The sequence below is a fragment of the Sphaerisporangium sp. NPDC051017 genome (assembly GCF_040683095.1).
Lineage (GTDB): Bacteria > Actinomycetota > Actinomycetes > Streptosporangiales > Streptosporangiaceae > Sphaerisporangium.
The window spans coordinates 56,181-112,916 of sequence record NZ_JBFBCI010000001.1 but is presented as its reverse complement, the minus strand read 5'-3'; the positions used below and the strand labels follow the sequence as shown (position 1 = coordinate 112,916).

The window sequence follows — 56,736 nt, the reverse complement described above, 5'->3', positions numbered from 1 at the left end:
GCGGTGACCAGGTAGTACACGACCGGGCGGCACTCGCACGTCCAGCGCAGCACCCTGCGCCGGGCCTCGGTCCGGTAAGCGGACAGCCAGTCGATCGCCTCGCTGTCGGGTCCGGCATCGGCGACGTGCGGACCGTGCCCGGCGGTGCCGTCTGTCGCCTTCAGCGCCGTCACCGCCCACCGTCCTCTCTCCGCTGGCCGCCGCCCTCGCTTCGCCGGCCATCCTCTCTGCGGCTGTCGGCGACCACGGCGGCGCAGTCACGGCACATCAGTACGCCGGGCATCCAGATGACGCGTGATCCGGAAATGTCGACCACCCGCGCCCGGGTGTCACAGGCCGTGGAAGCCAGGGCACCAGGTACGGCGGACGACCATGGCACTGCGTGCTCTATCCAGGACATAAGGACCATCGCCACCGCGAACAACCGGCCGCCGTCAGCCGTACGACCCGCGCCCTCCGCTGGCGCCGGCACCGGGGGCACACTGCCGCTGGGAAAGTAGCCACCGACCGAGATACCCGCGGACGGCCCAAACCCGTACGGATCGCCCACCTCATGCTCGACGGGCTCGGGCAGTTCTCTCTCTGTGCCGGTCATGCGACCCACGCCCACGGGCCGCCGACCTTTACCATCGCGCCGAGTTCGGCCTCGCGCATCAACTCGCGCAACTCCTCCACGGACGTCGCCTCGACGCGCAGGGGTTCCGGGCTGCGCCAGGCCGCGATGGCGAGGAAACGTCGGCTGCCCACACCGTACGAGATGCACCACGCGGGCTCCATCTGGTCGAGCTGGTGGGCCGCCGCACGTTTCGCCAGGTCCCAGCGCCGTGAGTCCACCTGGACGGGCGGCGTGCCGACCCGATGCCGCCCGGGCTCCCGGCTCACGCCGCCACCCCACGGCCGTACCCATCCCGCCGGTACGCCTCCTGCTGGTTCGGCCCACGCGCGTACGGCTCCCGCTGCTGGTACGGCTCCCGCGCGTACGGTCGGGGCCGGTACGTCTGGGGGCGGTACGACTCACGCCGGACGGCCGGCGGCGGGTCCTGACCGTGGGAGGCGGCGACGGGGACGGGTCGTGCGTGCCTTCCGGAATACGGGTCGGCGGACGGAGGGACCATCCTCGGGCGTACGGGCGCCGCCGAGGGAAGCGAGTCGCACAGGCCGAGCCGACGCCGCGCGTCCAGCCGGGCACGCATCTGGGCCGCCGTCGGCTGCTCCCACTCGTGGTGACGCCGATGCGGCAGGCTCGCGGCGTCATGAGCGTACGGCGGATGCCCGCACCACCGGCACCCGAGTGGCATCGGCGGAGCATCGGCGGGGTGCCGCATATGTATCAAACGTGCAACTGGTCGACTACCGAGAGTCGCGGCATGGGGCATGGTCGCAGCTCCGATGTGATCAAGGGCCCGTCCGGCGGCATCCGGCGCGCGGGCCCGTCATTTCAGGGGGTGGATCTATCGAACGCTGCGTAACGTGGTTGCGACAGAGGATAACTTCGGATGGGTTGGGATATCCCCTGCATCCGTGTGAGGTGCGCGAACATGAACGAGCTCCCCACCTGGGCCGTCCGGCTCCGTGACCAGCGGCAATCGCGTGACTGGTCCCTCCTCGACATGGCCCGCGGATTGTCCGAGGCCGCCGACGCCCGTACCCGGACCCACCTGCCGACGCGCGAGTCTTTGGTGCGAATGATCCGTTCTTGGGAGGCCGGAAAACACCGCCCTAGCGAGCCTTATCCAAGATTGTTCGCCGAGATCTTCGCGATCCCCGAGGCGGCCCTCTTCGCGGATAACCCGGATAACCCGGATACGCCAGGGGAGGATACGTATCCGGGTTATCCCTCGCGCGAGACTCACCGGCTCCCCGAGGGCGTGCGTAGCCTGGACATAAGTCTCCCTACATGTGTGGACATGAGTGACATGCAACGTCGTGCAGCGATACAGCTTCTCGCCGCGATAAGCGCCGGGGGGATCATCCCCGTCGGGGTCATGGAAACGGTCCTGTCCGGGGTCGAAGACGCTCTCAGGGACCACGCGGATGTGGACACCTGGGAGTCCGTCGTCGACGAGTACAACCACTTGGCCGACAAACGGCCGGTCGGTTCACTGATTGCGGATCTGACGGCGGACGTGGTCGCTGTCGGGCGGTTGATGAACAGAGGAAATCCGCCGCTGGTGCAGGCGGGACTGCTGCGTGTCAGCGCTGGCCTGGGGTGGATTTTGGCCTCGCAATTGGAGGACATCGGTGAGCGGCGAGCGGCCCGTGTCACCTGGAGTACTACCCGCCGTGCAGCTGATGCCAGTGGCGATCGGGACCTGATGGTGTGGGTGCGGGCCAAGGAGGCCAGCATGGCCCGATGGAGTGGCCGGCCCGATTCCGTCACCCTTGCGCTGACCGACGAAGCGATCAGCCTCGCGAACGGCCACCCCTCCAGGGGACTCGCACGTGCTTGTGCGGTACGTGCGTCCCTCGCCGCGCGAAGGGGCGAAATGGGTGCCCAGGATGCATATGCCGCACTTAACGCTCTCTCGGACGCGACGAATCGCGCCGGGTCGGAAAGGAGCGTCTACTGGGCTCAGGCTTATGTGTACGTGTTGCTCGGCGACGGTCGTGCTACTTCAGCGATGGAAGCGGCATTCGACCCGGTCAGTCCAGAACACGTCTCCGAGTTGCACATGCTGCAAGCTCTGGACCTTGTGCGTCGGCGAGAAGTAGGGGAAGGTCTGCAGCAGGCCCTCGCAACCGTTCAGGCAAGACCGGCGAGCGTGGCACGACGTCATATGGCGGGCCAAATCCTCACCGCCTTGCCGGAGAAAGCCCGCAACCTGCCCGCCGCCCACGAACTGCGCGCGCTGACGGCGTGACATCGGACCTGCGAGGGCTTCCGCGATCCGCGTGAAGAGCGGTCACTCGCTAAGCCGGACAATATAGACATTCGCGAACCACGTCCCGACGAACGCCGCATGAAGGTGGCCGGAAACCGCCCGGTCACCTTCGACGGACGAGGGCTCGTGAAGCGTGAAGAGCTCACGCAGCACGAGGGCTTGGGTCGCACGAGAGAGTACGCGGCGTGGTGGCTCGTGCAGACTGGCGCCATGACCGTCATCGAGCAGATCGGCCAGGGCCGGAACGTCAGCCTTACCACGTTCCGCCGGGACGGGCGGAGCGTCGCGACCCCGGTGTGGTTCGTGGTGGACGGTGGGGAGCTGCTGGTCCTGACCAGGCCGGACAGCGGAAAGGTCAAGCGGATCCGCAACGGCGGCCGCGTACTGGTCGCCCCCTGCGACGGCCGGGGCCGCATCGCCGAGGGGGCGCCGACCGCCGAGGCCACCGCGCGGATCCTGGACGAGGCGGGCACGGCCCACGTGCACGACCTGATGGCCCGCAGGTACTTCCCGGTCCGCCTGGCGGACCTGCTCGACACGCTGCGCCGACGCCGCCGTCCCCTGATCGGCATAGCCGTGACAGTCTGACGTCAGGCAGGTCGCACGCGGGTCGGGCTTAGTTCTGGGCGCTGAGAGAGCTCTCGATGACTGTACGGAACGGTGTGGTCGGACGGCCCAGCAGCGCAGGGAGGGTCGGGTCGGTCGCGGCGAACTCTTTGTTGCGGCTCGCCGTGAAGAGACCCATAAGCATGTCGGCCGCTCCGGGCCAGCTGTGGGACGTCAGGCTCGCACGGTACTCGTCGTCGCTGATGGTGACCCGGCGGATGGGGCGTCCGAGGATCTGCGAGGTGATGGACACCATGTCGTCGAGGTCGAGGGCCTCGGAAGCGGTCAGCGCCGGCGTGGGGCCGTCGAAGCGCCCCTCATCGGTGAGGATGATCGCGGCCGCCTCGGCCAGGTCGGCGTGCGCGGTCCACGAGACCGGGCCGTCCTGAGGCGCGGCGACCTCACCCGTCGTGAGAGCCGCCCGCAGGTGCATGATCCCGGAGGACGCGTAAAAGCCGTTGCGCAAGGAGGTGTACGCCATACCAGACTCGCGCAGAATGGCCTCGGTGGCGGCGTGGTCGGGCATCGGTGGGAAGGGGGACGACGGGTTGGCCCCCATGTGGCTGGTGTAGAGCACGCGTCGCGCCCCGGCCTCGCGGGCGGCCTCGATGGCGTTGCGGTGACCGCGGACCTTTTCCTCCCCGATGGAATTGGCCGACACGATCAGCACCTGGGTCGCGCCCTCGAAGGAATGCACCAGGCTCGCGGGGTCGCTGTAGTCCGCCTGACGTACCCGGACTCCCCGTTTCCCGAGGTCATCCGCCTTGTTCGGGTCCCTGACGCTGACGCCGATGTGATCGGCGGGGTGGCGGGTGAGCAGTTCCTCGACGATCTCCCGGCCCAGCAGGCCCGTGGCTCCGGTAATGACGATCACGCAGTTTCTCCTTGTGAGTGGTGCAGGGGGAAATGACACGCGGACGTGCTCCCAGAACGGGCGGTGACCCCTGCGCTCCGCCCGGCCGAATGCGTTGGGTGGGCGGCCTGAACGCGCTGTGGGCACGTGCCAGGGCAGCGGACAACAGGCCTGGTATGCCGCGATCCCCATCTCCCGGGCCGTCGAGACGGGGCTTCACGAGACCCGGAAGTGGGGCACGGATTCATCCTGTGGCCCGTCCCGATGAAACGGAATGACCAGGTCAGTCGCAGTCGTTACCCTGAAGGTAATGGACGCCTCCGCTGTGGACTCTCGCCTCCTGCGCTACTTCGTCGCCGTGGCCGAGGAGCTCAACTTCACGCGCGCCGCCGAGCGGCTCCACATCGCCACGCCGCCCCTGTCCCGGGCGATTCGCAAGCTGGAGGCGGAGCTAGGCGTCTCCCTCTTCCACCGCACCACCCACGCGGTCGCGCTGACCCCGGCAGGCGAGGTGCTCCTCAAAGGGGCGAGGGTCGCTCTGGACGCGTTGGAGGCGGCCGTACGCCGAGCACAACGCACTGCCGACCCTCGGTTGGTGCTCACCGTCAAGACGGACAATGACGCCGGGCTGCTGGAAGCCATCCTGTCCAGGTACGCCTTGTACGCATCGAGCACGAAGGCGCCGCCCGTCCACGTCAGGCTCAGCGGCTGGCGCGAACAGGCGCGGCTCGTCCGCCGGGGCGAAGCCGATGCCGCCCTCCTCTACGAGCCGTTCGACACGACCGGCCTGGACCACGAAACGATCACTGTGGACCCCTGTGTGGTGGCTCTTCCCGCCGCGCATCCCTTGGCGCCCCAGCCGGCGGTAACGCTCGGGGAGCTGGACCTGCCGGGAGTCGAGGCCGGCCGTCCCGAGACGTTCTACAAGTACCTAGATACGATCGCCCACGAGCACCGCCTCCAGGACCTGACCCAGCTCCTCAAGCGCGTCGAACTCGGCGAGCTGATCACGCTGCTGCCCGCGTCCGTGGCGTCCCACTACCCTCGGCCGGGCATCGCCTACCGGCCGGTGCCCGGCGCGCCGTCGGCGCGCCTCGCCATCGCCTGGCCCAAGGAGTCCCGTTCCCCCGCCATCGCCGCCTTGGTGCGCGCGGCCACGACATCCGCACAAGCCGCGAACACCGCCGCGGAGCAGCCGCCGGCTTGAGGCGGTGGTGTACTGACCTGCCCATCGTCGAATACCGAAACAAGAACCCCGGAGCGGCAGGTTTCGTCCGGGGTTCCTTCAAGAGGACCTTTCTGGTCGGCTGCTGACTCGAGTGTGCGCCTTGCGCCGCCCGTTCTGATTTAGCGATTGGGGACAGTTCGAGCGATGACGCTAGATCGGTAAGGCGAACTGACGAGCCAGAGGATTTTCTCTCCTCAAAGGTGCATACAGGGTCGAAACGTAGTGGACGCCGAGGGCGAATGGACATAATCGAGCATCGCCCGACCCCATGTAGGCGTACCCTCTTTGAGGCCCTAAAGGACGCCCGGCGTGATTGCCTGTGGAGGAGTGCGTGGAGATCTGGGAGCGCGCGTCGATCAGGTGCATGCTCAATGCGAAGCTCGACGAGCTTCATGGGGAAGGTTTCGAGGAGTTCTTCCACAGGGTTATGTGTACTTTGGAACCAAGCTTCCTGAACGTGCGGACCGCCGGTCGTCGCGGAGATCAAGGAGCGGACGGTCTTCTACTGTCTGGTGGCAAGCTGTACGCCTGCTATGCGCCGCAGACAGTGACTCCCGCCAAGCTCGCTGGCAAGTTCGAAAGTGATCTTGCTAACGCGCTAAAGAAGCGCAGGGGCGAGTTCGGTACCTTTGTCTTCGTCCATAACGATCGTCGAGGGATCCATCCAGAGTTAGCTTCGTTGCTGGCCACCGCGCGCAACGACCATCCGCAGTTATCCTTCGAGAACTTCGGGCGGACTCACTTCTACACCCAGTTCTGCAGGATGGAGAGATGGCAGGTAGAGGACTTCCTGGGCCCTTTCCCCGCAGCCCCGGTTGCTGTCAGCGTCGTCTTGGACGATTTGGTGCCACTCTTGGATCACTTGGCCGAGTACCGTCGCCCGCTTGAAGACTTGCCTCCCATCCCCAGGCCACCCCTGACGAAGATGGACTACAACGGGTTCTCCTGGGACGTACGGCACCGCATGCGTCTTGCCCTGCCGTATGTCAACCATGTAGAGGAGTACTACCGTGGTCGGCTTGACCCGAATGAGCGTGACGAGGTGGCGGCGGGCTTCCGCGCTCACTACGAGTTGATAGCTCAGACGAGCGACGTGGCTGATGAAATTCTTTGGCATCTTGAGCGCCACATCCTCGGCAACGCTAAGCAAGTGTCACCTATGGAGCTCAATGCGCTGGTCGTCCTGATGTACTTTTTCGGAGAGTGTGAGATCTTCAAGGTGCCGCCGGATGGCTGGGTTCCTGCGACTGAGTTGGGGGTGGCCACGTGATCGTTCCTACCAAGGGCGTCGCGCCGCAGCGGGCACTTCTCGCTGTTGGTGCTCAGGTCGTGCTCGCTACCGAGCGTCAGCCTGTGACCATCAGCCAGGCATGGCGGCGCCTCCTGGCATGGCGCGAAAGTAACAATCATCACTCGCCGCTGACGTTCTCATGGTTCGCCCTGTCGTTGGATCTGCTGTACGCCATGGGCTTGGTTGAGCTAGAACAGGATGTACTGATCTTCCGGGCACGTGACGATGCTGCATAGCCTGACGTCCAACGATGAGATGTTCCAATCGGTACATTTTGGCCCAGGCCTCAATATATTGGTGGCGGAACGTACAGACATATCCACCGACACCGATAGTCGCAATGGCTCGGGCAAGTCAAGTGTAATCGAACTCATTCATTTTCTTTTCGGTGCCCAAGGGGGCAACAAGGCTCTCTGGGCGAACGAGAGTCTTGGTCGTCACGCATTCACGCTTGAGTTGGATTGGCCCGGGCTGCGAGAGGTGCTAACGGTCACGCGTGCCGCCGGTCGCCCAAATAGGATATCGATTTATCCGGATGTCACCAAAAGGGCGCCGCAAAGCCTCTTTGAGCAGACTGCCGAGATATCGCCGAAAGAGTGGCAGTGGCTGATCGAGCGTGATCTATATGGCTCGTCCGCCGAGAACGCCGAAACAAGCGGAAGAACGCTGATGTCGTTCACGGTTCGACGTGTTGGTTCCGGTGGGTTTCTAGAACCTACGAGAACTTTCGCGCAGCAGTCTCCCCATGACGCGATGGTCAATCTCTGTCATCTGTTCGGCCTTGATGTCGGCCTGGCTGCGAGGTATCGACTTCTCTCGAATCAGGAGTCGACCAGGAAGAAGCTCGTCGAAGCCGCCAAAGATCCGGTTTGGGGCAAGATTGTTGGTCGCTCCGCAGAGCTCCGTGGAGAGATCGGCGCTGTAGAGCAGCGTCTGACCGAGCTCGAGCGGCAGATCGCCGACTTTCAAGTGGTTCCCGAATACGAGAACATTCGCCGTGAAGCCGACCGTATCGATCAGCAGATCAGGGCCCTTAGAGCGTCGGAAGCCATCGAGCGTCGCAATCTCCAGGACCTGGAGCGCGCGATGGAGGACGTGGCTGAACCCGATGATCGCTACATGGAGGCGGCCTACAAGCAGTTGAATATGATTCTTGGCAGGGAAGTGCGGCGGCGATTTGACGAGGTACGCGCGTTTCACCAGACAGTTGTGCGGAATCGCGAGAAGCAACTCAGTGAAGAAGTCGCTCGCCTCCGAGAACTTCTCTCGGAGCGCGGCAGGAGGCGCCAGGAGTTGGGCGAAAGGCAAGCTGTGCTGCTGCGGACCCTGAATTCCGGTGGTGCGCTGGATGCACTTACCTCCCTTCAATATGCTCTAGCTCGTGAACAAGCACATCTGGAGTCACTCAGACATCGATTCCAGGCGGCGCAGGCATTAGAGGCGAGTCGGCGTGATATCGATGCGCAGCGGTTGGAACTGGAACAGGAGATGATAGTAGATCTCGAAGATCGGGATGCTGTCACCCGTGAGGCGAATGCGCTTTTCAATCGGTATGCTCGACGATTGTACGGGGATGGCAAGAACCCCTATCTTGCTTTCAGCCCGACCAAGCAGCGAATGCGGATCGAGCCGAAGATCGAAGACGATGGTAGCAGAGGGATCCATAACATGGTCATCTTCTGCTTCGATCTCACCGCTTCGGTAATCGCTCACAGATCTGGACGAGGTCCCGATTTCCTCATCCATGACAGCCATCTTTATGACGGTGTGGATGAGCGGCAGGTCGCCCGCGCCCTTCAACTCGCGGCTGAAGTCTCCGAGGCCGAGGGTATGCAGTACATCGTCACCATGAATTTCGACGACCTGCAGAAGGCGATTTCAGTCGGATTCGTCGCGGATCCTTACATCATTGAGCCACACCTGACCGACCAGCCGTACGGCGGGCTCTTCGGCTTTCGCTTCTAATGAGCGGCCTTAGTCGCTACTCGCGTGCCCTTCAGGGCTCTTACTAATGAGAAACTATGCTACTGGACAATTTCGAAGCCCTGACCTGCGGCGATGCCATTTCCGTGGTCCAGTAACCACGTTTCCCTTTAGTACAAGGCCTACTAATGGGAAACTATGTCACTGGACAATTTCGGCACCCTGACCTGCGGCGACGCCATTTCCGCGGTCCGGTAACCAACTTTCCCTTTAGTATGTGACAACCGCGAACAGGTGGGTAGCCGGCCTGTGTGCGCAGGGGCGCAATCACGCTCCCCGGAGTCGAAGCCGGTGGGCACCCTGCACATGGCGACCAGCGTGGAAAGTTAGCCGACCAAGCGGTTGGTTCTCATATCCGCTTTTCCGTGAACGTTCGGCGGGTGACCCGCTGTATGGCGGCGCCGGCTTCGCCGTACCGCTTCCCGCCGCGTCGGCGCCATTTGGGGAGAACCGTGGTGGACGGGAGGGGGTGGGACGGTGCTGGTGAGAAGGATCGTGGTGCTTGGGAGGGGTGTCGACTTAGGACAACGTGGTTGCACGGGAGGGCGGGGGCCGGCGAGAGATCGTGGTGGGGGGTGTTGGGTGAGGGCATCGTGGTGGGCGCTGCTGGGCGATCCCCGCGACGGCCGGCGCCAGGCCCACCACCTTCAGCAGCAGCACCTCGGAGTTGGGCCAGGGGGTGGGGGCTGCAGGGGTGATCTCCAAGGGTTGGCGGGGTGGGGTGTAAAGATTGCGTCAAAAGTTCGCACGTGGGCGTAGGGAGTGCGTCAAGGGGAGCAAAAACTCGTGAATCCGGCTATTTCCTGGCTTTGAGACTGTCCGAGGTGGACAGCCAAGTGCTTGTAAGTCCGGAAATCGAGGAGTGGGGATGGCCGACGTCATCTTCGTTGCCCTGACGATCGCGATCTTCGTGGTCCTCGGGCTCGTCGTCAAGGCGGTGGAGCGCCTGTGAGCGCTGTCAACGCCGCGGGGCTGGTGATCGCCGCCGGCCTCGTGATCTTCATGGTCGCTGCCCTGCTGTTCCCGGAGCGCTTCTGATGTCGTCGACCGGCGCGGGGATCCTGTTCATCGGGTCCCTGATCGTCGCTCTGGCCGTCACGCACCGGCCGCTGGGCGACTACATGTACCGCGTCTACACCGGGACGCGGCACCTGGCCGTGGAGCGTGTGCTCTACCGGCTGGTCGGTGTCCACCCGGAGGCCGAGCAGCGGTGGAGTGTGTACGCCCGCTCGGTGCTGGCGTTCTCGGCTGTGTCGATCCTGTTCCTGTACGCGTTCCAGCGGCTGCAGGACAAGCTGTTCCTGAGCCTCGGATTCCCAGGCGTGACCGGCCACGTGGCCTGGAACACGGCGGTCAGTTTCGTCACCAACACCAACTGGCAGTCGTACTCGGGTGAGTCCACCATGGGCCACCTGGTGCAGATGGCGGGCCTGGCGGTGCAGAACTTCGTGTCGGCGGCCGTCGGCATGTCGGTGGCGATGGCGCTGGTGCGCGGGTTCGCCCGCAGGAACACCGAGGAGCTGGGCAACTTCTGGGTGGACCTGATCCGTGGCACGGTCCGCGTCCTGCTGCCGATCGCGTTCATCGGCGCGGTCGTGCTGGTGGCCGGAGGCTTGATCCAGAACTTCGCCGAGCCGCACACGATCACCACGCTGACCGGGGCGAAGCAGGCCATCACGGGCGGCCCGGTGGCGAGCCAGGAGATCATCAAGGAGCTGGGTAACAACGGCGGTGGCTTCTACAACGCCAACTCCGCCCATCCGTTCGAGAACGCGGCGAGCTGGACGAACTGGATCGAGATCTTCGCGATCCTGGTGCTGCCGTTCGCGTTGCCGCGCACGTTCGGCCGGATGGTGGGCGACAAGCGGCAGGGCTACGCCATCGTGGCGATCATGGGCATTCTGGCGCTGGTCAGTGTCTCCGTGCTGACCGGGCTGGAGGTCGCCCACCATGGGACCGTCCCGCAGGCGGTGGGGGCGGCGATGGAGGGCAAGGAGGTCCGTTTCGGCGTGCCGAACTCCGGCACCTTCGCGGCGGCCACGACGCTGACCTCGACCGGGGCGGTGAACTCCTTCCACGACTCCTTCACCGCGCTGGGCGGCATGATCACCATGGCGAACATGATGCTGGGCGAGGTCGCGCCCGGCGGGGTGGGCGCGGGCCTGTACGGCATGCTGGTGCTGGCGGTGGTCACGGTGTTCGTCGCGGGCCTGATGGTCGGCCGCACGCCGGAGTATCTCGGCAAGAAGATCGGTTCGCGCGAGATCAAGCTGGCCTCGCTGTACTTCCTGACCACGCCGGTGCTGGTGCTGATCGGCACGGCCCTGGCGATGGGCTCGCCGGCCGAGCGCGCGAGCATGCTGAACAGCGGCCCGCACGGCCTGTCGGAGGTGCTGTACGCCTTCACCAGCGCCTCGAACAACAACGGCTCGGCGTTCGCGGGCCTGACCGTCAACACCCCCTGGTACGACACCGCGCTGGGCTTGTGCATGGCGTTCGGGCGGTTCCTGCCGATGGTGTTCGTGCTCGGGCTGGCGGGTTCGCTGGCCAGGCAGGCGCCGGTGCCGGCGTCGGCGGGCACGCTGCCCACGCATCGGCCGCAGTTCGTCGGGATGGTCGTCGGTGTGACGGTCATCCTGGTCGCGCTGACCTTCCTCCCCGCCCTGGCGCTCGGGCCGCTCGCAGAAGGAATCCGGTAATGGCCACCCCAATCGTCCACACGCCGGGCCGACCCTCCGTGCCGCACAGGAACGGCAAGGTCGGAGGTGGCCTGCTCGATCCCAAGCAGTTGGTCAGGTCCCTGCCGGACGCGCTGCGCAAGCTCAACCCCGCCACGCTGTGGCGTAACCCGGTCATGTTCATCGTCGAGATCGGCGCGGCGTTCACCACCGCGCTGGCGATCGTCGGCCCGTCGGTGTTCGCCTGGGCGATCGTCGTCTGGCTCTGGCTGACGGTGGTGTTCGCCAACCTGGCCGAGGCGGTGGCCGAGGGCCGGGGCAAGGCGCAGGCCGCCACCCTGCGCGCGGCCAAGCGCGACACGATGGCCCGCCGGCTCACCGGCTGGAGCCCCGGCAAGACCAGGGTCGTCGAGGAGTCCGTGGGCGCCCCCGAGCTCAGGCAGGGCGACATAGTCGTGGTCGAGGCCGGCGGGATCATCCCCGGGGACGGGGACGTGGTCGAGGGCATCGCCAGCGTGGACGAGTCGGCCATCACGGGCGAGTCGGCGCCGGTGATCCGCGAGTCCGGCGGTGACCGGTCGGCGGTGACGGGCGGCACCCGGGTGCTGTCGGACCGGATCGTCGTCAAGATCACCCAAAGGCCGGGGGAGAGTTTCATCGACCGGATGATCGCGCTGGTGGAGGGCGCGAACCGGCAGAAGACGCCGAACGAGATCGCGCTGAACATCCTGCTGGCCGCTCTAACGATCATCTTCCTGGTGGCCACGGCCACCATGCAGCCGCTGGCGATCTTCTCCAAGGCGCAGAACCCGGGCATCCCCGACTCGGTGGCCCTCACCGCCGACGGCGTCACCGGCATCGTGCTGGTCTCGCTGCTGGTCTGCCTGATCCCCACCACCATCGGCGCGCTGCTGTCGGCGATCGGCATCGCCGGGATGGACCGGCTGGTGCAGCGCAACGTGCTGGCGATGAGCGGCCGCGCGGTCGAGGCGGCCGGGGACGTGGGCACGCTGCTGCTGGACAAGACCGGCACGATCACCCTGGGCAACCGGCAGGCGTCCGACTTCTCCCCGGCGGCGGGGGTCACGGCGGACGATCTGGCCGCCGCGGCGCAACTCGCGAGCCTGGCGGACGAGACCCCGGAGGGGCGTTCGATCGTGGTGTTCGCCAAGCAGGCCTACGGTCTGCGGGAACGCGAGCCGGGTGAGCTGGCGCACGCCGAGTGGATCGCGTTCACCGCCCAGACCCGCATGTCGGGGGTGAACCTGGCGGGCAGGCAGGTGCGCAAGGGCGCGGCGACCGCGGTGATGAAGTGGGTGCGCGACTACGGCGGCCACCCCACCGACGAGGTGGGGCATCTGGTGGACGGGATCTCGGCCTCGGGCGGCACGCCGCTGGTGGTGGGCGAGGTGCTGGACGGCAAGGCCCGCGTGCTGGGCGTCATCCACCTCAAGGACGTCGTCAAGCAGGGCATGCGGGAGCGGTTCGACGAGATGCGCCGGATGGGCATCCGCACGGTGATGATCACCGGTGACAATCCGCTGACGGCGCGGGCCATCGCCGAGGAGGCGGGAGTGGACGACTTCCTGGCCGAGGCCACCCCGGAGGACAAGCTGGCGTTGATCCGCCGGGAGCAGGCGGGCGGCCGGCTGGTCGCGATGACCGGGGACGGCACCAACGACGCCCCGGCGCTGGCGCAGGCGGATGTGGGGGTGGCGATGAACACCGGCACCTCGGCCGCCAAGGAGGCCGGGAACATGGTCGACCTGGACTCCAACCCGACCAAGCTCATCGAGATCGTGGAGATCGGCAAGCAGTTGCTGATCACCCGGGGCGCGCTGACGACGTTCTCCATCGCCAACGACATCGCCAAGTACTTCGCGATCATCCCGGCGATGTTCGCCGCCGTCTACCCGGGCCTGGACGCGCTGAACGTGATGCGCCTGGCCAGCCCGCAGTCGGCGATCCTGTCGGCGGTCGTCTTCAACGCGATCATCATCGTGGCGCTGATCCCGCTGGCGCTGCGCGGCGTCCGCTACCGGCCCTCGACCGCGTCCAAGCTGCTCAGCCGCAACCTGTACCTGTACGGGCTGGGCGGCATCATCGTCCCGTTCATCGGGATCAAGGCCATCGATCTGATCATCCACCTCCTTCCGGGGATGTCGTAATGGAACGCCTGCCTGGCTGGATCCGCCAGCACCTCGCCGCGCTGCGCGCACTGCTCGCCCTGACCCTGCTCACCGGAGCGATCTACCCGCTGATGGTCACCGGCATCGCCCAGGCCGTGTTCAACGGCCACGCCAACGGCTCGATCGTCCAGAAGGACGGCAAGGACACCGGCAGCGCCCTCGTCGGCCAGCTGTTCACCGACACGGAGGGCAATCCGGTCAAGAAGTACTTCCAGAGCCGTCCGTCCGCGGCCGGCGCCGGGTACGACCCCACCTCCAGCGGGGCGAGCAACCTGGGCCCGGAGGACATCGTGGACACCCTGCCGGTTCCCGGCGCCAAGAACGACAAGGGCGAACCGGACACCGGCCGGCAGAGCCTGCTCACCCAGGTCTGCTCCCGCAGCAAGGCCGTGGGCGAGCTGGAGGGCGTCAGCGGCGCACGGCCGTACTGCACGCCCGACGGGGTGGGTGCGGTGCTGAAGGTCTTCCCCGCCGTCGGGACGCCCACGCGGGCGGTCAGCGTCAACCAGGCCTGCCCGGCTGCCCCCTTCGTCGCCTCCTACCAGGGGGTGAAGGTGGAATGCGGCAAACCCGGGGAGGACTACGCGGCCGGGCGCACGGTCCCGATCCGGGGGACGGGCCGGGCCGTGGTGCCCGCCGACGCGGTCACCGCCGGCGGCTCCGGCCTGGACCCGCACATCTCGGTCGCCTACGCCGACCTGCAGGCCGCCCGGGTCGCCAAGGAACGCGGCCTCACCAGGGACCAGGTGATGACGCTGATCAAGCGGAACACCACCGGCCGCGCGCTCGGTTTCATGGGCGAGCCGGCGGTGAACGTCCTGGAACTCAACCTGGCTTTGGACCGGCTCACGCCGTAAGGACACTGAACAGGTAAAACCATCAGCGAAAGGACAGGGCGATGAACGCGGCCCGCGGCCGGTTGCGGATCTACCTGGGCGCCGCCCCTGGCGTGGGCAAGACGTTCGCGATGCTCGGCGAGGGGCACCGGCGCCTGGCGCGCGGGACGGACGTGGTGGCCGGGTTCGTGGAGACCCACGGGCGGCCCCGTACCGCCGCCCTGCTGGACGACCTGGAGGTCGTCCCCCGCAAGACCATGGTCTACCGGGGGACGACCTTCACCGAGCTGGACACCGATGCCGTCATCGCGCGGGCTCCCAAGCTGGCGCTGATCGACGAGCTGGCGCACACCAACGTGCCCGGCTCGCGCAACGTCAAGCGCTGGCAGGACATCGAGGAGATCCTGGACGCGGGGATCGATGTGATCTCGACGGTCAACATCCAGCACCTGGAGTCGCTCAACGACGTCGTCCACGAGATCACCGGCGTGCCGCAGCGCGAGACCGTCCCCGACGAGGTCGTCCGGCGGGCCGGGCAGGTGGAGATCGTGGACATGGCGCCCGAGGCGCTGCGCCGGCGTATGGCCCACGGCAACATCTACCCGCCGGAGAAGATCGACGCGGCGCTGTCGAACTACTTCCGCGTCGGCAACCTGACCGCGCTGCGCGAGCTGGCGCTGCTGTGGGTGGCGGGCAAGGTGGACGAGCAGCTCGACCTCTACCGCGCCGCGCACGGCATCTCGGGCACCTGGGAGGCTCGCGAGCGGGTGGTCGTGGCGCTGACCGGCGGGCCGGAGGGTGACACGCTGGTCCGGCGCGCGGCCAGGATCGCCGCCCGCACCAAGGGCGCCGACCTGCTGGCCGTCCACATCACCCGTTCGGACGGGCTGCGCGGCGCCGACCCGGCGAACCTGTCGCGGCAGCGCACGCTGGTCGAGAGCCTCGGCGGCACCTACCACCAGGTCGTCGGCGAGGACGTCCCGCACGCGCTGCTCGACTTCGCGCGCGGCGTGAACGCCACCCAGCTCGTCCTCGGTGCCTCGCGGCGCGGCCGGTTCGCGGGGCTGTTCTCGCGCGGCGTCGGGGTGACCACCACCATCCTGTCGGGCGCGATCGACGTCCACATGGTCACCCACCCGGAGGTGAGCAAGGGGACGTGGCGGCGGCGCTCGCGGGCCCCGCTCACCCGCACCCGCCGGATCGCGGGGTGGGCGATGGCCGTGCTCATCCTGCCCGTGCTCACGGCGGCGCTGCTCCCGTACCGGGGCGAGCTGGCGCTGCCGACCGAGATCCTGCTGTTCCTGCTGACGGTGGTCGGCGTGGCCCTGGTGGGGGGCATGTGGCCCGCCGTCACCGCGGCCGTGGCCGGGTTCCTGCTGCTCAACTTCTACTTCACCCCTCCGGTCGGCCGGTTCACGATCTCCGAGCCGGAGAACCTGCTGGCGCTCGGCGTGTACGTCCTGGTGGCCATGATGGTCAGCGCGGTCGTGGACGTGGCGGCGCGCAGGACCCGGGAGGCCGCCCGCGCGGGCGCCGACGCCGAGGTGCTGTCCACCCTGGCCGGGCACGTGCTGCGCGGCGAGGCGGCGCTGCCGTCCCTGCTGGCCCGGCTGCGCGAGACCTTCGGCCTGTCCTCGGTGACCCTGCTGGAACGCACCGGCGAGCCCAGCCCGGACGACCACACCGAGCCCGAGGCCTGGCGCATCGCCGCCATGTCCGGTGCCGCGCCCTGCACGTCCCCGGCCGGCGCCGACACCGACGTGACCATCGGCGACGACCTCGTGCTGGCCGTGCGAGGACGGCTGCTGGACGCCTCCGACCGCCGGGTCCTGGAGGCCTTCGCCGCCGAGGCCGCCATCGCGCTGCGCCAGGAACGCCTGCGCGCCGAGGCCGAGCAGGCAAAACCCCTGGCAGAGGCCGACAAGATGCGCACCGCCCTGCTCGCCGCCGTCAGCCACGACCTGCGTACCCCGCTGGCCTCGGCCAAGGCCGCCGTCGAGAGCCTGCGCAGCACCGACATCACCTGGAGCGAGGAGGACCGCGGCGAACTGCTCGCCACCGCCGACGAATCGCTCGTCAAGCTCGACCGCCTGGTCGCCAACCTGCTCGACATGAGCCGCCTCCAGGCGGGCGTGCTCGGCCTCACCCCCGAGCCGACCGCCGTGGACGAGATCGTCCCGCGCTCGATCGACGACCTCGGCCCGATCCGGGACCGCGTCGAGAGCGACATCACGCCCGGCCTGCCCGAGGTGGACGCCGACCCGGCGCTGCTGGAGCGCATCCTCGTCAACGTGATGAGCAACGCCGTCCGCCACAGCGAACCGGAGGACAAGGTGCTGGTCACGGCGAGCCGGCACAGTGGATACGTGGAGATCCGGGTCATCGACCGGGGGCCGGGCATCCCGCCGGAGGACCACGACCGGGTCTTCATGCCCTTCCAGCGCATGGGCGACCGCGACAACCACACCGGCGTGGGGCTCGGTCTCGCGCTGTCACGGGGCCTGGCGGAGGCGATGGGCGGCACCCTCGTCCCCGAGGAGACGCCCGGCGGCGGGCTGACCATGGTGATCACGCTGCCGATCGCGGCCCGGCCCGGCGCGCTACCGGTGGAGGAACCCGCGTTTACCGGCGACGCGACAGGAGACAATGCGAATAGTCACCTGTGAACACGCTATGTCACTGATTCGTGGAGCATGAACATGATCAAGACTCTTATCGTCGCCACGGTGCTCGCCGTCGCGGCGCTGCTGACCTTCGGCCTCGTCACCGGCTTTCGGGAGAACTCCAAGGCCAAGGCGAAGCGTCGCTGAGACCCATCGAAGACCGCCTGCCCTCCTGTCCGGCGAGGACAAGGGCAGGCGTCGTCGTTTCCGGGGCCCCGCATCCGGATGGGCCCGTACGCGCTAAGCGGGCTTAACCGGCTCCGCCTGCTCCACGGGCTCCCCGGCGAGCGGCAGCCGCACCTCGAAGCGCGCGCCCCCGGCCTCCGACCGCTCCACGCGGATCGTCCCCCCGTGCGCGCGCACCACGTTCTCCACGATCGCCAGGCCCAGCCCGGTGCCGCCGTGGTCGCGGCTGCGGGCCTCGTCCAGCCGGGTGAACCGCTCGAACACCCGCAGCCGGTCCGCCTCCGGGATCCCCGCGCCGTCGTCGCTCACCGTCAGCAGCGCCTGCTTTTCTTCCCTGCGCACCTCGACCTCGACCTCGTTCCTGGCGTGCCGCTGCGCGTTGTCGAGCAGGTTGGACAGAACGCGCGCGAGCTGCGGCGGGTCGGCCAGGACCGCGACCCCGTCCGACAGCACGAGCCGTGTGGGCAGCCGGTCCGCCCGGCCGCGTAGCTCCGAGCGCACCGCGCCGGGGAGGTCCACCCGCTGGCGGGTGTCCGGTGAAGCGTCTTCCGCGCCGGTGAGATAAAGCAGGTCGGTGACGATCGCCTGAAGCCGGTCGACGTCGCCGAGCGCCCGGCCGATCAGATCCCCCAGCTCGGTGTCCTCGGGGTGCATCCGGGCCTCCTCCAACTGGAGGTGTAGCCCGGCGATCGGTGTGCGCAGCTCATGGGAGGCGTCGGTGACGAACCGCCGCCGTACCTCGACGGCGTTCTCCAGGCGCGTCAGCGTGCCGTTGACCGTACGGGCGAGCCGGGCGACCTCGTCGTCGCCGGGCGGTTCGCGGACCCGGCCGCTCAGATCCTTGAAGGTGATGTCGGCCAGTTGCGCCCTGATCGCGTCGACCGGCCGCAGCGTGTGGCCGGTGACCTGCCAGGTCGTCCAGCCGACCAGCGCGATCAGCGCGGCGGTCTGGGCGGCCACCGCCGTGTTGACGACGCCGGTGGACAGCATGCCGCCGATGCGCCCGGCGTAGACGACCGGCGAGTCCACCGCGGGGCCGACCCTCAGCGCGGTGAGGTGCAGGCATCCCGGCTCCGGGTTGAGACAGGTCTGCACGTCGTTCAGGGGGTCGTCCGCTGTGGGCCAGACGGTGCTCATCGGGGGGTGTCCCCAGGCCCCGGCGGAGGAGGCGATCACATGCCTCTGGGGGTCGAGCACCTGCACCATGTCGATGCCGGGCACGACCGAGGTGATCTTGCTATGCAGGTGTCCCGTACGTATCGTCACGGCGACCGCCATGGCCTCGGCCCGGGTGTCGTGCCAGATCGCGTTGGCCAGCACGCGTTGGATGGAGGCGTTGAGCACCAGCGCCATCGGGACGAGGATCAAAGCGGTGATCAGGACGGTCAGGAGCGTCACGCGCCCCCGGATCGACCGTGGGCGCAGCTTGTAAGGACCACGGCCCATACACCCAAGCTATGCGACCCGGCGCCCGGTCACGAATCCGGCGGGGAGGCCCAGCCCGCATCCGGACCCGGCCGCGTCGCCCGGCGGCGTCCGAACAGTCGCAGGCCCGCGAAGAGGACGAACCCGGCCGCGAATCCTCCGGCGGCGTACCAGATCTTGATGGGCCCGTCCTCGCCCCCGGACACGACCGGGGACGCCTGAGGCGTGGCGGAGCCCACCGGAGCCGTTCCCGAGGGACGCTTCGGCGTGCCCAGGGCGGTGATCAACGCGGCGTCGACCGGGTCCCCGGACACCACGCGGTCGCCGGGACGCAGCGGGTCCGTCCCGGTGCCGACCTGCCGGTTTCCCGAACACTGGCCCGTGTGCAGCGGTACTCCGGGGACGGGCGGCACCACGCCCGTCGGCTCGGAGGAGGCGAACACGAGGTACCGGCCGCCGGTCGTGAACTGGTACCCGCACGCGGGGGTGTCGGCGTTGGAGGCCACCTCGAACTGGACGACCGGGTCGCTCTTGTAGACCTGGTCGGCGCGGAAGGTGTAGACGATCGGGGGGCGCGGGCCGAGCGGGTCGCCGCCCTCCGCCTGGCGCGAGGCCACGACCGTGCCGGTGAAGACGGCCGCCGACCGCTTCATCTGGTCGGCGGGCGGCTGGGAAGCGCAACTGCACGCGCACGCCGCGCTCGGGGCCGTGACGAGGAACCCCGCAGCGAGCAGCAGGACGGCCGTCACTCGACTTCTCATGACCTCAGAACGTACCCAGGGCCCCGGCGGTTCGACTCGCGCGGCCCGGGCGACGGCACGCGGAATTCCGCACCGCCCGGGACGCTGGACCGACGCCGAGAAGTCGGCGGTCTACCAGGACTGGCTCAAGCGTCACGGACCCCTTCCTCAGCCGCAGTCCCTGGAGCCCCCTACCGCCGGGACCAGCGCCGACCACTCGGCCTCCTTCTCCCTCACCATCGGCGGGAACCAGGGCGACACCACCTGGAAGGAATGGACCGCCTACACCGCCGGCCAGACGGTGACCTACGCGGGCGTGACCTACCGGTGCCTCCCTCGCCGCCCGGCTGGGAGCCGCCGAACGTCCCGTCGCTGTGGCAGCGCATCGGCTAGTCCCGGACCTAGTGAGAATCCCTGATCTCACTGGCCGGACACGGCCTCCGCGTGATCGGCCGCGTGTTGTGTGGACACCCCGAGATCACGCGGCGTGCCGCTCACCCCAGAAAACACGAGGTCCGGTCACCGCGGACCGGGCCTCGTCCGACGTCCCGGCGTTCGCCTCACTGGACGTCACCCGTCACCCATGGTTTCACGTCAGCTTCTCGGCCCTGAAGGGACCGAGCTTGCAGCTCCTCACCGTGCATGGGGTGCACGGGTCAGGCCGCGTCATCGGCAGCGTGACTCACTGCCCGGCGACCGATGTTGATCGCCGCGTTGTGGTCGGCCGGGCCGGCGAACCCGCACCTGACACACCGGAAGTCGTCCCGGGTGGGACGGTTGCGCTTGTCGCAGTGGCCGCACTGGTGGCAGGTCCGCGAGGTGTTACGCGGGTCCACCAGCCGCACGGGCACACCCGCCAAGGCGGCCTTGTAGGCGATGAACGTGCGGAGCTGGTGGAAGCTCCACGAGTGCAGGTCGGCACGCCGAGCCTTGGTAACCGTGACCCTTTCGCGGATGCCCTGAAGGTCTTCGAGGGCGATCCCCTGCCGGGTGTCTTTGGCTTTGCCGACCAGATGCTTACTGATCACATGGTTGGTGTCCCGGGCGAACCGGGCTTCCTTACGGCGGCGCCTCTTCAGCAGCCGCTTGGCGGACTTGGTGCCCTTGGCCTGGAGCCGCGCCCGCAGACGGGCGTTACGCCGCCGGACAGCGCGCACACCCTTCCCGCAGTGGGCCTCGCCGGTGGAGTCGGTGGCCAGGTTGACGATGCCGAGGTCCACGCCCAGCCACTCGTCAGGCTCTCCGCCTTGCGGGGGCTCGGGAACGTCGATCACCACGGCGAGGAACCACGCCCCGTCGCGGTAGACGAGATCCGCCTGCCCGCGCATCGTCGCCCCTGTGGTGGCCGGCCATCGGCCTTGGTAGACCACGGGGACGGTGATCCGCCCGTTCAGGGTGAGGATGCCGGCCCGGTCGCGGCCTTTCCACGACAGGATGCGCTGGTCGTAGGCGACTGCACCCAGCTCACGGAACACGGGCTTAATGGTCTTGTCCCGTTTGTAGGCCTCGCACGCTTTGGCGATGGAGCGGATGGCCATCTGTGCCGACAGCCCGAAGTCGGCGCGGAGTTCGGCGTAGACGAGCTTCTGGAGCCCGATCTTGTTCGCGGTGCGGTGGGCGAATGCGACTTCGGCGGCCCGGTTGGCGGCGGCGTTGCATGCCCGCATCGTCGCCAGCAGCGCCTCGGTCTGCTCGGCGCTCGGGGCGAGCTTCAGCATCTCCGTAACCAACACGCCACTGAGCGTAACGCTCAATGGTCACGAAAGGATCACATCGTGAAGGGCCGTTCCCCCGGCCCTGAAGTGAAGGACTGGGCTTCCGCGCTGCAGGTGCTAGGTGAACCACGGCTCCGGGCGCGCCCGGCCGCGTGGACCAGCAGTGCGGTCCCCGCGCCGGCCGCGTACCAGAACAGGTCCGGCGCGTTGAAGGTCGACCCGAGGACGAGCCGCGCGAGCGCGCTGTGCCGGGACAGCTCCGCCGGTACCCCGCTGAGCTGCGCGAACTCGACGATCCAGCTCACGGCCAGCGCGGTCCCCGCCGCGGTCACGGGCCTCACCCGGGGCGCGGCCAGGACGACCAGCCCGTACACCAGCACGGTGTAGAGCGCGTCCCCGGCGTACTTGGCGAAATCGCCTCCGGCAAGCGCCCGCACCCCGAGCCCCGCCACCACCGTGCCCACCACCGCCACGCCGGCCGCCAGACGCGCACGCAGTGCCCCACCACCCCGTCGAACCAACCGAAAGTCGGACACGCAGGGCATTGTATGAGCCGCGTTCAGGTCGCGATGCGATCACGGCCCTGGCATCCGCGTCGCACATCGCCCTGCGTACCGGCGAGCGCCTCGCGGATCACTTCGTTCCGCTTCTTCAGCATGTCGAGCTCGCGGACGCGCTGGACGAGGCGGTTGTCCGCGGCGTACGCGTCGGCTTCGTCGTAGAGACGGTAGCAGCGGGGGCCCTTGCCGGCCCGCGGCCCCTCGCCGGGAGAGGACGACGGGCCGGGCCGGCCATGGCGGTGCCGGGGCCCGGGGATCGCATAATCTGACCAGGTCAGATGGGTCTTCACGGGGCCGTCGAGGGGGGAGCCGCGCATGGTCATCGGGCTTTCCCTGGTCGCGGCCTGTCTGCTGGGCCTGGGCTTCGTCGCCCAGCAGCACGCCGCGTACCGCGAGCCCCTGAGCCAGATACTGCACCCGCGCCTGTTGCTGGACCTCGTCCACATGCCCCTGTGGCTGGCGGGCATCGGCCTGATGTTCTGCGGGCAGATCCTCAGCGCGATCGCGCTCGGGCAGGCGAGCGTCGCGGCGGTCGAGCCGCTCCTGGCGACGAGCCTGTTGTTCGCCCTGGTCGCGGCGCACATGATCTACCAGCAGCACTTCTCCTGGGTCGAATGGCTCGGCGCGGTGCTGGTGAGCGGCGGTGTGGCGCTCTTCCTGGCTTTCGGGGAGCCGCGTCAGGCGCGGGGGCACGACCTCCCCGATCCGGGCTCACCACGCTGGCTCGCGATGCTCCTGGCGGCCGGGCTCTCGGCCGTCCTCGTGGTGATCGCGCTACGGGTGTCCCTCCAGGTCAAGGCCATGCTCCTGGCCGCCGCGGCGGGCGTGCTGTACGGAATGCAGGACGTCCTGACGCACAGCACGTTGATCACCCTGGACAACGGCGTGGGCGCGGTCGCGCAGACCTGGCAGCCGTACATCGTGCCGTGCGTGGCCATCGTGGGGCTTCTGCTCAACCAGAGCGCGTTCGACGCCGCGCCGCTGCGGGTCTCGCTGCCGGCCACCACCGCCACCGAGCCGGTGATCGGCATCCTGCTCGGCATCGTCATCTTCGCGGAGCGCCTGCATGTCGCCCCGGGCGCGCTGGCGGCCGAGGTCGCCGGTCTGACGGCGATGGTGACCGGCATCCTGCTGCTCGGGCGGTCTCCCTTCCTGGCCAAGCGGGAGAACGGCGCACTCCAGCGGCAGGCCGGGGAGCGGTGATGTTGCCGGTCATCCTGGCGCTCTGCGCCGCCGCGAGCAATGCGTTCGCCTCCGTGCTCCAGCGTCGCGCGGCGCGCATGGTGCCCGCGCAGAAGGCGTTCCGGCTGTCGCTGTTCCTCGCGCTCATCCGTCAGCCGGTCTGGCTGGCCGGAATCGGCGCGCTGATCGCGGGGTTCGCCTTCCAGGCCGCCGCGCTGGCCTTCGGGGCGCTGGCGCTCGTCCAGCCGACCCTCGTCATCGAGCTGCCGTTCACGATGGTCCTCATCTCGTGGATGTTCGGCATCAAGCTCGACCGCCGCTCGTGGGCGGCGGTCGGGGTGATGACCGCCGGGCTCGCGACGTTCCTCGCCAGCGCCGCGCCCGGACCGGGCCGCCATCCGCCCACCTCCGCGCTCTGGCTGATGGCGGGCGTCGTCACGGTGGGCACCATGATCGGGCTGGTGGCCGTGGCCCGTCTCCTCTTGACCGGCGCGGGCCGGGCCGCGGTGCTGGGCGTCGCGGCCGGCATCGGGTTCGCCTTCACCGCGACGTTCATGAAAGAGAGCACGTCCATCTTCGAGTCCGACCCGGGAGCCCTGGTCGCCTCGTGGGAGCTGTACGCGATGGTGCTCGCGGGGTTGCTCAGCCTGTTCCTGCTGCAGAACGCGCTGCAGAGCGGGCCCCTGGTGGCGGCGCAGCCGGCGCTGACGATCAGCGACCCGGTGGCGAGCATTCTCTACGGCACCCTGCTGTTCGGCGAGTACGTGCGCACGGGGCCGTGGATCATCCTGGAGGCCGCCGGCATCGGGCTGATCATCTACGGGAGCTGTCTGCTGTCCAAGTCGCCGCCGATCCGGGCGCACGCGCGCGCTTCGTCCGCGGCGCGGGAGCGCGCCTGACCGGCGTGCCGGGCTTGCTGTCGGGCAGGGGGCCGGGCAGGAGGGTCGGGCGGGGCGCCGATCAGGGTCTCGGCGGGTGGCGACGCGGACAGGGCCGCGGCGCGGGCGACCTGGCGGGCGCGGTGCCCGTCGTCCGCCAGCCGGTCGAGCGCGCGCAGCAGGTCCGCGCCGCGCCGGGCGTGGACGGTCACCCCGGCCCGCGCCATCGCCCGCACGCCGTCGCGGCCGTGACCGGCGATGGGACGGTAGGAGATCACGGGAAGCCCCGCGGCGAAGGCTTCCTCGCAGGTCAGCCCGGCTCCATTGTCCACCAGCGCGTACGCCGCCGCCATGAGCGCGGGCACGTCGTCACGCCACCCGAGGGCCGGCCCGTCCCCGGCGGCCTCGAGGCGGCGGCGCAGGGCGGCGTTGCGCCCGCACAGGACGACCGGCGTGTACCGCCCGGACCGCGCGAGGACGCGCGCCGCCCGTGCCACCGGCCCCACCCCCCACGACCCCGCGGAGATCAGCACCAGCCGGTCCCCGGGACGCGCGCCGATGCTGGCGCGCGCCGCGGCCCCGCCGTCCGGGCGCGTGAACGCGGGCCGCACCACCGGGGCGCAGGGGACGGCGGGGCGGCCGGTCGCGGCGGTGATCGGGCCGGTCAGGGCAGGGTTCGGGCAGAGGTGGCGGTCGTTGCCCGGGTGCAGCCACATCCGGTGCACGGCGAAGTCGGTCACCAGGACCGTGCTGCGCGTCCGCAGCCGCCCCCGCTCGCGCAGCCGCCCGGTCGCCTGGGCGGCCAGGTGGAACGTCGAGACGACCTCGTCGTACCGGTGCAGGCCGGGCAGGCGGCCCAGGCGCGCGGCCGTCAGGACGGTCAGCGGCGAGGCGGACGGCGCCCGTTTGGCGATGAAGAAGACCTGGTAGATGACGTCATAGAGCCAGGGCGCCCGCGTGATCACCCACTGGTACCCCCGGCGCAGCAGCGATCCCAGCCCAAGGGGGAGGAGCTGGAGGACATCGACGATCTCCGCCTCGGCGCCGTCCTCGACGAGCCGCCGGGCCAGCTCCGCGGCGACCCCGTCGTGGCCCGCGCCCATGCCCGCGCTCAGGATCAGCACCCGCCGCCCGGTCACGGTCCCTCACCACCGCGGGCCGTCCGGTGATCCGCCTGGCGCTCGCGGGGACGGCCGCGGGGCTGGCCGCCGTGCACGCCGGACCCGCCGCGACCTGGCTGCCCGGCGTGCGGCGGCTGCTCCCCGGGCTCGCGGGGGTGGGCAGGCCCGGCCACGTCGCGCTGACCTTCGACGACGGCCCCGACCCGGCCTCCACGCCGCACTTCCTCGACGAACTGCGGCGGCTCGGCTGCCGGGCCACGTTCTTCGTGCTCGGGGAGATGCTCGAACGCCACCCGGAGGTCGGCCGCCGCGTCGTCGCGGAGGGCCACGAGCTCGGCGTGCACGGCTGGCGGCACGACAACGCCCTCGGCATGCGGCCGGGCCGCGCGGCCAAAGAGATCGGCGCCGCGTGCGACCTGGTCCACGCGGTCACCGGCGTCCGTCCCGCCTGGTACCGGCCGCCCTACGGCGTGCTCAGCGCCGAGACGCTGGTCGCGGCCCGCGCGCGTGGCCTGCGCCCGGTGCTGTGGACGGCGTGGGGCCGGGACTGGACGGCCACGGCGACCCCCGCGTCCGTGCTGGCCGCCCTGGCGCCCGGCCTGCGCGGCGGCGCCACCCTGCTGCTGCACGACTCCGACCACACCTCCGCCCCCGGTTCCTGGCGGGCGGCGCTCGGCGCGCTGCCCGCGCTGGTCGGCCGCTGCCGTTCCCTGGGGCTGCGCGCGGGGCCGCTGCGCGAGCACGGCGTCGCCCGGGCCGGGCGGCGTGCCCAGGACCCGGAGGTACGGCGATGGGCTCGTCACGGCCGCGCTCCTCGATGACGGCGTCGAAATGAACGTCTCCGGCGGCCGGTACCGGTAAAGGCGCGATCGTGCCAATGCTCGCCATGATGGCGGGCGGCGGAACTCACGGCCGCCTTTACCGGCGGAGCGGGCCCGTCCCGGCAATCCGCAAATTCATCGTCGAGGGAACGCAATAGGTGCCCGTGATCAGGTCGTTCCTCGTTTGATGGCGTCTGTGGGCGGAAATTCCGTACCGGTGTCATCGCGGCAGGACGGCAAATACGACGTCGTATCCAGGGCCACCGGTGAAAATTTTCCGGTGGCCTTACGGTTATTGCCGCGCGCGTATCGTGACCACCTTCTCGCGGTTTACGGATTCGCACGTTTCGTCGACGACATCGGCGACGAGGCAAAGCCGGGCGATCGGATGTGGCTGCTCGACCTCGTCGACGCCGACCTCGACCGCCTGTACGCCGGGACGGCCCCCTGCCTGTCCGCCGTCCAGGCGCTCGCGCCCACCGTCGAGGCGTGCGAGGTCCCGGCCGAGCCGTTCCGCAAGCTGGTGACGGCCAACCGCCGCGACCAGACCGTCATCCGGTACGAGACCTTCGACGACCTGCTCGCCTACTGCGAGCTGTCGGCCAACCCCGTCGGGCACATCGTGCTGCGCGTCTTCGGCCAGGCGAGCGCGGAGCGGCTGCCGCCGTCCGACCGGGTGTGCACGGCGCTGCAGGTCGTCGAGCACTGCCAGGACGTCGGCGAGGACCACCGGCGGGGCCGCGTCTACCTGCCCGCCAAGGACCTGCACGACTTCGGCTGCGCCGAGGACGACCTGGCGGCGGCCACGACGTCGCCGGCGCTGCGCCAGGTGGTGGCCCTGCAGACGGCACGGGCCGCGCGGCTGCTGGAGGAGGGCCGCCCGCTCGTCGCGACGCTCACCGGGCACGCGCGCCGGGCCGTCGCGGGCTACGTCGCCGGGGGCCTCGCCACGGTCGCCGCGCTGGAGCGGTCCGCGTACGACGTCCTCGGCAGGGCCGTGCGCCCGCGCCGCGGCCGGTGGCTTGCGTCCTGGCTGCGGCTTCTGGCGACCGGCGTTCCGGCCCCGACTACTAGCGAAGGGAGGTGAACGGGTGACCGTCGCTCTCGCGTACCGCCGCTGCGAGCGGATCGTCCGCACCCAGGCGAGGAACTTCTCCTACGGCATCCGGCTGCTGCCCGCCCCCAAGCGCCGCGCGCTCAGCGCCGTGTACGCCTTCGCCCGCAGGATCGACGACATCGGCGACGCCGGCGGCCCGGCCGCCGAACGTCTCGCCCGCCTCGCCGAGGCCCGCGCGGCGATCCGGCCACCCCATCCGGCCGTCGAGCCGGACCCAGGTGATCTGGTCCTGGTCGCCCTGCGCGACGCGGCCCGCCGCTACCCCATCCCGCTCGGCGCCTTCGACGAACTGATCGACGGGTGCGCCGCCGACGTGCGCGGGGCCGCGTATGAGAGCTTCGACGACCTGCTCGCCTACTGCCGGTGCGTCGCCGGATCGGTCGGGCGGCTGTCCCTCGGCGTCTTCGGGGCGCGCGACCCCGGTGTGGCGGCGCCGCTCGCCGACGCCCTTGGCGTGGCGCTGCAGATCACCAACATCCTGCGCGACGTGCGTGAGGACCGGCTCGCCGGGCGCGTCTACCTCCCCGCCGAGGACATCGAACGCTTCGGCTGCACGCTCACCCTGGACTCCTCCGGGGCGTTCGCCGACCCGCCGCACCGCCTGGCGAAGCTGATCCGGTACGAGGCCGAGCGGGCCCGCGAGTGGTACCAGCGCGGCATGCGGCTGCTGCCCATGCTGGACCGGCGCAGCGCCGCCTGTACCGCGGCGATGGCCGGCATCTACCGCAGCCTGCTCGAACGCATCGCCGCCGAGCCTGAGCGGGCGATGGCCGCCAGGTCGTCGCTGCCCTCCTGGGAGAAGGCGATGGTCGCCGCGCGCGCCCTCGCGGGAGCCGGACGATGAGCGCCGCGCCCGTCGCGATCGTCGGCGGCGGCCTCGCCGGCATCGCCGCCGCGGTCGCCCTCGCCGAGGCGGGCCTGCCGGTGACGGTGTACGAGGCCCGGCCGCGGCTCGGCGGCGCCACCCACTCGTTCCGGCGCGACGGCCTGACCGTGGACAACGGCCAGCACGTGTTCCTGCGCTGCTGCACGGCCTACCGGGGCCTGCTCGACCGGATCGCCGGCCCCGGCCAGGTGCGCGTGCAGGACCGGTTCGACGTGCGCGTCCTCACCCCGGCGGGACGGGCGGGACGCCTGCGCCGCGCCGCGCTGCCCGGCCCCTTCCACATGATCCCCGCGATCGCGGCGTACTCGCTGCTCGGCCCCGCCGACCGGCTGCGTGCCGTCCGCGCGTCCGCCGCCCTGACCCGGCTCGACCCCTCCGACCCCGTGCTCGACCGGGTAGCCCTCGGCACCTGGCTGGCCGCGCACGGGCAGCGCGCCCCCGCCCGCGAGGCCCTGTGGGAACTGTTCACGGTGGCGGCGCTGAACGTCCCGAGCGGCGAGGCGGCCCTCGGGCCCGCGGCCAAGGTGTTCCAGACGGCGCTGCTCGGCCGCGCCGACGCCGCCGACATCGGGATCCCGGCCGTGCCGCTCGGCGTCCTGCACGGCACCGGGGCCCTGGCCGCGATCCGGCGGCGCGGCGGCGAGGTGCGCCTGTCGGCGAAGGTCACGGCCGTCGAGCGCGGCCCGGCGATCATCGTGGACGGCGCGCGGGTCGCCGCGCCCGCGGTCATCGTGGCCACGCCGCACGAGCAGGCCGCCCGGATCACCCCGCGCGACGCCGCGCCCGACAGGGACCGCTGGAGCGGCCTCGGGGCCGAGCCGATCGTCAACGTGCACGCCATCTTCGACCGGCCGGTCACCGCCCTGCCGTTCGCCGCCGTCGTGGGCTCGCCCGTGCAGTGGGTGTTCGACAAGACCCACGTCGCCGGGCTGGACCGGGGCCAGTACCTCACCGTCTCGGTGTCCGCCGCGAGCCGCTGGATCGACATGCCCGTCGCCAAGCTCCAGGCCGAGTTCGTCCCCGCGCTCGAACAGCTCTTCCCCACGCGGGCGCGGCTCATGGACTTCTTCGTCACCAAGGAGCGGCGCGCCACCTTCCGCCAGAGCCCTGGCAGCGGCGCGCTCCGTCCGAGGGCCGCCACCCGGTGGCCCGGCCTGTACCTCGCCGGCGCGTGGACGAACACGGGCTGGCCCGACACCATGGAGGGCGCCGTGCGCAGCGGACTGGAGGCGGCCCGCCTCGTAAGGCGGCATCTTCGGCAAGGAATTCCCACGTGAGCCCGGTCGTCCCGGCGGCGGTGGAGGCCGCCCGCGAGATCGTCGACCCGGTGATGCGCGAGGCCGTCGCGCGGCTGGACCCGATCACCGCGCGCGTCGCCGCCTACCACCTCGGCTGGGCCGACGCCGCCGGGCAGGCCGTCGCGCACGGCGGGAAGGCTCTGCGTCCCGCGCTCGCCGTGCTGTCGGCGCGGGCCGCGCGCGGCGGCCCTGACGTGGGTGCCCATGTGGGTGCGGTGGCGGGCGCCGCGGTGGAGCTGGTGCACGCGTTCTCGCTGCTCCACGACGACATCATGGACGGCGACCGGGTGCGCAGGCACCGCCCCGCCGCGTGGACGGTGTTCGGCCGGTCCGAGGCGATCCTCGCGGGCGACGCCCTGCTGGCACTGGCCGGGGAACTCCTGATCGAGCGCGGCACGCCCGGCTTCGTGGACGCGGCGCGGGCGCTCGCCCGCACCACCCGCGGGCTGATCGCCGGCCAGGGGCTCGACCTCGAGTTCGAACGGCGCGACGACGTGACGCTGGAGGAATGCCTGCGGATGTCGGCGCGCAAGACCGGCGACCTACTGGCGTGCGCCTGCTCCATCGGCGCCACGGCCGCCGGGGGGCCAGGGCCGCTGGCGTCATCGCTGGCGGCGTTCGGCATGGAGGCGGGCGTGGCCTTCCAGCTCGCCGACGACCTGCTCGGCATCTGGGGCAGCCCCGAGGTGACCGGCAAACCCGTCCTGTCCGACCTGCGCGCCCGCAAGAAGAGCCTGCCCGTCGTCGCCGCCCTGACCAGCGGGACGGCGGCCGGCGAACGCCTCGCCCGGCTGCTCGCGTTGCCCGGCCCACCGGCCGAACCCGACCTGCGGGACGCCGCGCGCCTGGTCGAAGAGGCAGGCGGCCGGGACTGGGCCGAAACAGAGGCCAAACACCGGCTCGACGCCGCCGGACTGCACCTCGACGCCGTGGACATGCCCGCCGACGTGCGCGCGGACTTCCTCGACATCGTCCTCTCCCTCGCCGCCCGGGACCGCTGACATGACGGCCTACATGACGACGGTCGACGTCCATCTGCCCGCCTCCAGCGCCGGGCTGGCCCTCGGCGCCGCCTGCGACCACCTGATCCGCCTGCGCTCGCCGGAGGGCTGGTGGAAGGGCGAGCTCCAGACCAACGTGACCATGGACGCCGAGGACCTGCTGCTGCGCGAGTTCCTCGGCATCCGCACCGAGAGGGACACCGCGGACGCGGCGCGGTGGATCCGCTCCGAGCAGCGCGACGACGGCACGTGGGCCAACTTCCACGGCGGGCCCGCCGACCTGTCCACCACCGTCGAGGCCTACGTCGCGCTGCGCCTCGCCGGGGACCCCGTGGACGGGGCGCACATGCGCGCGGCCGCCGCGTACGTCCTGCGCTCCGGAGGGATCGAGGCGACCCGGGTCTTCACCCGCATCTGGCTGGCCCTGTTCGGCCGGTGGCGCTGGGAGGACCTGCCCGTGATGCCGCCCGAACTGATCTACCTGCCGTCCTGGGCGCCGCTCAACGTGTACGACTGGGCGTGCTGGGCCCGGCAGACGATCGTCCCGCTCACGATCGTCAGCGCCCACCGGCCCGTGCGCCCGCTGCCGTTCCGGCTGCACGAACTGCGCACCGGACGGCCCGTGCCCCGGCGCTCGGGCCTCGGCTGGGAGGGCGTGTTCGGCGGGCTCGACCGGCTCCTGCACCGATACCAACACAGGCCCGTCCGCCGGGTACGGGAGGCCGCGCTGCGGCGCGCCGCCGAATGGATCGTGGCGCGCCAGGAACTCGACGGCTCCTGGGGCGGCATCCAGCCGCCATGGGTGTACTCGCTGATCGCGCTCCACCTGGCCGGATACCACCTCGACCACCCCGTCATGCGCCGCGGCATCGAAGGGCTCGACCGGTTCACGATCCGGGACGCGCGGGGGCGCATGCTGGAAGCGTGCCAGTCCCCGGTATGGGACACCGCCCTCGCCGTCAACGCCCTGCTCGACGCGGGCGTGCCCGCCGACGACCCCGTCATCGCCAAGGCCGCCGACTGGCTCATCGGCGAGGAGGTCCAGGGCCCCGGCGACTGGGCCGTACGCCGTCCCCACCTGCCGCCCGGCGGCTGGGCGTTCGAGTTCGACAACGACGGCTACCCCGACACCGACGACACCGCCGAGGTCGTCCTCGCGCTGCGCCGCACCCGCCGACCCGGCGCGCGGCCGGCGATCGACCGCGCCGTGCGCTGGATGGAGGGCATGGCCTCGCGCGACGGAGGCTTCGCCGCCTTCGACGCCGACAACACCCGCACACTCTGCACCAGGCTGCCGTTCTGCGACTTCGGCGCGGTCATCGACCCGCCGTCCGCCGACGTCACCGCCCACGTCGTCGAGGCGCTCGCGCACGAACGGCCCGCCGGATCCGCCCCCCTGCGACGGGCCGTCGTCTGGCTGCTGAAGGCGCAGGAGCCGGACGGCTCCTGGTTCGGGCGGTGGGGCGCCAACCACGTGTACGGCACCGGCGCCGTCGTCCCCGCCCTGGTCGCCGCGGGTGTACGGCCGGAGAGCTCCTGCGTGCGGCGGGCCGTCGCCTGGCTGCGCCACCACCAGAACGACGACGGCGGGTGGGGCGAGGACCTGCGCTCGTACAACGACCCGGCGTGGATCGGGCGCGGGGAGTCGACCGCGTCGCAGACGGCGTGGGCGCTGCTGGCCCTGCTCGCCGCCGGGGAGCGCTCGGAGGAGGTCGACCGGGGCGTGCGGTGGCTGGTCGAACACCAGCGCCCGGACGGCACGTGGGACGAACCGTACTTCACCGGCACGGGCTTTCCCGGCGACTTCTACATCAACTACCACCTCTACCGGCTGGTCTTCCCGATCAGCGCCCTCGGCCGCTACCTCCACGCCCGCGAAACCGACGCCGCGGCCCGCGCAACCGCCACAGGCGTCCCCGTCCGCGAGGGCGACACAGTGATCATCCGCCCGGCGGACGCGGCGACGCCCGCCCACGCGAGCGATGGGAGAGCCGTTACTCCAGAAGAGGCGACGGCCGTTGGGGCGGACGGCGGTGCGGTCGCCGTTCGTCCCGGGGAGGCGACGGCCGTTCTCGCGGGCGATGGGGCTGCCGTTCGTCCGGAAGATGTGCCGACGGCTGTTGGGCCGGACGAGGGTCTGGCCGTCGGTCGTCCGGGAGAGGCGGCGCGGGAGCGGGCGTCGTGACGCGGCTGCTGGTCTGCGCGGCCCTCGGCGTCGAGGCGAGGGCGCTGCGCCGCGGCCTGGCCACCGTGGATCTCCCGCGTGGCCTGGCCGAGGTACGCGTGGTCAGGACCGGGGCCGGGCCACGGCGAGCCGCCCGTGCGGCGAGCACGCTGCCGCCGTACGACGCGCTGGCCGTGGCGGGGTTCGGCGGCGCGGTCGATCCGTCCCTGCGGCCTGGGGACGTGGTGGTGGCCTCGGAGGTCCGCTTCGGTGACCGCGCGTACCCTTGCCCGTCCGCGCCGCTGCTGGCGTCTGAGCTGGCCCGCGACGGGCTGCGTACGCACGTCGGCCCCCTGTTGACCTGCGACCACGTGGTCCGGGAGGCCGAGCGCCCGCACCTGGCCAGGCTCGGGGCGCTCGCCGTCGACATGGAGACCGGCCCGCTGGCCGAGGCGGCTTATGGGGATCCGCCGGCCGCGGCGGCGCACGGGGATCCGCCGGCCGAGAGTGTGCACGGGGATCCGTCGGCCGAGACCGTGCATGGGGATCCGTCGGCCGAGGCGGCGCGCAGCCGTCCGATCGCGGCCGTGCGCGTGATCGTCGACGCTCCCGGGACACCCCTGCTCGGCCTCGCCGTCGTCCGCGCCGGCCTGACCGCCCGCCGCGTCCTGCGCCGCGTCGCCCCGGCCCTCGCCCGCTGGGCCTCCTCCGCCGCCCCGCCCGATGCCTACCCGTCCCCCGCACACCTGCCCGACACGGCCCCGCTCGCAGATTTCCCCCGCCGGAACACGCCCCCAGCGCTTCGGCCGACCCGCGCCGAGGACACCGTCCGGTTCCCACCTCCCGGGGAGGTGCTGTTATGACGATCCCGGTTCGTCAGAGCCTTCGCGTCGGCGGCTACATCCTGCGTCAGAAGCTGCGCGGCCGCGACAAGTTCCCGCTGCTGGTCGAGCTGGAGCCGCTGTTCGCCTGCAACCTGGCCTGCGCCGGCTGCGGCAAGATCCAGCACCCCGCAGGCGTCCTGAAGCGCCGCATGCCCGTCGAGCAGGCCGTCGCCGCCATCGAGGAGTGCGGCGCGCCGATGGTGTCGATCGCGGGCGGGGAGCCGCTCATGCACCCGCAGATCGCCGAGATCGTCCGGCGGCTCGTCGCCCGCAGGAAGTACGTCTACCTGTGCACCAACGCGCTGCTCATCCCCAAGAAGATCGACCAGTTCACGCCATCGCGGTACTTCGCGTGGACCGTCCACATCGACGGCCTGCGGGAACGCCACGACGCGTCCGTGTGCAAGGAAGGCGTGTTCGACGAGGCGGTCGCCGCCGTGCGCGAGTGCCGCAGGCGCGGCTTCCGCGTCACCACCAACACGACCTTCTACAGCGGGGACTCCCCGCAGACCGTCATCGACGTCCTCAACTACCTCAACGACGAGCTACGCGTGGACCAGATGATGATCTCCCCGGCCTACGCCTACGAGAAGGCCCCCGACCAGGAGCACTTCCTCGGGGTCCGGGAGATCCGCGACCTGTTCAGGAAGGCGTTCGCGGGCGGCAACCGCCGCAGATGGCGGTTCAACCACTCGCCCCTCTTCCTGGACTTCCTGGAAGGGAAGATCGACTTCCCGTGCACGGCCTGGGCGATCCCGTCGTACTCGCTGTACGGCTGGCAGCGGCCGTGCTACCTGATGGCCGACGGGTACGCGCGGACGTACCAGGACCTGGTCGAGAAGACCGCGTGGGACTCCTACGGGCGGGGGCGCGACCCGCGCTGCGAGAACTGCATGGCCCACTGCGGCTACGAACCGACCGCCATCTTCGCCACCCTGAGCTCCCTGAGGGAATCCCTCCGCGCCATCCGCACCCACTGACAGAGATGATGTGGGTGAGCACCTCCCGCCCCAGGCCGGAGCATCCCTCCGCGCCGGATCCGGGGCCGGTCATCCGAAGCGCCGGGCGAGCGTGCGGAACAGGCCGGGGGCCGAGCCGCGTAGTCGTGCCGGGATCCGCAGCCAGGCCGGAACGTATGATTCGGCCAGGCCGCGTTCGACCGCCGCCAGGACGCATCGGGCCGCCCGCTCCGGTGTGATCGGCGCGGGCCAGGTCCGGTCGTAGGGTGCCCCTCGCCTGTGGAAGAACGGCGTGTCCACCACGCCCGGAAGCACCACCGACACCCCGATACCCGGGACCTGCCGCACCTCGTCCCGCAGCGCCTCCGCGAACACGAGAAGCCCCGCCTTCGCCGCCGAGTACACCGCCTCGCGCCCTACCCCGATCGCCCCCGCGATCGACGCCACGAACACCAGGTGCCCCCGTCCCGTCTCGATCATGTGGGGCAGCACCAGCCGGGTCAGGTGCATCGGCGCCGTCAGGTTGACCGCCACCAGTTCGTCCAGCGTGTCCGGCGGCATGTCCGTGAACGACCCCGCCCACCCCACGCCGGCGTTACTGACCAGCACATCGACCTTCCCCGCCCGCTCTGCCAGCAGCTCCGGGTCCTTCGTGACGTCGCCGACCACGGCCCGTCCCCCGGTCCGCGCGGCGACAGCCTCCAACCGCGCAGGGTCCCGCCCCACCAACACCAACTCGGCCCCCGCCGCCGCCATCACGCTCGCGGTAGCCGCCCCAATGCCCGAGGAGGCCCCCGTGACCAGCACCCGAGCCCCGTCCAGCCGCATAACCGCAGGCTAACCCCACACCCCCGCCCCTCCGAGCACCAGAGGACGCACGGCGTGCCTCCCACCGGCACCGCCGAGCTGATGCCACACCGCCATCTCACCCTGGTAGAGGGCTGGTGGGACACCTCAGCGGAGTTCCGCCACCACCCCAACGTCACCTGGGTGCCCCGCACCTACGTCATGGGCGCCCTGTACGAGCGGCACCGGCTGCTGCTCGTGCCCTCAACGGTCGAAGACGCCTACCCCCGCGTCATCGTGGAGGCCGGCCTCGCCGGGCTGCTGACCCTCGGATCCGCACGGGGCGGCATCCCCGAGGCGATCGCGGACCCCGCCCTCGTCGCCCCGCCAGACGATCCCGCCGCATGGATGGCCCTCATTGACAGCCTGACCCCGGAGCGGCTCGCCGGCGCCGGGCAGGCGGCGTGGCGCCGCGCCGTCCCCATGACCCGGCGGTGCCTTCCGGAACTGGCCGCGGCGGGCGTTCTCCCATGAGCGGCCCGCCCCTTAGTCAGCGGCGGGCGGTGAAGGCCACCGTGACCTGGTCGCGGCGGGAGGTCCACCAGTGCAACAGCCGCTCACCGGAGACCCACAGCTCGTCAGGGCCGTGGTCGCCTTTGTCATAGTGCCACTGCAGCTGCCAGAAGTCGCTCGCGCGTCTCCACCACAGCCGCCTGACCGCATCCGCGAGGTCGCCATCGTCGAGCGGCACCACCGCCCGGTACCCCGCGGTGAACGCCGCGACCAGGACCAGGTCCAGCCGCCCGTCGCTCGTGGTGAACTGCACCTGTGCCGTGCGGACGACCTCCTCGCCATAGGGGCGGACGGCGAGCCGATCCCAGTCGAGGATCGCGCTGACGTGGTCGTTGTCCCACAGCAGATTGAGCGGCTGGAAGTCGCCGTGAGTCCACCCCACCGGCCCGGCAGGGACCTCGTCACCGGGCCGCTCATCGGCGTGGGCGACCAAGAGTTCCTTGCGCTGTTCCAAGGCACGGGCGGCGGCGCGGTCGAATGTCTGAGGCTCATCCAGGACGGCGATCAGCTGGAGGAACCGTTCGGCTTCGGCCGCGGCCGTCTCCGGGGTGGTCACCCTCGCCCGCAGTCGTCCAGCCGGCGACTCCAGCCCTGTGCGACTGGCGGCTAGGGCCTGGTGGGTCCGCCCGAGCAGCCGACCAAGCTCGGCGGCCTCCTCGGCGGTCAAGTTCGAACCCTCACGGTGGACGCCGTGCGCCCAAGGCAGCAAGCAGTAGGCGCGCTCGTCGACCTCCAGCACCGAGTCTCCATGCGGCGTCAGGTGCGGCGAGCACACGGGCAGGCCGTCGGCCGCAAGGGCCCGCAGGACGTCCAGACTGCGGCGGGCTTTCGGCACCGGCACATCGACGAGCTCCTTGAGCGCGAACACTCCCTGCTGGGTCTCGACCCGCCAGTTACGGTTCATCATCCCCGAGGGCAGGTACGACACCGAGGACGCCTGTCCCAGGCCGAATCCTTGCATGACGTCGGCGAGCCGGCTGCCGGCAATGCCGCCACGCCCTGCTTTACCGGCGTCTGCTGGTTCACTCACCCCAGGATGCTATGCGACACCCTCGGAGCTGTCCGGGTCTTCGCCCCCAAACCAGCCCTCGCCTGAAAACGGGGGGTGGCCGCTATCTGAATCAGCGGCAGGGCCATGGCCTTCCCGACCGGCAAGCCGTTCTCACCGAAGTGCGAGAACCGGCAGGGCCCGATGAGCTCGATGATGGTCAGGGCCGCGGGTGCTCTGGCGAGGGCGGCGGGGCTGGTGCGGTCGGCGGAAGTGGAATCGTGCGCATCCATCGACGCGGTCTTCTCGGCGAGACGGTGGCTGAGCGACCCGGGGTCCGCCCAGCCCTCCTCCGGTATGCGATCCAGGGCTGCGGGCAGCGCGTTCTGGATGAGTTCCAGGACCGGTCGGCCGTTAGCCTCTCCTGGAGTCGTTCCACTCCCGGGAGTCGAGATCGTCCAGGACGCCGCCCACAGGTCCTGTGTCGGCGCGCCACGGCGGTTCGGGATCGTCCATCGAGGAACCTCCGGCGTCTCCGTCGGCGCCGGAGGTTCCGGGTGCCCGGAGTTCGCGCCCGAGTAGCGCGCGACGCCGGAACCCGTGCCGGATCCGTTGGTCGAGCCCACCGACCAGCCCTGCACCGCCGCCCAGTTGGGCTCGTTTCCGGTGATGGGGGCTGGGTGAACTCGCCGTTGATGACGTTGACCTGCACGGGCGCGTACGCGGCGTCCGGTGCGCTTCCCGCGTGCGCGGGGGCTGCGGCGGTGGCCAGCCCCAGGCAGAGGGAAACGGCGACGCCGGGCGTCCGGACGGCGGCGGGCCAGGCGCGGGTATCGCGGACGTGGTCTATGTGACGTATGTACGGTCCCTTCACGATGATCTCCACGGAGGTGAGTGCTCGGGCGGGCCGGGTCAGGGACGTTCGGCGGTGAGCACCATGTGCTCCTACAGCCGCGAGCCCGGCGGCACCGCGGCGAGCGGCGTCAGCAGCCCCGCGTCCGGGGCGATGGGCGCCAGCCGTCCCGGGTCGCCGGCGAGCCGCAGAGTCATGACCGCCACGCGGCCGTGTCGCGCGGTGTCAATCGCTGCTACGTTCCGTGACTTCGTGCTAATAAAGGGCTGCTGATCTTCCGACTGCTCCAGGGGGTTCGATGTCTCTCGTTCGTGCAGGTCAGGGCCTCGTTGTCGTCGCCACTCTGGTGGCGGGGCCGTTCACGGCGGCCTCGGCGGCGGCCTACACGGGGATAGTCGGCGGGCCCGAGGCCCCCGCCGCCAAGTTCTCCGCGACGCTGGTGGCCCGGCACAGCGGCAAGTGCCTGGACGTGTCGGGTGTGAGCACGGACGACGGCGCGAACGTCCACCAGTGGACCTGCATCAACGGGCAGGCCAACCAGGAGTGGACCTTCGTGGCGACCGGCGGTGACTACTACAACCTGCGCGCGCGTCCCACAGTGGGAAGTGCCTGGACGTGGCGGGCGTCAGCACCGACCAAGGGGCCAACGTCCATCAATGGACGTGCATCGACGGGCAGCGCAACCAGGAGTGGCGGCTCGCCTGAACCGGCCGCCGGGCGGCGGAGCGGGGAGGTCGCGAGGGTCGGTGCCTGCCTTCCAGGCTCGGTACTTGGCGGGCAGGCAGGTCGCGCACGGGCGGAAGCCGGCGGCGAGGGCGGTGTCCTCGTCCGCGAAGAAGACGCGGTCGCGAACGTACCCGCCGCGGGCGCGGGCGCGTGCGGCCTGGGGCACATCGACGGCCATCCGGGATCTCAACCGGGCCTTGAACGTCGGGCGCCCCGCGGGGTGATCGGGGTCGAAGAAGTTCACCCACGCCTGCCGGTAGGTCTTCAGCACCGCCTGAGCCGCCTGGGCGGGCAGCCGGCCCATCCAGTCGATCTCACGACGAGCCGCCCGGATCGCCTCGTCGCACTGCTTCAGCGTCGCGAACCGGCCCTGCCGGAAGGTGGCGTACTCGTGGAGCAGGTTCCACAGCGCGCGGGCGGTGTGCGCCTGGCCGTCCAGCACCGCCGCCTGGGCCGTGCTCAACTCCAGGCGGGCCACATGCGCCCGGGTCTGCTTTACCTTCTCCACACCGTGATCGTATCGTTTCGTTGCGTCACCGGGAGGGAAACCGAACCCTGATGTGCGCAGCGGGCGGCATGTCGTGCACAGTCTCCACGCCCATGCCGATTTGGTGTTCGTCACGAAGTATTAACTCGTTGAAGGGGGTTTCGGCTCGGATGCTGCGCAAGGAGCTCGGCGCCCACGTCCGCAAGTACCTGCAGGGTGATCATTTCTGGTTCGGCTCCTACTTCGCCGGGTCGGTCGGCGGGGCCGCGCTGACCGTGCTCAAGCAGTACATCGAGCAGCAGAAACGACCGGTCTGATCGGGGTGGACGCCGGCTCGCCTGGCGGCGACAATCGGCTGTTCTTGCCCCGCTACGCGGGACGGTCCGCTTCACCCCCGGCCTGAAGGCCGGAGCACTACGGACGAAACCGGTAGATCTTGTTGCGCCGGTGCCCGCCGAGCGTGCCGGCGACCGGGCTCTCGTACGGCCTGCGGTCCGGGCCCAGCAGGGTGTACGTCTTGGCGTCCGTTACGGGGGAAGTCGGGTGCGGTTCGCGGTGGTGTTGGGTCGCAGGGGTGCGGGTCATGCGGCGGTTTCCAGGGTGAGGAGGAAGTGTTTGGCCTCGGCGCCTCCGGCGTACTGGCCGGCGGTGCCGTCGGAGCGCACGACCCGGTGGCAGGGCACGACGACGGGCAGCGGGTTGGTGGCGCAGGCCGTGCCGACGGCGCGGACCGCCCGGGGGCTGCCGGCGGCCGCCGCGACCTGGGCGTAGCTCTCGGTGTGGCCGTAGCCGATGTCGCGTAGGTGCGTGAGCACCGCGAGCCGGAATCCCTTGGACAGCCGCCAGTCCAGCGGGAGGTCGAACCGGGTGCGCCGACCGGCGAAGTACTCGTCGATCTGCCGGCTCGCCTCGTCCAGGCGGCGCGGGGCGTTCAGGATGCGGGGGCTGATGCTGCCCGCGAGGTTCGTCAGGACGGCGTCGTGGTCCTGGACGGCGAAGGCGACCTTCACCAGGCCCTCGTCGGTGGCGGCGAGTAGAAGGTCGCCGACGGGGGTTTCCAGGGTGCGGTAGGCGACGTCGAGGATCCCCTCGCGCTGCGCCTGGTCGGCGAGCCGTTCGCGCAGCCGGGCCATCGCGGGCCCGTCCTGCGCGGGGATCGCCGCGAGCAGGCTCCCGGGCCGGGGAGCGGACGGAGTCGTCATCGTGCCACTTCCTTTCGTGCGAAGTTCTCGGGCTTTCGCGCGGGCTCTGTGGGACCGGCGCCGCCCACATCACCCGGGCCGCCCACGCCACCCGAGCTGCCCGCATCACCCCGGCTGCCTGTACCACCTGGGCTGCGAGGATTCTCGGGACCGCCCGGTTCGCCGGGGGAGTCGGGGTTGTCGGGATGGGTGGGATAGGTCGTGCGTAGGGTTTTGATGCCGTCGGCCGCGGCTCTGCGCGCGGCGTCCACCGTCCCGCCGAAGAGGGCGGCGACGTCCTTGTACGGCAGCCCGGCGAGGTAGTGGTAGGCCACCGCCTGCCGCTGCCGGGTGGGCAGTGCCTTGAGCGCCTGCCACAGGTCGCCGTCCCAGTCCTCGGGCCGTCCGGTGCGGGCGGGCCGGTCCGGCAGTGCCTCCACGGGGGTGGGACGGCGGGCGGCGGCGCGGGTGGCGTCGATGGCCTTGCGGTGGGCGACCGTCACCAGCCACGCCTCCATGTTCGCGTCGGGCGGCAGGTCCGGGTACGCCTTCATGGCCGAGAGGAAGGTCTCGGACCAGGCGTCCTCGGCGTCATGCGGCCCGAGGACGGCCCGGCACACGCGCAGCACTACGGGGCCGTACTCGGTCACGATCTGCTCGAAGGGTCGTCGCATGGTCACATCCTGGGGAGTTCCGGCCCGGCGAGGCGTGAGATCGCCCCGCGAAGTGCTCCGAGCCGCCGCCGGAAGGTCTATGGAGCGGTCAGAACATTCCAGGTGGTCCGGAATCTTCCGCGCGCCAGAACAGCGGCTCCCGCAACAGCGGCTCCGGGAACGGTGGCTCCTGGGATGGCGGCCGTCGGAGCGGCGGCCTTCAACTTGGCCTTCAGGGAGGCCCTCAAAGTGGGCTTCAACGTGGCCTTGAAGAGCGCCTGGCAGAGCGGCTTGAAGGGTGGTCTTCAGAACAGTCTTGCCGCCTTCCGTTCGGCCGGTTCCTCCAGGTCGAGCAGGTAGCGCTTGCGCTCCAGGCCGCCCGCGTACCCGGTGAGCGAGCCGTCCGCGGCCACCACCCGGTGGCACGGGGCGATCACCGAGACGGGGTTGCGGCCGCACGCCGCGCCGACCGCCTGGGCCAGGGACACATCCCCGAGTTCCCGCGCCAGGTCCCCGTACGTCCGGGTCTCGCCGAACGGGATCTCCTCCAGCAGCTTCCACACCTGCCGCTGGAACTCGTTCCCGTGGGCCGCGAGGGGCAGGTCGAAGGCGGTCCGCTCGCCGGCGAAGTATTCGGCGAGCTGCCGCCGGACCTCGTCGAAGTCCGACCCGTCGCGGGCGCCGAGATCCTCGGGCTTGGGTCCGCGCTGGTGCCGCTCGAAGTACAGCCCGCACAGCACGCCGTCCTCGGCGACGGCGGTGAGGTCGCCGATCGGTGACGCGATGACCGTATGGGTCCTTGCCATGATCGCGTGGTGCCTTTCCGGTGGGTTCACGGGGTCGCCGGCGCGGCCCCACACCCCGTAGACGCCGGGCGTCCCGGAAACGTGAGATCGCCGGAGGCCGGACGTCGCCCCCGGTCCGGGGGCGTGCGCGATGCCGTAGTCGCGGGCGAAGCGGCGGGCCTCCGCGGCCGATCCGCGCGCGGCTTGTATCGCTGCAAGGGGTGTCCCTGCTGCATGCGGCTGCGGCCGGAGACGATCCATAACCGGCGTGGCGTGGTGGTGCGGTTCGCGGCGTTCGTGCGCTATGACAAGCATGGCCAACCGGTCCTGCAGGGGGTGGGACGGGGACAAGGGCGGAGCGGCGGTCCCTGCCGCCGCACGCCGCGCGGCGCTTCGCCGCCCTGGAGGAGTCCCAGTCCCGCTCGACCGCCCGCCGTTACATCAGCTGACCTGTTGCCCGGGGAAGCCGGGCGGGAAAGGGGCCGCGACGGAGGGCGGGTTGTGTGCGATACCCCTTGCGGCGCTGGGGTAAAGGCATTGAAATAGCGATGAATGACCATGCTTGTCAGTAAGTGTCAGAGAGCGGCTCGTCACACGGCCACAATCGACGCCACCGCCGCAGGACCGCGCCCACCGACGCGGCTTGGATACGCCATCGGCGCGCCATCGGGAGGAAAGGTGGTGTTGATGCGCCACGCGGGGGTGCTCGACGTCGGGTGCCACAGCGCGCTGCTGACCGTGGTCCGGCGGCCGGCCGAGGACGCCGGGCTGGAGACGGTGACGTCCCGCAAGGTCCGCCTCAGGCTGCAGGAGATGCTCGGCCCGGACGGGCGGGTGACCGAGCGCGGGGTGCGCAGCCTGCAACGGGCGGTCGCCGAGGCGATGTGCACGGAAGGCGGGACGCGGGTGCCGGAGGTCTCGGAGGTGTTCGCGTTCGCCACCTCCGTCATCCGGGACGCGCCCAACCGCGACGAGGTGATCGCCCGCATCGCGAAGGCCACCGGCACCCGGCTGCGCGTGCTGCCCGCGTTGGAGGAGGCCCGGCTGGCGTACGTGGCCGCCCGCCAGTGGGCCGGCCCGCCCGCCGGCCGCCTGCTGGTGCTGGACATCGGCGGTGGCACCGTCGAGGTCGCCTCCGGCTCCGCCGAGCAGCCCGCGACCGTGCACTCCCTGCCGCTGGGCGCGCGGACGGTCACCCGCCGGTGGCTGCCCGGCGGCGTCGCCCGCTCCACCGGGCATCTGCGCGAGGTGCGCAGGAGCCTGCGCCAGGCCTTCGCCGAGGTGCCGGGGCTGCCGTCGGCGGTGCCCGGCGGGCGCGTGCTCGCGTGTTCCAAGACGTTCCGGCAGCTCGCCCGGCTCGGCGCCGCCCACTCCGGTCCGCCCGCCACGCGCCGCCGGCTCACCGCGCGGGCCCTGCGCGCGTCGCTGGCGCTGCTGGCCCGCACCGAGCCCGGCGACCGTGGCCGGCTGCCCGGCATCAGCGCCCACCGCGCTGAGCAGTCGCTGGCCGGAGCGCTGGTCGCCGAGGCCCTCATGCGCGCCTGCGGCGTCACGCGCGTCGAGATCTGCCCGTGGTCCACCCGCGAAGGCCTTCTGCTTGAGCGCCTCGGCGAGGCCCACCGCCTCGGCCCGCCAAGGGAGGCCGCCGCTTGGCGTGGCGCGTCCGCTAGTCCCGCGTAGCGCGTCCGCTAGGCCCGGCCGGTGGAGGCGGCGCGGCCGAGCAGGTCGAGGGCCCGCTGGACGGTGGCGATCTCGTCGTCGTCGAGCCGGGCGAGGGCTCCGGCGAGCCAGGTGCGCCGGTCGCGCAGCCGCAGGGCGGTGTCGACGCCCTCGGGGGTGGCGACGATGAGCTTGACGCGGGCGTCCCTCGGGTCGGATCGCCGTTCGACCAGGCCGAGGGCGACGAGCCGGTCGGCCTTGGCGGTGACGTTGGAGGGGTCACAGCCGAAATGGTGGGCGACCTCGCCCATCGACATGCCCTGGACGGCGAAGCCGAGCACCCGCGCCTGGGCCTGAGTGAGCCCTTCCGCCTCGGCGGCGCGATCGAAGTCCAGCAGGTACTCGCCGACGAAGCCGAGCATGGCCGCGCGCACCGAGGCCAGCGCACCGTCGGGCATGTCGACCAGCCGGGCCTCCACGGTGAACGGGCGCCGGCCGGGCAGGTCGTGGCAACGACGTGACGCCATCATTGGTCGACCCCTCATGTTTCCTCGTGGCAGGGGCTCCGCGCGGGCCGTGCCCCAGTGATCGGCCCGCGCGGAGGTGGAGGCCGTCGCCCGGATCGCTCCGGGCGTCAGCCGTAGGCGTTGGTGACGTAGACGGCCTGGCTGATGTTGTCGACGTACTTCAGGACCCCCTGAGTGCGTGATCGGCGGAGCCGGATCCGGTTCGTCCGTGCATGGCCAGCATCCCCGGGGCGGCTTGACACGGGCTTGCCGCCGCGCGCCGGGCCGGTCGGGGACGCGCGGACGTCGCGCGCGGAAGCGTCAAGGGCTTGTCAAGGCGCGGGCCGGATGCTCCCGGTGGCCATCTTGTGGCCTGCCAGACGAGGAGGATTCCAGATGCGCAGAGTTCGCATCACCCGGCGACCGCCGGACGCCGAGGCCGCCGTGCCCCGGCGACTTCGGACGACGATCACACCACGCGAGCACCCTCGATTCCGCGCCCTGGCCGTCGGCGTCGTCACCCTCGCGGTGACGGCCGGCCTCGGCATGACCGGCGTCGCGGACGCCGCGCCCCGCGAGGACCCCACGACCCCGGCCGCGGCCCCGCCGAAGGCCGCCGAAGCCGTCACGACCGTCGCCGAGGCCCGCCGGGACGAGCTCCTGCGGCCGGGCTGGCGGGCCTCCGGCGACACGGCCTGGACCACGTCCGGAGACCAGGACGGGCTGCACGTCCTGACCGCCACCGCGCGGTCCGGCTACACGTGGCGGACGATCGCGACCCTGTCCGAGCCCGGCTTCGACGCCGACCAGTGGATCGGCAACGCCTGCCTCACCGAGTCCGGGCGGCGGCTCGTCGTGACGTACGGGCCGAGGACGTTCACCAACAAGACCGAGCTGTTCGGCAAGGGCGGGTTCGTCGCGGTCGTCGAGCTGGACACCGGCGCGGTGCGGAAGGTGGACGCGCAGTCGTCGCTCGCCTACTTCAGCCCGGGGTGCGGCAGCGGCGAGTCGGCGGTCCTGTCGCAGTTCACGGAAAGCGACGAGGGCAAGCAGGGGAAGACGCGGCTGACCAGGATCGACGCCGCGTCCGGACGGCTCGGCACGGCGGCCGTCATCGACGGCCAGCTGACCTCCGCCCTGCCGGTGGGCAAGGAGATCGTCGCCGCCGACAACGGCAGGGTCGTCCGGGTCGATGGGCAGGGACGGCGGCGCGCGCTCGCACCCGCGCGCGGGGTGCCGTTCGAGCTCGCCTACAACGGCGACGGCGTCGTCTACATGGACCGGAACGGCGGCGACGCCCGGCTGTGGCGCTCCGACCTCACCGGAAAGACGGCCAAGCTGGCCGAGGGCGACCTGACCGCGCTCGGCGTCGGGCGCGGCGCCGGGGGACGGGTGGCCGTCTTCGGCAAGCCGGCCCGCGTGGAAGCCCTGCCCGACCGCGTCACCCGGGTTGACGCGCCGGTGACGGCGGCGCTGTCCAGCGACGCCGAGGTGACGCTGACCCGCGTCGGGTACACCACCGACCCCCGGCTGAGCGCCCCCACCGGCGCCCGCGCGGTCGAGATCAGCGCGACCGTCGCCGCGACGGGCAAGCGGCTCGACTTCCACTTCACCCCCGCGACCGGCGGCGACGGCGCGGGACGGGCCACGCACCCGAAGCTCCGCGCCTCCGGACCCGGCCCGCAGGCCACACTGGACGCGAAACCGGACGTGAAACCGGACGCGAAGGCCGGAGCGGACGCGCAGGCGAAACCGGACGCGCAGGGCGGCGCCCGGACCCTCGCCGCGACGCCGTCGCCGACCTCGCCCAGCGACGAGGAGGGCAGCTGCGCGGTCCCGCGCAACGACCCGCGCATCCAGGTCTACCAGCCCAAGCCCCGGCAGGTGGAGTGGGCGGTGGACCAGGCGGTGATGGGCGTGCTGAACGTCACCCGGGAGGCCAACTGGAAGCAGTCGGGGCTGCCCTCGTACACCCCGCAGGGCATGTTCCCCCCGGCGAAGCTCGCCGGCTACCCCGACAACCACGTCCCGCCGCAGGTGATGCTGGGCATTCTCGCCCAGGAGTCGAACCTGTGGCAGGCGACCGGCAAGGTGCTGCCGGGCGAGACGGGCAATCCCCTCATCGGCAACTATTACGGCCGAAAATCGGGGACCGCATCCGAATGGGAGATCAACTGGAGCAAGGCCGACTGCGGGTACGGGGTCGGGCAGGTGACCGACGGCATGCGCAAGCCGGAGTTCCCCCGATTCGATGGTGAGCAGCAGTTGCCGGCGATCCAGCAGAAGGCCATCGCGGTGGACTTCGCCGCGAACATCGCCCGGTCGCTGCGCATCCTCCAGGACAAGTGGAACGAGGTCACCGCCGCTGGCATCGCCCTCAACAACGGGCACCCGGCCGGGCTGGAGAACTGGTACTTCGCGATCTGGGCGTACAACAGCGGCTTCCACGCCCAGGGCGGGCCGGGTGAGCCGTGGGGCGTGGGCTGGGGGAACAACCCGATCAACCCTCTGTTCAAGGCCACCCGCCTCCCGTTCCTGGACGCGACCTACGACGACGCGCGGAACCCGCAGTGGTGGCCGTACCAGGAGAAGGTGCTGGGCTGGGCCGGGCACCCGATCACCTCGCTGGAGGCGCCGGACACCTTCGTCGCCGGGTACCGGGCCGCGTGGTGGACCAGCAGCGAGGCGCGGTTCTACGTCTCGCCGCTGCGGAGGGACATGTTCTGCAATGCCAGCAACGACTGCGACCCGGCGGTGAAGTTGCCCCCGCAGGACCCGGACGTGATCAGCGATCCGGCGGGCCCGTGCATGCACGTCGGTCCCCGGGGACGTGACCTCAAGTGCTGGTACCACCAATCGGCGAGCTGGAAGAGGCCCGACTGCCTCGACTGCGGCAACGAGGTGCTGCGGTTCGACCCCGGGTACGCCTACCAGGCGGACGGCAACAGCTATCCGCCCGTCTGCGCGAACACGCTGGGCGTGCCGGCGTACATCGTGGACGACGTGGCCGACTCGGTGCCGTCGGTGCAGCCGGCGCAACCGGGCGGCGGGCAGTGTCATCCGAGTAACAACAACGGGACGTTCAGCCTGCGGTTCGCCGGAGAGACGCAGAACGGCGTCCTGCGGTATCCAGGGAAGATCGACTTCCATCAGTCCAGCGGAGGGTACGGCAGCCATTTCTGGTTCGCCCACGCCCGCCAGGACCCCGGCGGCATGTGGGTGTCCGGGACCTGGACCATGGACCGGTCGTACACCGGGTGGATGCGGGTCATGGTGCACATGCCCGACCACGGCGCGCACACCCAGCAGGCGAACTACAAGATCTACACCGCGAACGGGGTGAGGACGCGGGTCATCCCCCAGCGGACCCTGCAGAACCGCTGGGTGTCCCTCGGCGTCTTCCCGTTCAACGGCGTCCCCAAGATCGAGCTGACCAACCAGACATACGTCGAGTCGTACACCGGCGAGCACGACCCGCTGGACACGACCGAGGACGTCGCCTTCGACGCCGCCGCGTTCGTGCCGCTCCCCGGCAAGCCGCGCAACGTCGTCGTAGCCCTCGGCGACTCCTTCTCGTCCGGCGAGGGCAGCGGCAGCCTCGGCAGCCTCGTCGACCCCGGCGACCCCTACCTCGCGGGGGTGAACTTCTACCCCGAGAGCGACAACAACGGGTCCAACGGCTACCGCAACGCCTGCCACCGCTCCAAGCAGGCCTGGTCCCGGGTCGGGGTGATGGGCGACTCCCCCGACCGGATCGGCGTGCGCGAGGACCGTCTCGACGCGAACATGGACTACCACCTGCTCGCCTGCTCCGGCGCGGAGAGCGAGCAGCTCCTGCCGTACCTGACGGCGCCCGGGGACCATCCGTATCCCACCAACGGGGACGGGGAGCGCGGTGCCCCCAGGTTCCGCGAGCCGTCCCAGCTCGACCGGGGGTTCCTGGACGAGAACACGACCCTGGTCACGCTCAGCATCGGCGGCAACGACGCCAGGTTCGCCGACGTCGTCGAACAGTGCCTCTACAAGTCCACCCCGGTCTCCTGCGAGCAGTCGACGCTGGACAAGGACACCGAGCCTCTCGACACGGCGACCCGGCGGCGGATCGACGTGAACGTCCCCCTGTCCATCAAGAGCGTCCTTACGGAGGTGCACAAGCAGGCGCCCAACGCCAAGATCCTCGTGATGGGGTATCCGAAGCTGCTCCCCATCGACACCATCTTGCCGCCGATCTGCACCATCCGGACCGCCGGCATCCAGCCGAGCGAGCGCAGGTGGCTCTCCGACATGGCCGAGTTGATGCGCACCCGGCAGCTTGAGGCGTTGTCGGACTTCAACAACTCCGTGCACGGCAACTGGGCGTACTTCTCCGACCCCATCGACGAGTTCACGGACAAGGACATCTGCGGGGCGCCCCCGGGCATCAACTGGCTGGTGCCGGTGAAGGACCCCGGAGACAGTCCGAGCAGGCCCGTGTCCTCCGAGTCCTTCCACCCGAGCATCTTCGGGCAGGGGCTCTACGCGGACTCGATGAACGAGACCCTGCGCAGGATGGGCCTGTGATCTGACCCTGCCGGGTCCGGGGTGGGAGCGGAGCCCTCCGCTCCCACCCCGTGCGGTTCACCGGGCGCGTCACGCGGCCGTGGCGGCCAGCCTCTCGTGGACCAGCGCCATGTCCGGGTGGTCGAGCTCCTCGAAGACGTCGAGGGCCTGACGCCACACCCGGCGGGCGCCGGGGTCGTCGCCCGCGTCGCGCAGCACGTCGCCGAGCCGCACGAGCGTGTCCGCCTCGAAGTAGCGTTCGCCGACCTTCCGGAACAGGTCCGCCGCGCGCTCGTAGCACGAGGCCGCCTGGGCGAGGTCGGGCAGCTTCTGGTACGCCAGCCCGAGCCCGTCGAGCGTCGCGGCCTGCCCGTGGGGGTCGCCGGTGCGCTCGAACAGCAGCAGCGCCTCCCCGCAGTAGTGGATGGCGTGCTCGGGCTCGCCGAGCAGGGCGTGGCTCTGGCCGACCGAGTTCAGCGCCCGCGCCTCCTCCACCGGGTCGTCGATCAGCCTGACCAGGTGAAGCGCCTGCTCGGCGTTCTCCAGCGCCTCCTGGTAGCGGTCCTGCACGCCGTAGAGCCAGCCGAGGTTGTTGTAGCAGCCCGCCTGGCCGCGCACGTCCCCGAGCTCGGTGAACAGCTCCAGCGCGGCGCGCAGGTCGGCCTCCGCCGCCGGGAACACCTTCATCTGCGTGTACGCCGAGGCGAGGTCGCGGTGGCACAGGGCCTGGCCGGCATGGTCCGCGACGCGGCGGGCGGCGTCGAGGGCGACGGTCTCGGCCTTCGCCCACTCGTCCCAGAACCCGCGCCGGTCGAGGAAGTCGACCATGGTCCACGCGAGCCGCCAGGTGTGCGCGGGGAAGCCGGTCTCCGCCGACCAGGGCACCATCGCCTGCAACACCGGGCGTTCCACGGCGAACCAGGTCATCGCGTCCTCGTAGTCCACGTGCGGCTCCGGGGACGCCCCGGGGACCGGCGGCGACAGGCGCAGCGGGTCCGGGCGCGGGTTGATCAGCATCGCCGCCGCGTGCGCGGTGTGCAGGTAGTGGTCGAGCAGCCGGTGCGGGGCGGCGCGGCGCTCGGCCGCACCGTGACGGGCGGCGAGCTCCTTGGAGTAGGCGCGGAGCAGGTCGTGCAGGCCGAACCGCCCGGGGACGTGCTCGGCGACGAGGTGGGCGGCGGCCAGTTCGGCGAGCAGTTCGCGGGCCCGGCCGTGCGGAAGCCCGGCCAGGGCGGCGGCGGCCCGCGTGGAGATCTCCGGCCCCGGGTGCAGCGCCAGCAGGCGGAACAGGCGCGCGGCCGGCGTGCCGAGCGTGCGGTACGACCAGGAGAACACGCCCCGCACGTCCGTCGCCCGGTCGTCCCCGGCGAACGGGTCGAGTTCGGCGCGCGCGCCGCGCACCTGCGCGACGAGCCCGGCCAGCGGCAGGTCCGGCTCGGTCGCCGCGCGCGCCGCCAGGACGGCGAGGGCGAGGGGTAGCCGCGCGCACAGCGCGATCAGCTCGTCGGCCGCGTCGCCCTCGGCCGCGAGCCGTGACTCGCCGAGGCGAGAGGCCAGCATCTGCCGCGCCTCTCCGGGCGAGAGCAGGCCGATCGTGAGCGGCTGCGCGCCTTCGGCCGCGACGAGCCCCGCGAGGGGATCGCGGCTGGTCACCACCACCAGGCACCCCGCCCCGCCGGGCAGCAGGGGACGGACCTGCTCGGCGTCGCGCGCGTTGTCGAGCACCACCAGCACGCGCCGTCCCGCCAGAAGGCTGCGGTACAGCCCGACGAGCGCGTCCAGGTCCTGCGGGATCCGCTCGGGCGGGGTGTTCAGCGCGCCCAGGAACCGGCGCAGCGCGTCGGCCGGGTCCACGGGCGCGGCGCCCGGGTCGAAGCCGCGCAGGTTCACGTAGAGCTGCCCGCCCGGGAAGCGGTCCCGCACCTGGTGGGCCCAGTGGACGGCCAGCGCCGTCTTGCCCACCCCGGCGGTCCCCGACAGGCAGGCGACGGCCATCGACCCGGCCTCGGCGAGGACGGCGTCGAGCCGGGCGACCTCGGCCGCGCGCCCGACGAAGCGCGGCACGTCCGGCGGTAGCTGCGCGGGCACCGGCGGGCGGACGCGCACCACGGCGGGGGCGGCCGGTTCCGGCGCGCGGGGGTGGAGCGAGGCGTCCCCGCCGAGGATCCTCTCGTGCAGGCGGCGCAGCTCCACGGTGGGCTCCAGGCCCAGTTCGCGGCCGAAGTGCGCGTGCGCGCTGCGGTACACCGCCAGCGCGTCGGGCCGGCGGCCGTCGCGGTACAGCGCCAGCATGTACGCCCGGATCAGCTTCTCCCGTACGGGGTGCTGCCGCACCAGGTCGGCGAGCTCGGGCAGGAGTTCGCGGTGCCGGCCGCAGTCCAGCTCGGCCTCCAGGCAGGATTCGAGCGCGGACAGCCGCAGCTCCTCCAGCCCGAGGCCGACGCGGTCGCGCATCCGCTCGGTGGCCACGTCCGCGAGCAGCGGGCCACGCCAGTAGGACAGGGCCTCGCGCAGCAGCCGGGTCCGGTCGCCGGGGTCGGCCGTCCGGCGGGCCTGGCCGACGCGCTCCCTGAACCGGTGCACGTCGACCGCGGCGGGGTCGGTCTCGGCGAGGTAGCCGTCGCCGCGGCGCAGCAGCCGGAACCCCCGCGCGCCGGAGCGGTCCGGGTCCAGCGTGCCGCGCAGCCGCGCGACGTGGCTGTGCAGGACGCCGCGCGCGTTGTCCGGCGGGTCGTCGTCCCAGAGCAGGCTCAGTAATCGGCTGACCGGGACGGCCCGGCCGGTGTCGAGCAGAAGCAGTCCGAGCAGGCATCGTTGTGCCCGCCGCCCTAGAGTGAACTGGCCGTCGGCGTGCCAGACCTCGATGGGGCCGAGGAGCCGGAAATCCATGCTGACCTCCCCGCCCGCCTGACGCCCGCTCCCGTAGGGCGGCGGCGGGCCATCGATGTTCCTCGACTGTGGCGGGCCACACTCTATTCGCGCTTAACGAATTCTTGAGCCTCTCCACTTGTCCTGGTTAGCTGGTGCGCGCAATCAGATGAATCGGGGCAATCCGGCCTCTCAGGAGTGGACGGGCCATGGCACAGTTGCGTGCTGGGTTCGGTCGAGCTGTCGACGGCCACGCACGCGGTGGATCTCGGGCCGCGCAAGCAGCAGGCCGTCCTCGCGGCGCTGCTGGTGGACGCGGGCCGTCCCGTCCCCATCGAGAAGATCATCGATCGGGTCTGGGGCGACGCGGCGCCGACGACCGCGCGCGGCGCCGTGCACAGCTACATCACCCGGCTGCGCCGCGCCCTGGCGGAGGCCAACGCCGCCGACGGCGACGACCTGTCCGTGGAGTACCAGTCCGCCGGGTATGTCCTGCACGCGCCGCAGGACCAGGTCGACCTGCACCGGTTCCGGCGGCTCCTCGACGAGGCCAGGGCTACGCGCGGCGACGACCCGGGCCGCGCCGAGCTGCTGTGGCAGGCGCTGGGCCTGTGGCGAGGCCAGCCCCTGACCGGCCTGACCGGCGCGTGGGCCGAGGCGGTGCGCCGCGAGGCGTCCCGGCGCCGCCTCGGAGCCGTGCTGCGTCCTCGAGCAGCAGGGCAGCCACGCGGAGAGGCGCGGCCCGGAAACGGCCAGTGGAGGCCCGGTCGCGGGACGGGCCTCCACTGGCACGGGAAGGTGGATCTCAGGTGGGCCACGACCGTGGCCGGTGGGTCGCCGGGCGTTACTTGACCGCCCGGATGCCCACGATGGTGGGGTTGGTCCGGAAGTCGTCCCAGAAGGTGTCGGCGGGGTCGGCGGGAACGGTGGCGGGGACGAGTTCCACGGAGCGGAAGCCCGCGCCGCGCAGGGCGGCGACGATGGGTTCCTCCTCCCAGAAGCAGGCCTGGAACGTGATGGGCGGGTCCACGTGCGCGGTGACCGTCAGCTCCTTCCCGCCGGGGAAGTCCGCGTCGGGACGGTGGGTCAGCCCGTACTTGGTGGCCTTCGGACCGGCCCAGTCGAACCGGGGGTTCATCTCCACGCCGACGTACATGCCTCCCGGGGCGAGGTTGTCGTAGGCGGCGCTCGCCATGGCCGACAGGTCCAGCGGGTCGCGGGCGTAGCAGAGCAGCCAGACCGCCGTGACGAGGTCGAACCGGCCCGCGACGCCGAGCAGGCGGGCGTCGCAGGCCCGATACCGGACGCCCAGCGGCTCGCGCGCCTCGGCACGCCCGGCGGCGGCGACCATCTCCTCGGAGATGTCCACCCCGAGCACCGAGGCCGCGCCGGCGCGGGCGAGGATCCTGCTGTACCAGCCGGTCCCGCACGCCAGGTCCAGCACCGACCGGCCCGCCACCTGCGCGGTGAGCGCCTCGAAGGTGGCCCGCTCCGGCCCCCGCGCCAGCGGCATCTGGTGCTTGAGCCGCTCGTACGATTGGCCGATGTCGTCGTACTGGGTACGCATCACGCCGCCCGGTGAGCGGCGGCCCGGTCGCGGACCGCGCCGACGAGGTCCTGCCTGGCGTAGCTTTGTGCGTTGTAGAGGGAGCGCAGCGGGTCGCGGATCTTGCGCCTGCCGTGCATGAGCCGGCTGTTGTCCACCAGCGCGACGTCGCCCGCATGCCAGTCGATCTCGTCGGTCTCCAGTTCGGTGGCCTCGATGATCTGGCGCATGAGCATGGCGTCCAGCGGCCGGCCGTCCTCGAACTCGATCGCCGGGGGCTCGTAGTTCACCGATGGGGTCAGGATGCTGTTGGCGAACGCGATGTCCGGGCCGAACAGCGTGGTGTGCGCGGCGTAGGTGTAGTACTTGTAGTGCACCGATCCGTCGGGGCGGAGCTGGTACTTGACGTCCATGTCGTCGTCGGTCACCGCGAACAGGTCGTCCAGGGTGACCTGGTCGGCGGTCTTGGCGCCGTCCAGCAGGCGCACGACGAGGTTCTTCCACTTGTCCTCGGGCATCGGCCGGGCGAAGGTGACGCGTGTGGACAGGAAGAGTTCCTGGGTGGGTTCGGGCAGGTGCCGCCAGGCGTACCGCCCGTCGCAGATGGTGGTCTGCGAGCCGGTCTTGGCGGGGGTCTCGCAGTAGAACCACACCAGGTCCGGCACCCACGGCGTCGCGCCGTTCTCCATGTGCAGGCCCTGGGGCACCAGCCCGGCCTCGATCTTCTGCGCGACGTTGCCGCCCGCGAACTTGCGCGCCGGGTCCAGGGTGATGCGCGAGGAGATGCTCTGGATCAGCGCGGAGAAGGTGGTCGGGTCGGATTCGAAGCCGCGCAGCAGGACGTACCCGTGTTCGGCCAGCGCGGTCAGCAGTTCGACGCGGTCGATGGTGTCGAACCCGGCGCGGTTGCCGGTCGTGACGACCAGTCCCTTGCCGTCGGTGTGGTCGGTCGTGGCGAAGCCGTCCAGCATGTCTCAAACCTCCACGAGATCGAATCGGCCGGTGGCCAGAGCTTCCTTGATTTCCTTGCGGCGGGGTCGTCCGGTGACGGTGAAGAACTCGGCGTAGAAGGTCTCGTCGGCCTCGACCAGCGCGGCGCTGCCGACCTGCTCGATCTCCGAGAGCACCTCGGCGTTGACGTGGCGTATCTCGGCGAGCGCGGTGGCCCGGTCGGCGCCGCGCCTGAGGACGAAGACCGCGATCAGCCGCTCCATGTTGTCGCCGAAGACGGCGGCGGCCTCGATGCTGGGGCGGCTCTTGTACTGCGCCTCGACCCATTCCGGGCTGACGTTGCGCCCGTTGGAGGTGATGATGATGTTCTTGAGCCTGCCGGTGATGGTGACGTAGCCGTCGGCGTCGATGTCGGCGATGTCGCCGGTGTGCAGCCAGCCCTCGGCGTCGAGCGGGAGGGCGGTCGGGTCGTCGGATCCGAGGTAGCCGGTGAGCAGGGACGTGCTGCGGATCAGCAGCTCGCCCGAGTCGGACCTGCGGACCTCGACGTGGCGCAGGGGCTTGCCGACCGTGCCCAGGCGGACCAGCCCGGGGCCGTTCAACGTCGCGACCGAGCCGTTCTCGCTCAGGCCGTACGCGACGTACACCGGCAGGCCGCGGTCCCACATGTCGCGCAGGACCTGGTCGGACACCGGGGCGCCGCCGCTGAACAGCAGCATCGGGTCCTCCCGGCCGTACACCGCCAGCGACAACTCGCGGGTGGTCGCCTCCGGGGTGGTGCGGGCGCGCGCCGCGATGGACTCCACGAGGGACGGCGGCACCAGCGACACCGTGGGCCTGGCCGTGGCGAGCAGCCCGCGGACCTGTTCGACGTCGCCGCCGGCGGTGCCGAGCGGCTTGACCTGCTCGGGCAGGAACACCACCGTGCCGCCCGCGAGGAAGGTCAGGTAGACGGCGAACACCTGCTCGACCAGCAGACTCAGCGGCACGACCGAGACGTACCGCTGCCACGCCTCCACGCCGACCCGGCTGGTGATGGAGTCGATCAGGTCGTCCACCGCGCCCCTGCGGAGCATGACGCCCTTCGGGGTGGAGGTCGTGCCGGACGTGTGCACGATCTTGCAGATGGCGTGCTCGTCCAGGGCGGCGGCCTCACGGACCCTGGTGGCGATCTCGTCCGGGTCATGTCCTCCCTCGACGGTGACGGGGATGATCTCGCAGCCCTCGGGCAGGATCTCGCTCTCGCCGCCCCACTCGGCCAGGCGCTTACGCCCCTGCTCGTCCACCAGGCAGACGATCGAGTGCGACAGCAGGTGGCGGGCCTGGTCACGGCCGAAGGCGATCGGGATGGGCACCGATCGCACGCCGGTGAGCAGGCAGGCCAGGTCGCCGACGATCCCCTCCACACCGTTGCCGGTGAGGATGCCGATCGTGCTCGTGCCGGTCTCCCGCCCCCGTGCCGCGGCGACGATCGCGTCGCCCGTGCGGACGGCCGCGCCGAGCACGGTCCCATAGGTGTGCAGGCGTGGCGGGCCGGATAGCTGCAGTTCCTCGACGGCCACCGTCTCCAGTGAGCCGAGGCGGCCGAGGGCATGGTCGAGCCAGCGCATTGGCGGACTCCTTTCGTGCGGTCGGATATCGACGCTGTGGCGGGAATTTCTCTAGCCGGTGGCTTGGAGAGCGATGGTCTGCTCGCAGTGGAGGATCCCGGTGCGGGGTTTCGTGGAGTAATAGGTGCCCCAGTCGGCGGAATGCGTCGCGGCCAGATCGGCGCGACGGGCGTTGGTCAGGGTGTGGAAGTCCCAGCCCGCGGCCCTGGCGAGGGCGTGGAGTTTCTGGGTGAGGGTGGACAGCAGGAATTCGTAACCGAGGTGACGGGCGATCCGCGGCAGTCCGCGCAGGAGGACCATGCCGGCGCCAGGGTAGAAGGAGGCGAGTGGGCCCATTTCGGCGATGGCGCCGCGCTGGACGGGCGTGCCGGGTGCGAGGCCGGTGCAGGCGTGTTCGACCGGGACGTCCAGGTAGTTCTCCGACAGGAGCCTGCGTCCGGCGGCGGAGGTGAGCCCGGCGACGCCCAGCGTGCCGTCGGAGGTGGGCGAGGGGCCGCCGCCGTCCCAGACGATGACGAACAGGTCGGGGCGGGGGTCCACGACGGCGCCGTAGTGGTCGAGGTACTTGCGCTTCACGCGGTCGACGCAGATCTGGTAGGTGGCCGTGCCTGGGTGGGCGAACCCCGTGTGGAGGCGGAGCGGGGCAGAAGGGCCGGGACGGGTCGTCTCCGCGGGGGGCGCGGGCACGAGCGTGGACAGGGAATCGGTTCCAGTGCTGATCGTTGTTTTCGAGTTCACCGCTCACCTCCATTCCTAAACGCGACCACTCCCGATATCGGCCGCATCGACAGACTTGCATTCGCACGACAGCGGCGGCTTCTTCAAAAGTGCTATGCAGCAAGCTGACAACTGATCAACCGTCGATATTCGATATTGGCAGGAAGCTGACAGACCCCCCGGTTGTGGACGCGGCTAGTATGTCCGCGCCTGCCATATCGGGACACCACTTTTCGAGTAATCGGGCCGTCCGAAATGGGATACTCGCTGGTCAGTGGCAGTGTGACTCTCTTTGGTCGCGACAAGCGCGCCGTGCGCGGGGTAAATGCGTTCGGGTAAGTGGAATTACCGGCGGAGAATATCGGGCGACAGGGCGACCCGTGTGCCGATCGGGGAATAGGTGCCCGGATGCGAAATCAAGGGCCCCGACAAAGGCTGTGGCGCCACCGGATCATTACGTGTGGCGCTCCGGCCCGTTAACGGACCGGAGCGCCACGACGTCGCCCTGGTGAAACCAGGACGGCGGCTCGGCCCGGTATCGTGCGGCCGCCGAGGAGACCCCGTACGCGGCGAGACGGGCGATATCCGCGGCGAGACGTGGAACGGCCCCGGGGCAGGGAGCGCCCCGGGGCCGTGGTGGGTGGTCAGACCGATCGGGAGGCGGTGCGGGGGCGCTCCGCGTGGACGCCCTCGCACCGCCTGCCGGTCACCGCGCGGTCCAGCGCTGCGCCCCGGTTCCGTTGCACTCGTACAGCTGCACCAGCGTCCCCCTCTCGGTCCCGCCGCCCGTCACGTCAACGCACTTGCCCGACCCGGCGCCCACGACGCTCCCGTCGGTGTTGAACGTGAACTTCTGCGCCGTCGTCCCGTTGCACGCCCAGATCTGGATCTTCGTGCCGTTCGCCGTACCGTTGCCGCTCACGTCGAGGCAGCGGTTGCCGTAGACGCGCAGCTCGCCGGCCGCGGTGCGGGTCCATTGCTGGCTGCTCTTGCCGTGGCAGTCCCAGATGTGCACCTGCGCGCCCTCGTTGGTGACGGCCCCCAGGACGTCCACGCAGCGGCCGGACTGGGGGTTGAACACCGAAATGGCCGTGCCCACCGGCGGGACGGTCACCTCGGTCAGGCTGCCCGGCACGGACTGCAGCGCGGCGTACCAGCGCGC

51 protein-coding genes and 2 pseudogenes (2 of these 53 running past the window's edge) are annotated in these 56,736 nt (G+C 70.9%); 29 read left to right on the top strand and 24 right to left on the bottom strand.

Features of this window, described 5'->3' with window-relative positions:
• From AB0M95_RS00530 to AB0M95_RS00520, 3 genes are all read right to left on the bottom strand, one after another.
• Positions 1-173, bottom strand: partial view of a hypothetical protein gene (locus AB0M95_RS00530; RefSeq protein ID WP_363757750.1) — the 5' portion only. The gene continues 121 nt to the left of window position 1, outside the view; only the first 173 of its 294 coding nucleotides appear in the window; the start codon lies at positions 171-173; its stop codon lies beyond the left edge, outside the window.
• Between the two features lie 418 nt (positions 174-591).
• Positions 592-882 carry a hypothetical protein gene (locus tag AB0M95_RS00525; protein WP_358520005.1) on the bottom strand — a complete coding sequence of 97 codons (291 nt, stop codon included), beginning with the start codon at positions 880-882 and terminating at the stop codon, positions 592-594.
• Positions 879-1,298: a hypothetical protein gene (locus AB0M95_RS00520; protein ID WP_363757748.1), complete on the bottom strand. Its 420-nt coding sequence runs from the start codon at positions 1,296-1,298 to the stop codon at positions 879-881. The genes AB0M95_RS00525 and AB0M95_RS00520 overlap by 4 nt, the downstream gene beginning before the upstream one ends.
• Positions 1,299-1,538: 240 nt before the next feature.
• Here AB0M95_RS00520 and AB0M95_RS00515 point away from each other — a divergent pair, with 240 nt between their 5' ends.
• On the top strand, positions 1,539-2,861 hold the full coding sequence (locus AB0M95_RS00515) for an XRE family transcriptional regulator (RefSeq protein WP_363757746.1): 1,323 nt from the start codon (positions 1,539-1,541) through the stop codon (positions 2,859-2,861).
• A 147-nt stretch (positions 2,862-3,008) separates the two neighbouring features.
• Positions 3,009-3,470, top strand: coding sequence for a PPOX class F420-dependent oxidoreductase (locus AB0M95_RS00510; RefSeq protein ID WP_363757744.1), 462 nt, complete (start codon positions 3,009-3,011; stop codon positions 3,468-3,470).
• 28 nt (positions 3,471-3,498) lie between these two features.
• On the opposite strand, the gene AB0M95_RS00505 is transcribed toward AB0M95_RS00510, so the two are convergent.
• The gene (locus tag AB0M95_RS00505; protein WP_363757742.1) at positions 3,499-4,362 is read right to left on the bottom strand and encodes an SDR family oxidoreductase; all 864 of its coding nucleotides are present in this window, start codon (positions 4,360-4,362) and stop codon (positions 3,499-3,501) included.
• Between the two features lie 289 nt (positions 4,363-4,651).
• On the opposite strand from AB0M95_RS00505, the gene AB0M95_RS00500 reads away from it, so the two are divergent.
• The 9 genes from AB0M95_RS00500 (at position 4,652) to AB0M95_RS00460 (ending at position 17,212) form a co-directional block, all read left to right on the top strand.
• Positions 4,652-5,548: a LysR family transcriptional regulator gene (locus AB0M95_RS00500; protein WP_363757740.1), complete on the top strand. Its 897-nt coding sequence runs from the start codon at positions 4,652-4,654 to the stop codon at positions 5,546-5,548.
• Between the two features lie 352 nt (positions 5,549-5,900).
• Positions 5,901-6,839, top strand: coding sequence for an ABC-three component system protein (locus AB0M95_RS00495; protein ID WP_363757738.1), 939 nt, complete (start codon positions 5,901-5,903; stop codon positions 6,837-6,839).
• Positions 6,836-7,096: an ABC-three component system middle component 6 gene (locus AB0M95_RS00490; protein ID WP_358519985.1), complete on the top strand. Its 261-nt coding sequence runs from the start codon at positions 6,836-6,838 to the stop codon at positions 7,094-7,096. Before AB0M95_RS00495 ends, AB0M95_RS00490 begins: the two co-directional genes overlap by 4 nt.
• Positions 7,086-8,825: an ABC-three component system protein gene (locus AB0M95_RS00485; protein ID WP_363758395.1), complete on the top strand. Its 1,740-nt coding sequence runs from the start codon at positions 7,086-7,088 to the stop codon at positions 8,823-8,825. Before AB0M95_RS00490 ends, AB0M95_RS00485 begins: the two co-directional genes overlap by 11 nt.
• A gap of 966 nt (positions 8,826-9,791) precedes the next feature.
• Positions 9,792-9,881, top strand: coding sequence for a K(+)-transporting ATPase subunit F (gene kdpF, locus AB0M95_RS00480; protein ID WP_358519976.1), 90 nt, complete (start codon positions 9,792-9,794; stop codon positions 9,879-9,881).
• Positions 9,881-11,542: a potassium-transporting ATPase subunit KdpA gene (kdpA, locus tag AB0M95_RS00475; protein WP_363757735.1), complete on the top strand. Its 1,662-nt coding sequence runs from the start codon at positions 9,881-9,883 to the stop codon at positions 11,540-11,542. The genes kdpF and kdpA overlap by 1 nt, the downstream gene beginning before the upstream one ends.
• Positions 11,542-13,689, top strand: coding sequence for a potassium-transporting ATPase subunit KdpB (kdpB, locus tag AB0M95_RS00470; protein WP_363757733.1), 2,148 nt, complete (start codon positions 11,542-11,544; stop codon positions 13,687-13,689). The genes kdpA and kdpB overlap by 1 nt, the downstream gene beginning before the upstream one ends.
• Complete coding sequence (locus AB0M95_RS00465) at positions 13,689-14,567, top strand: potassium-transporting ATPase subunit C (RefSeq protein ID WP_363757731.1); 879 nt, start codon at positions 13,689-13,691, stop codon at positions 14,565-14,567. Before kdpB ends, AB0M95_RS00465 begins: the two co-directional genes overlap by 1 nt.
• 41 nt (positions 14,568-14,608) lie before the next feature.
• A complete protein-coding gene (locus AB0M95_RS00460; RefSeq protein WP_363757729.1) occupies positions 14,609-17,212 on the top strand; it encodes a sensor histidine kinase KdpD in 2,604 nt (867 codons plus the stop codon).
• Between the two features lie 237 nt (positions 17,213-17,449).
• On the opposite strand, the gene AB0M95_RS00455 is transcribed toward AB0M95_RS00460, so the two are convergent.
• Positions 17,450-18,841 (bottom strand): HAMP domain-containing sensor histidine kinase, encoded by a 1,392-nt coding sequence (locus tag AB0M95_RS00455; RefSeq protein ID WP_363757727.1) that lies wholly within the window; start codon positions 18,839-18,841, stop codon positions 17,450-17,452.
• Positions 18,842-18,870: 29 nt separating this feature from the next.
• Positions 18,871-19,581: a hypothetical protein gene (locus tag AB0M95_RS00450; protein WP_363757725.1), complete on the bottom strand. Its 711-nt coding sequence runs from the start codon at positions 19,579-19,581 to the stop codon at positions 18,871-18,873.
• Between AB0M95_RS00450 and AB0M95_RS00445 the strand changes: the two genes are divergently transcribed.
• On the top strand, positions 19,580-19,978 hold the full coding sequence (locus AB0M95_RS00445; RefSeq protein WP_363757723.1) for a carbohydrate-binding protein: 399 nt from the start codon (positions 19,580-19,582) through the stop codon (positions 19,976-19,978). The two genes, AB0M95_RS00450 and AB0M95_RS00445, sit on opposite strands and share 2 nt — an antisense overlap.
• Before the next feature lie 238 nt (positions 19,979-20,216).
• Here the strand turns inward: AB0M95_RS00445 and AB0M95_RS00440 are convergent, their stop codons facing one another.
• Genes AB0M95_RS00440 through AB0M95_RS00430 form a run of 3 tightly spaced genes read right to left on the bottom strand, consistent with a single transcriptional unit; the run spans position 20,217 to position 22,158 of the window.
• A complete protein-coding gene (locus AB0M95_RS00440) occupies positions 20,217-21,293 on the bottom strand; it encodes a transposase (RefSeq protein WP_363757721.1) in 1,077 nt (358 codons plus the stop codon).
• A 35-nt stretch (positions 21,294-21,328) separates the two neighbouring features.
• On the bottom strand, positions 21,329-21,811 hold the full coding sequence (locus AB0M95_RS00435; protein ID WP_363757719.1) for a DUF2809 domain-containing protein: 483 nt from the start codon (positions 21,809-21,811) through the stop codon (positions 21,329-21,331).
• Between the two features lie 23 nt (positions 21,812-21,834).
• Positions 21,835-22,158 carry a hypothetical protein gene (locus AB0M95_RS00430; RefSeq protein ID WP_363757717.1) on the bottom strand — a complete coding sequence of 108 codons (324 nt, stop codon included), beginning with the start codon at positions 22,156-22,158 and terminating at the stop codon, positions 21,835-21,837.
• Between AB0M95_RS00430 and AB0M95_RS00425 the strand changes: the two genes are divergently transcribed.
• Positions 22,151-23,038 (top strand): DMT family transporter, encoded by an 888-nt coding sequence (locus AB0M95_RS00425; protein WP_363757715.1) that lies wholly within the window; start codon positions 22,151-22,153, stop codon positions 23,036-23,038. The genes AB0M95_RS00430 and AB0M95_RS00425 overlap by 8 nt on opposite strands.
• Positions 23,038-23,916, top strand: coding sequence for a DMT family transporter (locus AB0M95_RS00420; protein WP_363757713.1), 879 nt, complete (start codon positions 23,038-23,040; stop codon positions 23,914-23,916). The genes AB0M95_RS00425 and AB0M95_RS00420 overlap by 1 nt, the downstream gene beginning before the upstream one ends.
• Here AB0M95_RS00420 and AB0M95_RS00415 read toward each other — a convergent pair.
• Positions 23,835-25,034, bottom strand: a complete 1,200-nt coding sequence (locus AB0M95_RS00415; protein WP_363757711.1) for a hypothetical protein — start codon at positions 25,032-25,034, stop codon at positions 23,835-23,837. The genes AB0M95_RS00420 and AB0M95_RS00415 overlap by 82 nt on opposite strands.
• 26 nt (positions 25,035-25,060) lie before the next feature.
• On the opposite strand from AB0M95_RS00415, the gene AB0M95_RS00410 reads away from it, so the two are divergent.
• From AB0M95_RS00410 to hpnH, 8 genes are all read left to right on the top strand, one after another.
• A complete protein-coding gene (locus AB0M95_RS00410) occupies positions 25,061-25,837 on the top strand; it encodes a polysaccharide deacetylase family protein (RefSeq protein ID WP_363757709.1) in 777 nt (258 codons plus the stop codon).
• A 187-nt stretch (positions 25,838-26,024) separates the two neighbouring features.
• Positions 26,025-26,924, top strand: a complete 900-nt coding sequence (hpnC, locus tag AB0M95_RS00405) for a squalene synthase HpnC (RefSeq protein WP_363757707.1) — start codon at positions 26,025-26,027, stop codon at positions 26,922-26,924.
• A gap of 4 nt (positions 26,925-26,928) precedes the next feature.
• Positions 26,929-27,798, top strand: coding sequence for a presqualene diphosphate synthase HpnD (gene hpnD / locus AB0M95_RS00400; RefSeq protein WP_363757705.1), 870 nt, complete (start codon positions 26,929-26,931; stop codon positions 27,796-27,798).
• On the top strand, positions 27,795-29,117 hold the full coding sequence (gene hpnE / locus AB0M95_RS00395) for a hydroxysqualene dehydroxylase HpnE (protein WP_363757703.1): 1,323 nt from the start codon (positions 27,795-27,797) through the stop codon (positions 29,115-29,117). The genes hpnD and hpnE overlap by 4 nt, the downstream gene beginning before the upstream one ends.
• Complete coding sequence (locus AB0M95_RS00390; RefSeq protein ID WP_363757701.1) at positions 29,114-30,139, top strand: polyprenyl synthetase family protein; 1,026 nt, start codon at positions 29,114-29,116, stop codon at positions 30,137-30,139. The genes hpnE and AB0M95_RS00390 overlap by 4 nt, the downstream gene beginning before the upstream one ends.
• 1 nt (position 30,140) lies before the next feature.
• Complete coding sequence (gene shc, locus AB0M95_RS00385) at positions 30,141-32,324, top strand: squalene--hopene cyclase (RefSeq protein ID WP_363757699.1); 2,184 nt, start codon at positions 30,141-30,143, stop codon at positions 32,322-32,324.
• Positions 32,321-33,166: a hypothetical protein gene (locus AB0M95_RS00380; RefSeq protein ID WP_363757697.1), complete on the top strand. Its 846-nt coding sequence runs from the start codon at positions 32,321-32,323 to the stop codon at positions 33,164-33,166. The genes shc and AB0M95_RS00380 overlap by 4 nt, the downstream gene beginning before the upstream one ends.
• Complete coding sequence (gene hpnH / locus AB0M95_RS00375; protein ID WP_358519911.1) at positions 33,163-34,167, top strand: adenosyl-hopene transferase HpnH; 1,005 nt, start codon at positions 33,163-33,165, stop codon at positions 34,165-34,167. The genes AB0M95_RS00380 and hpnH overlap by 4 nt, the downstream gene beginning before the upstream one ends.
• 69 nt (positions 34,168-34,236) lie before the next feature.
• Here the strand turns inward: hpnH and AB0M95_RS00370 are convergent, their stop codons facing one another.
• The gene (locus AB0M95_RS00370; RefSeq protein ID WP_363757694.1) at positions 34,237-34,974 is read right to left on the bottom strand and encodes an SDR family NAD(P)-dependent oxidoreductase; all 738 of its coding nucleotides are present in this window, start codon (positions 34,972-34,974) and stop codon (positions 34,237-34,239) included.
• Between the two features lie 54 nt (positions 34,975-35,028).
• Between AB0M95_RS00370 and AB0M95_RS00365 the strand changes: the two genes are divergently transcribed.
• Positions 35,029-35,466, top strand: a complete 438-nt coding sequence (locus AB0M95_RS00365) for a glycosyltransferase (RefSeq protein ID WP_363757692.1) — start codon at positions 35,029-35,031, stop codon at positions 35,464-35,466.
• Positions 35,467-35,482: 16 nt separating this feature from the next.
• Here the strand turns inward: AB0M95_RS00365 and AB0M95_RS00360 are convergent, their stop codons facing one another.
• Both AB0M95_RS00360 and AB0M95_RS00355 read right to left on the bottom strand, forming a co-directional pair.
• Positions 35,483-36,535, bottom strand: a complete 1,053-nt coding sequence (locus AB0M95_RS00360) for a phosphotransferase (RefSeq protein ID WP_363757690.1) — start codon at positions 36,533-36,535, stop codon at positions 35,483-35,485.
• Positions 36,532-37,119, bottom strand: coding sequence for a hypothetical protein (locus AB0M95_RS00355; RefSeq protein ID WP_363757688.1), 588 nt, complete (start codon positions 37,117-37,119; stop codon positions 36,532-36,534). Before AB0M95_RS00355 ends, AB0M95_RS00360 begins: the two co-directional genes overlap by 4 nt.
• A 525-nt stretch (positions 37,120-37,644) precedes the next feature.
• On the opposite strand from AB0M95_RS00355, the pseudogene AB0M95_RS00350 reads away from it, so the two are divergent.
• From AB0M95_RS00350 to AB0M95_RS00340, 3 genes and pseudogenes are all read left to right on the top strand, one after another.
• A pseudogene (locus tag AB0M95_RS00350) lies at positions 37,645-37,932 on the top strand (RICIN domain-containing protein); the annotation flags it as partial.
• 29 nt (positions 37,933-37,961) lie between these two features.
• Positions 37,962-38,051, top strand: a complete 90-nt coding sequence (locus AB0M95_RS00345) for a hypothetical protein (protein ID WP_363758393.1) — start codon at positions 37,962-37,964, stop codon at positions 38,049-38,051.
• Between the two features lie 581 nt (positions 38,052-38,632).
• Positions 38,633-38,876, top strand: a pseudogene (locus tag AB0M95_RS00340) (transposase).
• A gap of 97 nt (positions 38,877-38,973) precedes the next feature.
• Here the strand turns inward: AB0M95_RS00340 and AB0M95_RS00335 are convergent.
• From AB0M95_RS00335 to AB0M95_RS00320, 4 genes are all read right to left on the bottom strand, one after another.
• A complete protein-coding gene (locus tag AB0M95_RS00335) occupies positions 38,974-39,144 on the bottom strand; it encodes a hypothetical protein (protein WP_363757686.1) in 171 nt (56 codons plus the stop codon).
• Positions 39,141-39,761 carry a methylated-DNA--[protein]-cysteine S-methyltransferase gene (locus AB0M95_RS00330; RefSeq protein ID WP_363757684.1) on the bottom strand — a complete coding sequence of 207 codons (621 nt, stop codon included), beginning with the start codon at positions 39,759-39,761 and terminating at the stop codon, positions 39,141-39,143. Before AB0M95_RS00330 ends, AB0M95_RS00335 begins: the two co-directional genes overlap by 4 nt.
• Positions 39,758-40,414: a sigma-70 family RNA polymerase sigma factor gene (locus AB0M95_RS00325; protein ID WP_363757682.1), complete on the bottom strand. Its 657-nt coding sequence runs from the start codon at positions 40,412-40,414 to the stop codon at positions 39,758-39,760. The genes AB0M95_RS00330 and AB0M95_RS00325 overlap by 4 nt, the downstream gene beginning before the upstream one ends.
• Positions 40,415-40,698: 284 nt before the next feature.
• On the bottom strand, positions 40,699-41,199 hold the full coding sequence (locus AB0M95_RS00320; RefSeq protein ID WP_363757680.1) for a methylated-DNA--[protein]-cysteine S-methyltransferase: 501 nt from the start codon (positions 41,197-41,199) through the stop codon (positions 40,699-40,701).
• Between the two features lie 666 nt (positions 41,200-41,865).
• Here AB0M95_RS00320 and AB0M95_RS00315 point away from each other — a divergent pair.
• Positions 41,866-42,858, top strand: coding sequence for a hypothetical protein (locus AB0M95_RS00315; protein WP_363757678.1), 993 nt, complete (start codon positions 41,866-41,868; stop codon positions 42,856-42,858).
• Positions 42,859-42,866: 8 nt separating this feature from the next.
• Here the strand turns inward: AB0M95_RS00315 and AB0M95_RS00310 are convergent, their stop codons facing one another.
• A complete protein-coding gene (locus AB0M95_RS00310; RefSeq protein ID WP_363757676.1) occupies positions 42,867-43,367 on the bottom strand; it encodes a MarR family transcriptional regulator in 501 nt (166 codons plus the stop codon).
• Positions 43,368-43,739: 372 nt separating this feature from the next.
• Between AB0M95_RS00310 and AB0M95_RS00305 the strand changes: the two genes are divergently transcribed.
• Positions 43,740-47,903 carry a hypothetical protein gene (locus AB0M95_RS00305; RefSeq protein WP_363757674.1) on the top strand — a complete coding sequence of 1,388 codons (4,164 nt, stop codon included), beginning with the start codon at positions 43,740-43,742 and terminating at the stop codon, positions 47,901-47,903.
• Positions 47,904-47,972: 69 nt separating this feature from the next.
• Here AB0M95_RS00305 and AB0M95_RS00300 read toward each other — a convergent pair whose 3' ends face one another.
• A complete protein-coding gene (locus AB0M95_RS00300) occupies positions 47,973-50,771 on the bottom strand; it encodes a BTAD domain-containing putative transcriptional regulator (protein WP_363757672.1) in 2,799 nt (932 codons plus the stop codon).
• 201 nt (positions 50,772-50,972) lie between these two features.
• Here AB0M95_RS00300 and AB0M95_RS00295 point away from each other — a divergent pair, with 201 nt between their 5' ends.
• Positions 50,973-51,602 carry a winged helix-turn-helix domain-containing protein gene (locus tag AB0M95_RS00295; RefSeq protein ID WP_363757670.1) on the top strand — a complete coding sequence of 210 codons (630 nt, stop codon included), beginning with the start codon at positions 50,973-50,975 and terminating at the stop codon, positions 51,600-51,602.
• Here AB0M95_RS00295 and AB0M95_RS00290 read toward each other — a convergent pair.
• The 5 genes from AB0M95_RS00290 to AB0M95_RS00270 form a co-directional block, all read right to left on the bottom strand.
• Positions 51,595-52,317 carry a class I SAM-dependent methyltransferase gene (locus tag AB0M95_RS00290; protein WP_363757668.1) on the bottom strand — a complete coding sequence of 241 codons (723 nt, stop codon included), beginning with the start codon at positions 52,315-52,317 and terminating at the stop codon, positions 51,595-51,597. The genes AB0M95_RS00295 and AB0M95_RS00290 overlap by 8 nt on opposite strands.
• Positions 52,317-53,267, bottom strand: a complete 951-nt coding sequence (locus AB0M95_RS00285) for a TauD/TfdA family dioxygenase (protein ID WP_363757666.1) — start codon at positions 53,265-53,267, stop codon at positions 52,317-52,319. Before AB0M95_RS00285 ends, AB0M95_RS00290 begins: the two co-directional genes overlap by 1 nt.
• Before the next feature lie 3 nt (positions 53,268-53,270).
• Entirely contained in the window at positions 53,271-54,857 is a 1,587-nt protein-coding gene (locus tag AB0M95_RS00280) for an AMP-binding protein (protein WP_363757664.1), read from the bottom strand.
• A 51-nt stretch (positions 54,858-54,908) separates the two neighbouring features.
• Entirely contained in the window at positions 54,909-55,595 is a 687-nt protein-coding gene (locus tag AB0M95_RS00275) for a thermostable hemolysin (protein ID WP_363757662.1), read from the bottom strand.
• A 685-nt stretch (positions 55,596-56,280) separates the two neighbouring features.
• On the bottom strand, positions 56,281-56,736 hold the 3' end of the coding sequence (locus AB0M95_RS00270; protein ID WP_363757660.1) for a ricin-type beta-trefoil lectin domain protein. Its footprint extends 654 nt past the window's final position; 456 of the gene's 1,110 nt are visible here — the last part of the coding sequence; its start codon lies off the right edge, out of view; the stop codon is at positions 56,281-56,283.

Excerpts from the sequence above, each read along its gene's own strand:
- AB0M95_RS00520 (WP_363757748.1), bottom strand. The coding sequence starts at position 1,298 with ATGCCACTCGGGTGCCGGTGGTGCGGGCATCCGCCGTACGCTCATGAC.
- AB0M95_RS00515 (WP_363757746.1), top strand. The coding sequence starts at position 1,539 with ATGAACGAGCTCCCCACCTGGGCCGTCCGGCTCCGTGACCAGCGGCAA.
- AB0M95_RS00500 (WP_363757740.1), top strand. The coding sequence starts at position 4,652 with ATGGACGCCTCCGCTGTGGACTCTCGCCTCCTGCGCTACTTCGTCGCC.
- AB0M95_RS00485 (WP_363758395.1), top strand. The coding sequence starts at position 7,086 with ATGCTGCATAGCCTGACGTCCAACGATGAGATGTTCCAATCGGTACAT.
- kdpA (WP_363757735.1), top strand. The coding sequence starts at position 9,881 with ATGTCGTCGACCGGCGCGGGGATCCTGTTCATCGGGTCCCTGATCGTC.
- kdpB (WP_363757733.1), top strand. The coding sequence starts at position 11,542 with ATGGCCACCCCAATCGTCCACACGCCGGGCCGACCCTCCGTGCCGCAC.
- AB0M95_RS00465 (WP_363757731.1), top strand. The coding sequence starts at position 13,689 with ATGGAACGCCTGCCTGGCTGGATCCGCCAGCACCTCGCCGCGCTGCGC.
- AB0M95_RS00460 (WP_363757729.1), top strand. The coding sequence starts at position 14,609 with ATGAACGCGGCCCGCGGCCGGTTGCGGATCTACCTGGGCGCCGCCCCT.
- AB0M95_RS00455 (WP_363757727.1), bottom strand. The coding sequence starts at position 18,841 with ATGGGCCGTGGTCCTTACAAGCTGCGCCCACGGTCGATCCGGGGGCGC.
- AB0M95_RS00445 (WP_363757723.1), top strand. The coding sequence starts at position 19,580 with ATGACCTCAGAACGTACCCAGGGCCCCGGCGGTTCGACTCGCGCGGCC.
- AB0M95_RS00450 (WP_363757725.1), bottom strand. The coding sequence starts at position 19,581 with ATGAGAAGTCGAGTGACGGCCGTCCTGCTGCTCGCTGCGGGGTTCCTC.
- AB0M95_RS00425 (WP_363757715.1), top strand. The coding sequence starts at position 22,151 with ATGGTCATCGGGCTTTCCCTGGTCGCGGCCTGTCTGCTGGGCCTGGGC.
- AB0M95_RS00430 (WP_363757717.1), bottom strand. The coding sequence starts at position 22,158 with ATGACCATGCGCGGCTCCCCCCTCGACGGCCCCGTGAAGACCCATCTG.
- AB0M95_RS00420 (WP_363757713.1), top strand. The coding sequence starts at position 23,038 with ATGTTGCCGGTCATCCTGGCGCTCTGCGCCGCCGCGAGCAATGCGTTC.
- hpnC (WP_363757707.1), top strand. The coding sequence starts at position 26,025 with ATGGCGTCTGTGGGCGGAAATTCCGTACCGGTGTCATCGCGGCAGGAC.
- hpnE (WP_363757703.1), top strand. The coding sequence starts at position 27,795 with ATGAGCGCCGCGCCCGTCGCGATCGTCGGCGGCGGCCTCGCCGGCATC.
- shc (WP_363757699.1), top strand. The coding sequence starts at position 30,141 with ATGACGGCCTACATGACGACGGTCGACGTCCATCTGCCCGCCTCCAGC.
- hpnH (WP_358519911.1), top strand. The coding sequence starts at position 33,163 with ATGACGATCCCGGTTCGTCAGAGCCTTCGCGTCGGCGGCTACATCCTG.
- AB0M95_RS00370 (WP_363757694.1), bottom strand. The coding sequence starts at position 34,974 with ATGCGGCTGGACGGGGCTCGGGTGCTGGTCACGGGGGCCTCCTCGGGC.
- AB0M95_RS00335 (WP_363757686.1), bottom strand. The coding sequence starts at position 39,144 with ATGACCCGCACCCCTGCGACCCAACACCACCGCGAACCGCACCCGACT.
- AB0M95_RS00330 (WP_363757684.1), bottom strand. The coding sequence starts at position 39,761 with ATGACGACTCCGTCCGCTCCCCGGCCCGGGAGCCTGCTCGCGGCGATC.
- AB0M95_RS00325 (WP_363757682.1), bottom strand. The coding sequence starts at position 40,414 with ATGCGACGACCCTTCGAGCAGATCGTGACCGAGTACGGCCCCGTAGTG.
- AB0M95_RS00320 (WP_363757680.1), bottom strand. The coding sequence starts at position 41,199 with ATGGCAAGGACCCATACGGTCATCGCGTCACCGATCGGCGACCTCACC.
- AB0M95_RS00315 (WP_363757678.1), top strand. The coding sequence starts at position 41,866 with ATGCGCCACGCGGGGGTGCTCGACGTCGGGTGCCACAGCGCGCTGCTG.
- AB0M95_RS00310 (WP_363757676.1), bottom strand. The coding sequence starts at position 43,367 with ATGATGGCGTCACGTCGTTGCCACGACCTGCCCGGCCGGCGCCCGTTC.
- AB0M95_RS00305 (WP_363757674.1), top strand. The coding sequence starts at position 43,740 with ATGCGCAGAGTTCGCATCACCCGGCGACCGCCGGACGCCGAGGCCGCC.
- AB0M95_RS00300 (WP_363757672.1), bottom strand. The coding sequence starts at position 50,771 with ATGGATTTCCGGCTCCTCGGCCCCATCGAGGTCTGGCACGCCGACGGC.
- AB0M95_RS00290 (WP_363757668.1), bottom strand. The coding sequence starts at position 52,317 with ATGCGTACCCAGTACGACGACATCGGCCAATCGTACGAGCGGCTCAAG.
- AB0M95_RS00285 (WP_363757666.1), bottom strand. The coding sequence starts at position 53,267 with ATGCTGGACGGCTTCGCCACGACCGACCACACCGACGGCAAGGGACTG.
- AB0M95_RS00280 (WP_363757664.1), bottom strand. The coding sequence starts at position 54,857 with ATGCGCTGGCTCGACCATGCCCTCGGCCGCCTCGGCTCACTGGAGACG.